Annotated in this window: 51 protein-coding genes (2 of these 51 cut by a window edge); 2 read left to right on the top strand and 49 right to left on the bottom strand. The window is 42.6% G+C overall.

The genetic code is table 11. From position 1 onward, the window contains the following. From J0L60_10845 to J0L60_10925, 17 genes are all read right to left on the bottom strand, one after another. On the bottom strand, nucleotides 1-402 hold the 5' portion of the coding sequence (locus tag J0L60_10845) for a polysaccharide deacetylase family protein (GenBank protein ID MBN8546613.1). It extends 240 nt beyond the left edge of the window; only the first 402 of its 642 coding nucleotides appear in the window; the start codon lies at nucleotides 400-402; its stop codon lies off the left edge, out of view. Beyond that, the gene (locus J0L60_10850) at nucleotides 399-1,517 is read right to left on the bottom strand and encodes a glycosyltransferase (GenBank protein ID MBN8546614.1); all 1,119 of its coding nucleotides are present in this window, start codon (nucleotides 1,515-1,517) and stop codon (nucleotides 399-401) included. The genes J0L60_10845 and J0L60_10850 overlap by 4 nt, the downstream gene beginning before the upstream one ends. Nucleotides 1,518-1,523: 6 nt before the next feature. Next, nucleotides 1,524-2,495, bottom strand: coding sequence for a flippase-like domain-containing protein (locus J0L60_10855; protein ID MBN8546615.1), 972 nt, complete (start codon nucleotides 2,493-2,495; stop codon nucleotides 1,524-1,526). 15 nt (nucleotides 2,496-2,510) lie between these two features. Further along, complete coding sequence (locus J0L60_10860; GenBank protein ID MBN8546616.1) at nucleotides 2,511-3,479, bottom strand: aminopeptidase; 969 nt, start codon at nucleotides 3,477-3,479, stop codon at nucleotides 2,511-2,513. Further along, complete coding sequence (locus tag J0L60_10865) at nucleotides 3,476-4,237, bottom strand: hypothetical protein (protein ID MBN8546617.1); 762 nt, start codon at nucleotides 4,235-4,237, stop codon at nucleotides 3,476-3,478. Before J0L60_10865 ends, J0L60_10860 begins: the two co-directional genes overlap by 4 nt. Nucleotides 4,238-4,298: 61 nt before the next feature. After that, the gene (locus J0L60_10870) at nucleotides 4,299-5,630 is read right to left on the bottom strand and encodes an MFS transporter (GenBank protein MBN8546618.1); all 1,332 of its coding nucleotides are present in this window, start codon (nucleotides 5,628-5,630) and stop codon (nucleotides 4,299-4,301) included. Between the two features lie 2 nt (nucleotides 5,631-5,632). Beyond that, nucleotides 5,633-7,093 (bottom strand): aminoacyl-histidine dipeptidase, encoded by a 1,461-nt coding sequence (locus J0L60_10875; GenBank protein ID MBN8546619.1) that lies wholly within the window; start codon nucleotides 7,091-7,093, stop codon nucleotides 5,633-5,635. A gap of 9 nt (nucleotides 7,094-7,102) precedes the next feature. Beyond that, nucleotides 7,103-7,480, bottom strand: coding sequence for a PqqD family protein (locus tag J0L60_10880; GenBank protein ID MBN8546620.1), 378 nt, complete (start codon nucleotides 7,478-7,480; stop codon nucleotides 7,103-7,105). A 5-nt stretch (nucleotides 7,481-7,485) separates the two neighbouring features. Then, on the bottom strand, nucleotides 7,486-9,432 hold the full coding sequence (locus J0L60_10885) for an oligopeptide transporter, OPT family (protein ID MBN8546621.1): 1,947 nt from the start codon (nucleotides 9,430-9,432) through the stop codon (nucleotides 7,486-7,488). Nucleotides 9,433-9,606: 174 nt separating this feature from the next. Then, a complete protein-coding gene (locus tag J0L60_10890; protein MBN8546622.1) occupies nucleotides 9,607-10,122 on the bottom strand; it encodes a hypothetical protein in 516 nt (171 codons plus the stop codon). Continuing rightward, the gene (locus J0L60_10895) at nucleotides 10,103-11,473 is read right to left on the bottom strand and encodes an AAA family ATPase (protein MBN8546623.1); all 1,371 of its coding nucleotides are present in this window, start codon (nucleotides 11,471-11,473) and stop codon (nucleotides 10,103-10,105) included. Before J0L60_10895 ends, J0L60_10890 begins: the two co-directional genes overlap by 20 nt. Nucleotides 11,474-11,539: 66 nt before the next feature. Further along, nucleotides 11,540-11,851: a nucleotidyltransferase domain-containing protein gene (locus J0L60_10900; GenBank protein ID MBN8546624.1), complete on the bottom strand. Its 312-nt coding sequence runs from the start codon at nucleotides 11,849-11,851 to the stop codon at nucleotides 11,540-11,542. Between the two features lie 94 nt (nucleotides 11,852-11,945). Further along, complete coding sequence (locus J0L60_10905; protein MBN8546625.1) at nucleotides 11,946-12,512, bottom strand: TetR/AcrR family transcriptional regulator; 567 nt, start codon at nucleotides 12,510-12,512, stop codon at nucleotides 11,946-11,948. Then, nucleotides 12,509-14,677 (bottom strand): S46 family peptidase, encoded by a 2,169-nt coding sequence (locus J0L60_10910; GenBank protein ID MBN8546626.1) that lies wholly within the window; start codon nucleotides 14,675-14,677, stop codon nucleotides 12,509-12,511. The genes J0L60_10905 and J0L60_10910 overlap by 4 nt, the downstream gene beginning before the upstream one ends. Nucleotides 14,678-14,841: 164 nt before the next feature. Then, the gene (locus tag J0L60_10915; GenBank protein ID MBN8546627.1) at nucleotides 14,842-15,927 is read right to left on the bottom strand and encodes a branched-chain amino acid aminotransferase; all 1,086 of its coding nucleotides are present in this window, start codon (nucleotides 15,925-15,927) and stop codon (nucleotides 14,842-14,844) included. Nucleotides 15,928-16,007: 80 nt separating this feature from the next. Beyond that, nucleotides 16,008-16,355 (bottom strand): TM2 domain-containing protein, encoded by a 348-nt coding sequence (locus tag J0L60_10920; GenBank protein MBN8546628.1) that lies wholly within the window; start codon nucleotides 16,353-16,355, stop codon nucleotides 16,008-16,010. 85 nt (nucleotides 16,356-16,440) lie between these two features. Next, complete coding sequence (locus tag J0L60_10925) at nucleotides 16,441-16,746, bottom strand: DUF2752 domain-containing protein (protein ID MBN8546629.1); 306 nt, start codon at nucleotides 16,744-16,746, stop codon at nucleotides 16,441-16,443. A gap of 287 nt (nucleotides 16,747-17,033) precedes the next feature. On the opposite strand from J0L60_10925, the gene J0L60_10930 reads away from it, so the two are divergent. Next, complete coding sequence (locus J0L60_10930) at nucleotides 17,034-18,074, top strand: SPOR domain-containing protein (protein MBN8546630.1); 1,041 nt, start codon at nucleotides 17,034-17,036, stop codon at nucleotides 18,072-18,074. Between the two features lie 185 nt (nucleotides 18,075-18,259). Here the strand turns inward: J0L60_10930 and J0L60_10935 are convergent, their stop codons facing one another. The 16 genes from J0L60_10935 to fni form a co-directional block, all read right to left on the bottom strand. Beyond that, nucleotides 18,260-19,498: an ABC transporter permease gene (locus tag J0L60_10935; GenBank protein MBN8546631.1), complete on the bottom strand. Its 1,239-nt coding sequence runs from the start codon at nucleotides 19,496-19,498 to the stop codon at nucleotides 18,260-18,262. Next, nucleotides 19,495-20,730, bottom strand: coding sequence for an ABC transporter permease (locus J0L60_10940; GenBank protein ID MBN8546632.1), 1,236 nt, complete (start codon nucleotides 20,728-20,730; stop codon nucleotides 19,495-19,497). The genes J0L60_10935 and J0L60_10940 overlap by 4 nt, the downstream gene beginning before the upstream one ends. Beyond that, nucleotides 20,727-21,461: an ABC transporter ATP-binding protein gene (locus J0L60_10945; GenBank protein ID MBN8546633.1), complete on the bottom strand. Its 735-nt coding sequence runs from the start codon at nucleotides 21,459-21,461 to the stop codon at nucleotides 20,727-20,729. Before J0L60_10945 ends, J0L60_10940 begins: the two co-directional genes overlap by 4 nt. A 20-nt stretch (nucleotides 21,462-21,481) precedes the next feature. Next, nucleotides 21,482-22,762: an efflux RND transporter periplasmic adaptor subunit gene (locus J0L60_10950; protein ID MBN8546634.1), complete on the bottom strand. Its 1,281-nt coding sequence runs from the start codon at nucleotides 22,760-22,762 to the stop codon at nucleotides 21,482-21,484. A gap of 24 nt (nucleotides 22,763-22,786) precedes the next feature. Further along, nucleotides 22,787-24,115, bottom strand: coding sequence for a TolC family protein (locus tag J0L60_10955; protein ID MBN8546635.1), 1,329 nt, complete (start codon nucleotides 24,113-24,115; stop codon nucleotides 22,787-22,789). Between the two features lie 129 nt (nucleotides 24,116-24,244). Further along, nucleotides 24,245-25,657, bottom strand: coding sequence for an HD domain-containing protein (locus J0L60_10960; protein MBN8546636.1), 1,413 nt, complete (start codon nucleotides 25,655-25,657; stop codon nucleotides 24,245-24,247). Between the two features lie 51 nt (nucleotides 25,658-25,708). Then, on the bottom strand, nucleotides 25,709-27,961 hold the full coding sequence (locus J0L60_10965) for a hypothetical protein (protein MBN8546637.1): 2,253 nt from the start codon (nucleotides 27,959-27,961) through the stop codon (nucleotides 25,709-25,711). Beyond that, nucleotides 27,846-29,111, bottom strand: a complete 1,266-nt coding sequence (murA, locus tag J0L60_10970; GenBank protein ID MBN8546638.1) for a UDP-N-acetylglucosamine 1-carboxyvinyltransferase — start codon at nucleotides 29,109-29,111, stop codon at nucleotides 27,846-27,848. The genes J0L60_10965 and murA overlap by 116 nt, the downstream gene beginning before the upstream one ends. Before the next feature lie 9 nt (nucleotides 29,112-29,120). Next, nucleotides 29,121-31,028 (bottom strand): protein kinase, encoded by a 1,908-nt coding sequence (locus J0L60_10975; GenBank protein ID MBN8546639.1) that lies wholly within the window; start codon nucleotides 31,026-31,028, stop codon nucleotides 29,121-29,123. A gap of 10 nt (nucleotides 31,029-31,038) precedes the next feature. Next, nucleotides 31,039-31,764, bottom strand: a complete 726-nt coding sequence (locus J0L60_10980) for a serine/threonine-protein phosphatase (protein ID MBN8546640.1) — start codon at nucleotides 31,762-31,764, stop codon at nucleotides 31,039-31,041. Nucleotides 31,765-31,856: 92 nt separating this feature from the next. Beyond that, nucleotides 31,857-32,957, bottom strand: coding sequence for a PQQ-binding-like beta-propeller repeat protein (locus tag J0L60_10985; GenBank protein MBN8546641.1), 1,101 nt, complete (start codon nucleotides 32,955-32,957; stop codon nucleotides 31,857-31,859). After that, nucleotides 32,954-35,650 (bottom strand): BamA/TamA family outer membrane protein, encoded by a 2,697-nt coding sequence (locus J0L60_10990; GenBank protein ID MBN8546642.1) that lies wholly within the window; start codon nucleotides 35,648-35,650, stop codon nucleotides 32,954-32,956. Before J0L60_10990 ends, J0L60_10985 begins: the two co-directional genes overlap by 4 nt. Before the next feature lie 198 nt (nucleotides 35,651-35,848). Continuing rightward, nucleotides 35,849-37,615 carry a phosphoenolpyruvate--protein phosphotransferase gene (gene ptsP / locus J0L60_10995; GenBank protein MBN8546643.1) on the bottom strand — a complete coding sequence of 589 codons (1,767 nt, stop codon included), beginning with the start codon at nucleotides 37,613-37,615 and terminating at the stop codon, nucleotides 35,849-35,851. Beyond that, the gene (locus J0L60_11000; GenBank protein MBN8546644.1) at nucleotides 37,612-37,878 is read right to left on the bottom strand and encodes an HPr family phosphocarrier protein; all 267 of its coding nucleotides are present in this window, start codon (nucleotides 37,876-37,878) and stop codon (nucleotides 37,612-37,614) included. The genes ptsP and J0L60_11000 overlap by 4 nt, the downstream gene beginning before the upstream one ends. Nucleotides 37,879-37,887: 9 nt before the next feature. Further along, complete coding sequence (locus J0L60_11005; GenBank protein ID MBN8546645.1) at nucleotides 37,888-38,865, bottom strand: polyprenyl synthetase family protein; 978 nt, start codon at nucleotides 38,863-38,865, stop codon at nucleotides 37,888-37,890. Nucleotides 38,866-38,868: 3 nt separating this feature from the next. Further along, the gene (gene fni, locus J0L60_11010) at nucleotides 38,869-39,912 is read right to left on the bottom strand and encodes a type 2 isopentenyl-diphosphate Delta-isomerase (GenBank protein MBN8546646.1); all 1,044 of its coding nucleotides are present in this window, start codon (nucleotides 39,910-39,912) and stop codon (nucleotides 38,869-38,871) included. 282 nt (nucleotides 39,913-40,194) lie between these two features. Here fni and J0L60_11015 point away from each other — a divergent pair, with 282 nt between their 5' ends. Continuing rightward, nucleotides 40,195-40,428 (top strand): hypothetical protein, encoded by a 234-nt coding sequence (locus J0L60_11015; GenBank protein ID MBN8546647.1) that lies wholly within the window; start codon nucleotides 40,195-40,197, stop codon nucleotides 40,426-40,428. A gap of 95 nt (nucleotides 40,429-40,523) precedes the next feature. On the opposite strand, the gene J0L60_11020 is transcribed toward J0L60_11015, so the two are convergent. The 16 genes from J0L60_11020 to J0L60_11095 form a co-directional block, all read right to left on the bottom strand. Beyond that, on the bottom strand, nucleotides 40,524-41,843 hold the full coding sequence (locus J0L60_11020; protein ID MBN8546648.1) for a c-type cytochrome: 1,320 nt from the start codon (nucleotides 41,841-41,843) through the stop codon (nucleotides 40,524-40,526). Nucleotide 41,844: 1 nt separating this feature from the next. Next, nucleotides 41,845-42,708, bottom strand: a complete 864-nt coding sequence (locus J0L60_11025) for a protoheme IX farnesyltransferase (GenBank protein ID MBN8546649.1) — start codon at nucleotides 42,706-42,708, stop codon at nucleotides 41,845-41,847. Beyond that, nucleotides 42,709-43,410 (bottom strand): cytochrome c oxidase subunit II, encoded by a 702-nt coding sequence (gene coxB, locus J0L60_11030; GenBank protein ID MBN8546650.1) that lies wholly within the window; start codon nucleotides 43,408-43,410, stop codon nucleotides 42,709-42,711. A gap of 6 nt (nucleotides 43,411-43,416) precedes the next feature. Continuing rightward, on the bottom strand, nucleotides 43,417-43,722 hold the full coding sequence (locus J0L60_11035) for a cytochrome C oxidase subunit IV family protein (protein ID MBN8546651.1): 306 nt from the start codon (nucleotides 43,720-43,722) through the stop codon (nucleotides 43,417-43,419). An 8-nt stretch (nucleotides 43,723-43,730) separates the two neighbouring features. Beyond that, a complete protein-coding gene (locus J0L60_11040) occupies nucleotides 43,731-44,288 on the bottom strand; it encodes a cytochrome c oxidase subunit 3 (GenBank protein MBN8546652.1) in 558 nt (185 codons plus the stop codon). 68 nt (nucleotides 44,289-44,356) lie between these two features. Further along, nucleotides 44,357-46,009 (bottom strand): cytochrome c oxidase subunit I, encoded by a 1,653-nt coding sequence (ctaD, locus tag J0L60_11045; GenBank protein MBN8546653.1) that lies wholly within the window; start codon nucleotides 46,007-46,009, stop codon nucleotides 44,357-44,359. 1 nt (nucleotide 46,010) lies between these two features. Further along, nucleotides 46,011-46,799, bottom strand: a complete 789-nt coding sequence (locus J0L60_11050; protein MBN8546654.1) for an SCO family protein — start codon at nucleotides 46,797-46,799, stop codon at nucleotides 46,011-46,013. Further along, complete coding sequence (locus tag J0L60_11055; GenBank protein MBN8546655.1) at nucleotides 46,796-47,644, bottom strand: c-type cytochrome; 849 nt, start codon at nucleotides 47,642-47,644, stop codon at nucleotides 46,796-46,798. Before J0L60_11055 ends, J0L60_11050 begins: the two co-directional genes overlap by 4 nt. Before the next feature lie 81 nt (nucleotides 47,645-47,725). Further along, nucleotides 47,726-48,808: a quinol:cytochrome C oxidoreductase gene (locus J0L60_11060; GenBank protein MBN8546656.1), complete on the bottom strand. Its 1,083-nt coding sequence runs from the start codon at nucleotides 48,806-48,808 to the stop codon at nucleotides 47,726-47,728. A 97-nt stretch (nucleotides 48,809-48,905) separates the two neighbouring features. Beyond that, a complete protein-coding gene (locus J0L60_11065) occupies nucleotides 48,906-50,072 on the bottom strand; it encodes a DUF3341 domain-containing protein (GenBank protein ID MBN8546657.1) in 1,167 nt (388 codons plus the stop codon). Then, nucleotides 50,072-51,358, bottom strand: coding sequence for a polysulfide reductase NrfD (gene nrfD, locus J0L60_11070; protein ID MBN8546658.1), 1,287 nt, complete (start codon nucleotides 51,356-51,358; stop codon nucleotides 50,072-50,074). Before nrfD ends, J0L60_11065 begins: the two co-directional genes overlap by 1 nt. Before the next feature lie 84 nt (nucleotides 51,359-51,442). Further along, nucleotides 51,443-54,526, bottom strand: coding sequence for a 4Fe-4S dicluster domain-containing protein (locus J0L60_11075; GenBank protein MBN8546659.1), 3,084 nt, complete (start codon nucleotides 54,524-54,526; stop codon nucleotides 51,443-51,445). Further along, nucleotides 54,513-54,722 carry a hypothetical protein gene (locus J0L60_11080; GenBank protein ID MBN8546660.1) on the bottom strand — a complete coding sequence of 70 codons (210 nt, stop codon included), beginning with the start codon at nucleotides 54,720-54,722 and terminating at the stop codon, nucleotides 54,513-54,515. Before J0L60_11080 ends, J0L60_11075 begins: the two co-directional genes overlap by 14 nt. A gap of 13 nt (nucleotides 54,723-54,735) precedes the next feature. Then, nucleotides 54,736-55,290: a cytochrome c3 family protein gene (locus J0L60_11085; protein MBN8546661.1), complete on the bottom strand. Its 555-nt coding sequence runs from the start codon at nucleotides 55,288-55,290 to the stop codon at nucleotides 54,736-54,738. Between the two features lie 282 nt (nucleotides 55,291-55,572). Further along, a complete protein-coding gene (locus J0L60_11090; protein ID MBN8546662.1) occupies nucleotides 55,573-56,901 on the bottom strand; it encodes a (Fe-S)-binding protein in 1,329 nt (442 codons plus the stop codon). 1 nt (nucleotide 56,902) lies between these two features. Continuing rightward, nucleotides 56,903-57,671, bottom strand: partial view of an FAD-binding protein gene (locus tag J0L60_11095; protein ID MBN8546663.1) — the 3' portion only. The gene runs 683 nt beyond the window's last position; only the last 769 of its 1,452 coding nucleotides appear in the window; its start codon lies beyond the right edge, outside the window; its stop codon occupies nucleotides 56,903-56,905.

Consider the following 57,671-nt stretch of genomic DNA (forward strand, 5'->3'; position numbering starts at 1 on the left):
CAGCACTCTGGGATCGAATGCGCCGTAGGGGGGTCTGAAATATTCAATCGCAACTCCTGTCAGGTCCTCAAGGATATTTTTCGACTCAACCACTTCCTCCAGCAATACGGGGAATGGTGCAAAACGCAACTTCCTGTGAGTAAGTGAATGGTTGCCTATCAAATGCCCTCTCCTGATTATCTCCTGTACCACATATCTGTTCTCCACCGCCTCATCTACCCGAAGAAAAAAGAGGGCTTTTATTGAGAGGTCGTCGAGTTTATCGAGCAATGAATGGGTAAAGTCAGTTGGTCCATCATCAAAGCTTATCAAAATCCGGTCACGGGCAGTTGTCCAAATTACTTCAGGGAAAATTCGCCTTAACCCCGTCGGAGGAACATACCAAAACTTAGGGTGCTTCATCTTTTGTACTCCCTTCCCTTCCAGTTGAATCCTCCAAACACGCCTGAAATAGCAGCGTAGAGGATATAAGGAATCTGCACCAGCTCCGCCTTCATCAAAAATCCGGCGGTAACTTTCTGATACAAAATCCCCTCCCCCTCTCTTAATATTCTGTATTCTGCCATTGATTTCAAGAGCAGGGAACACAGGAAATAGACTGCAAAAGGCTCCCCAAAAGGAACCATTAAAGGCAATGCGACCATAAGCGAAAGATAGAAGAAAAAAATGATCATCAGTTGAGCAACAAGTGCAAAATCTTCGTAAAACAAACTTTTGCTCGCCCACCTGCTCCTCTGTTCCGCAAAACTTTTTATATCGCTTCCGGGGTTCGTTTCAACCGCTGATTCTTTTTCAAGAACAAACTTTACATCATATCCGAGTCTGTGGATTGCACGCATCAAAAATTCGTCATCCCCGGATGCGAATTGGATGTTATCCCGGAAACCATCCACTTTGAAGAATAGATTTTTCCTGAACGCCATACTCGCAGCACTGCAAATCACAGGACTTCCCGAACCTGCCAGTCCAGCACCTGCAAGCCATAAACCACCAAATTCCAGCGCCTGAAATCTCTCAAAAAAACTGTTGCCCGCCCGGTATCTGACGGTTCCAGCAACAAATCCCGTTTTTTCATCAAACCTTGAAACAAGTGATCTGACCCAGCCTCGATTCAAGTGACAATCAGCATCAGTAATTAAAATCAACTCACCACTTGCCAGGGATACTCCCAGTTCAATCGCCTTCTTCTTCCCTTCAACTCCGTTTTTTTGATCTATAAATTTTATTCGGGGATGTTCGGAAACGATTGCCTTTGCTGCAGTCCAGTCATCGTCAGAGTGGTCATTCACCAAAATTACTTCAAATTCAATATCTTCAATGTCCAGCGCGATGATATCCTGTATCAGACCGGGTAAATTTGCTGCCTCATTTCGAAAAGGAATTAAAACCGTTACAGATTTAGTACCGGATGAAAAATCGACCGGTTTTTTGACCTTCGATATCCCCCTCTTAATTCTTCCCAGAAAAAAAAGATAAAATAACAGTGTAAAGATGAAAAAGGCGAGAAGGGGTTCCAAGCCCGATTATTTCTTTTTTCTGAAGATGAAGATGGCTCCCGGTATTGCCGGAATCAAAACATTTATAGTGTAAAGCATAAGTGCGGCATTGAAGCAGGCGCCTGCAGTTACCCCAAACTGTCCGATAAAAAATACTGCAGCACTCTCTCGTATCCCAATCTCACCAAATGTCACTCCCGGTATAATGCTTTTTGTGAAAAAAACCAGCGCAATACCCATAACTGCTCCCGAAACTTCTTCGATGGATGAGTAGGAAAGCAGAAGCAGAAAAAACTGAGTCGAGAAAACAAAATAATTTACCACAGACAATGCAAAATTCTTTGCGAATGTTCCCCTGTGAAAGAGACCTATCGATCTGAAATTTAGAAAATATTTTTCCACCAGTTTAAACTTGCTGATTTGATCCCCAATAAAACCTCTCCAAAACTCAGGTGAAAGCATCAAATAGAGAAGCATTAGATAGACTCCTGTGAGCAGAAACAGAAGAGAAACAGTGAGATTAGTATCGACGGAATAAATCCGGTTCAAAAAGATGATTGCAGCAAATGATCCGCCAATCAGAATAACCAGCAGCGAATTAAGTTTGTCAATTGCTGCTCCAGCCGTCACTTCAGAAAGTCTTACTTCTTTTAGCGGAAAAGCCCTTCCCGGATATTCACCTAACCTGCCGGGAGTCAACAGTCCTGTACTTATACCCGTAAGAATCGAGATAAAAACATCGCTCTTCTTTTGCGGTTTATACGAGAAGTCGCAGATTAATTTCCATTTTTTAAATTGCAGATAAAAATTTAGTGGGACCAATGAAACAGCAACTATAAATGGCAGGGATGATTTTATACTAAGAAAAGTTGCAAGAGAGATGTCACTGAAACGGGCATTTAAATAGTAAATCAAGCCCGCAGTGATAAGAAGTTTTACACCGAGGAGAAGTCTGAATTTCCAGGCATCCATATTCTTAAAGGAGACTGAGCTTATCAAACCACGAATTCCATATTAAACTTCTATTGTAAATTTACCCTGTTTCATAATAAGTTCTCCATCAAGGTAAACATCGGGATCTTTTACTACGCCGTCGAGGTGAAGCGGAACTTTGACTTTACCGCCAAAACCCATATTGTCACCTACAGCTATGTGGATAGTCCCCATCACCTTCTCATCTTCCAGGATCAGTCCCGAAAGTTGTGCAGAATCGTTGGTTCCGATTCCGAATTCTGCAATATTGTATGCATCACCACCGACCTTTGCAAGTATCTCAGAAAGCTGTTTTGCATTTTCACCACCTTCAACTGAGGTAACAAATCCGCTTTTTACCGTTAGTTTTATATCCATCTCTTTCATGAGTCCGACTCCTGCAAAAGAACCATCGACTATGAATACGCCTTCAGCAGTCCCTTCAACAGGGGCGAGGAATGTCTCTCCGGTTGGTAGATTGCCGCTTTCACCTTTTGCATGAAAGAGACCCTTCGACGCATGAGCGTCCCGTCCGTCAATCGAAAATGAGATATCGGTTCCCTTTGTGGAAGTAACTCTGACATGCTTACCTTTATCGAGAACAGCTTTAAGATTCAGTGATCTTTCGGCAATTCTCTTATAGTCAGCATTCAATCCCCTGATCATCACATCTTTTGTAATTCCGGGAAATGTCGCCACTCTGGCACCGGTTGCAGATGCATCCCTTCTTGCCTGAGTGTGAGTGAGAGATCTGAGAGTGGGACACAAGACAACATCGAACTGTTTCATTAAATCAGCGATGGCAGCCGGCGGTTCCTGTCCATTTACCTCGAGTGGCTGCATTTCGGAATAAACAGCTTTATGCCCAAGTCGAATGGCGGAGAGATAGAGTTCGTATGCAATCTCATGTTTTTCTGTATCGGAAACAACGAGCACGGTCTCCCCTGCCTTTGCTCCCATACAATCTCTAATTGCAATATCACAAGCTTTTTGTAAATCGGTCATAATCATAAAGGGATTGATAAATTAAATTGGACTCCGTAAAAAAGCCCTCCTTTTTGTATCGGACTTTCCATCACTTCACTGCTGTTTTCACTAATGGTGAGCTTGTTTCCGGTTTCGTCTGTCATGGTTCCGATGGAATATTCAGCATATCCCATTTTCCCTTCGAGACTTATATTCTGTCCGATAAGATAGAATATGAATCCCGAGGCAAAATTGAAGCCGAAGCGGTACTGGTCAGAAGTGTATTTTATCCTCGAAACGGGATCATTGATGTCCTCTGTTTTTTTGAAAAGGACTGCATTTCCGTAAGTGGCTTCAAGTTCAAGGATTTTCCAACTGATGAGTTTTGAAATGGGAGTTCCCAGTTCAAGACCTGCACCGAAAACCGTCTGCTTTAGTTCAAGACTGTTTTTGTAAAGGCTGTACTTTCCCTTTATCTGGGCTTCTTTCAGTTCAGTCATAGCCTCATAGAACACTTTCACGGTATATTCAAGTCCCGAAACTCTGTTCCTGACTAGATTCATGCCAAGGCGATATCCTTTCAGCATACCAAATTCACCCATCGCCGAAAGAAGAGAATCCTTCCTCGATGCGTTGAAAGCTGCGACATAACCGTTCAATCCGGGAGATTCGAAATATTTGACTTCATAGCCGGCAAATCCACCGACAAGGCCGAGGCATCCGAATCCAAATTTATTGGTCTGCCCGAACATCATCACAGGCATGAATAAAACAAAGCCCACAAAAAACTTAATGGCTGTCATCCAAACTCATAACTAATAACTAATAATTCAACATGACAGCTCATAGTTCATACCTCATAGCTCATAGTTTCTTTTTGTGCATCATCCCAAACTCAAGCCCGTGACCTGTCGATCTTCCTTCAGCCCACTTGAGCATGAAAGCGAAAAACAGTCCGAAGAATCCGAGAGTTGAGAAGAAATACATGCCAAGTTCGTATCCACCGCTTGAATCGTTCGCCCAGCCGATGAGGAAATTGAATCCTGCGAGACCGATATTCTGAATCATCGTCATCAGCCCGTATGCAGTTCCAAGTTTTTGTTCAGGTACAATAAGCGCAACGGAGGGCCACATGACTGCAGGAATAAGTGAGAATGCCAGACCCATCATTGCCATTGGGATCCAGGGTGGCAGTGATGTCTGCAAAAGCATCATGTAAACGGGAATAAGGATTACAGAACCAAGCATCATCAAAAGCGATCGCTTTCCGATGAAATCTGACAGGAGTCCAAAAAGCGGGGTGAGAACCATGGAAGCAAGTATTAGAATGCTGTTATACATTCCTCCGACTTCCCTCTCGAGACCGTGGTACTCCTGGAAGAATTTGATCGCAAAAGTTCTGAACGGGAAGATTCCCGAGTAAAAAGTCACACACAAAAGAACAATAAACCAGTAGGATTTGCTGAATGACAACACTTCCCTTAGCACCACTTTTTCCTGTTTGGCTTCCGGCTTCATGTGATAGTTGTTTTTAGCATAACTGTCAAGATACCAGTAAGCCAAAGCGGTGACCACTGAAATAAATGCCATTATCACTGCGATGTAAAGTGGCAGTTCCCATGAAGTAAAATATGACTTAAAGAAAGTCGGCGAATTGTCGGCTGCAAATGAACCAAGCCTCGCAATCGTTAGATTTATTCCAAACGCAAAAGATAACTCCTTGCCAATAAACCACTTCCCGAGTGCTGTTGTAACTGCGACAATAAGGGATTCGGCTCCAAGTCCAAATATCAGTCTGCCTAGAGACATTACCACGAGCTCGTTGCTTATATCGGAATTGAAGACGGAACGGAACGCATCACCTACAAAATAGAGTGAGTCCGTCATTACAGTAACAACAGCTCCGGTAAAGCAAAGCAGTGAGAAGAGGGTTATCGATTTTACAGTCCCTATTCTGTCGATAATCAAACCACCAAGCAGTACCATCAGAATATTTGGTACGCTGTAAATTCCCTGCAGCAGACCTATATCTGAATCAGTGAATTTGAGTTGTGATGCCAACAGATCGGCAACGGGTGCTATGGAATCATAGACATAATAGTTGCCAAACATCGAGAGGGATACAAGAACGAGTACCCCCCACCTGACGGCGAAGGGTACCGGATTTGAATTGTTATCTATTGCGTGTCCTGACATTCTTATCTTTCGGGAACAGTTTCTAATACTTTAACCAGGTGAAACCAGAATTTCTCAACAGATGAAATATTAACTTGTTCATCAGGTGAATGTGCTCCGGTGATTGTGGGACCAAAAGAGACCATATCCATGTTCGGATATTTTTCCTTTATGATGCCGCATTCGAGTCCTGCATGGATCGCCTTTACTTCGGGAACCTTGCCATACAATGAATGGTATGCATCTTTTGTAACCTTAAGAATTTCAGAGTTTACATCAGGTTTCCAACCTGGATATCCGTCGCCTGTTTCAACTTCGGCACCACCAAGTTCGAAAACAGAAGAAACCATCGTAACAGCATCTTCGATTTCTGATTCAACAGAACTTCTTTGGCTTGTTCCGATTTCAATTCTGCCTTCATGCATTGTGACTGTTGCAAGATTTGTGGAAGTTTCAACGAGTCCCGGGATGTCAGCCGACATTTTGAGAACTCCGTGAGGAAGCGCATAAAGCATCAGAATCAACTGGTCTTCACTTACCTCATCGAGTACATTTTTCTTCTCTTCAATTTTTCTGATTACCACACGAAGATTTGGTTCTACCGTTGCAAGTTCAGCTTTAACTGTCTTTTCGAATTCGATGACTTCCTCAAGTACCACAGTTTCATCTTCAGGATCAACGGCCAGAATTGCGGAAGCTTCTCTTGGGATGGCATTTCTCTTGCTGCCGCCCTGAACCTCTGCAACACTGACAAGATAATACTGCTGAAGTGTATTCAGAATTCTTGCGAGTATTTTAATTGCATTGCCTCTGCCTGTGTTGATATCGAGTCCCGAGTGACCGCCTTTTAGCCCGGAAACCAGAACTTCATAAAACAGATAGTTTTCAGGAGCCTCTTCCTGTTCGAAATAAATTGTTCCTTTTGTATCTCTTCCGCCCGAACAGCCGATGTAGAGTTCACCGATTTCCTCGGAATCAAGATTCAAAAGTATTTCACCATCAAGAAGGTCAGTGCCGAGATTGGTTGCACCGGTAAGACCTGTTTCTTCATCAAGAGTAAGTAAAATCTCAAGTGGACCATGTTCAATTGTTGTATCAACAGCAACTGCCAAAGCTGCAGCAGCACCAATTCCATTGTCAGCACCGAGAGTGGTTCCCTCAGCTTTTACCCAGTCACCATCAACATATGGTCTGATGCCTTCTGTTTCAAAATCAAAAACGACATTGCTGTTCTTTTCGCAGACCATATCGAGATGTCCCTGCAAAATAACTGTCTTCTTGTCTTCGAAGCCGGGTGTTGCAGGCACTCTGATTATGATGTTGCCGGCATCATCTCTCACATAATCGAGTGAGTTTTCCTCACAAAATTCGAGCACGTACTCAACTACTGCTTCCTCTTTTTTCGAAGGACGGGGTCTTGCACACATCTCTTCAAAAATGTCCCACAGCGGCTGCGGTTTAAGTGATCCTAATCTGTCTCCCATATCTATACCTCAATTTTCAAGTTCTTTAAAAGTAATGATTTTATTGTAAAACATCATGGAGAAGAATTTCACCAGTCTTGCGTCGGGTTCAATTTTTTCTCCAAGTTTTTGTTTAAGTTCTTCGCCGATCTCTTTTACTTTTTTCTTTCCGTCAATCGACTTCCAGACTTCACTCCCGGTCTCATCAAGATCGAGCCTGAAGTCAGGATCCCGTCCGTTTTTCACCATAAGATCATGCATTGGCTTCCATTTGAATCTGGGAATAAGTACGGTAATTATACCGTTCTCACCAGTCTCAAAATTCTGTAACCTTACAGGGGTAAGCTCAAGGGCGTCTATTCCCTTGAGCTTTTTCCTGTCAGAATATTCTTTAAATATGCTCTTCAAACCGTCTATTTCTGCTTTGAAGTTGCAACTTTATACAATCCAAATCCAAGAAGAACGAATACGCCGAGAGAAATCAAATCTCCTGCACCACCGAGTCCTTCAACGAGACCGACATGTAAAACATCTATAACATTTTTGCCAGCCTCAACTTCAGTGGCGATCAGAATCGCAAGCAAAATACCTGTGAGTGAGCCACCCGCGATAAGTCCTGAACTGAAAAGTGCTCCCGGTCCAATCTCACCATCATCAGCATTTGCACCATTCTTTTTCTCAACAAACCACTTAACCAGACCGCCAAGAAATATCGGGGCTGTTGTGGAAAGTGGAAGATAGGCACCTACAGCAAATGGAAGTGACCGCACGCCTGCAAGTTCAAGAACTGCAGATATACCCATACCGGTCACAACGAGACCCCAGGGAAGATCCTGTGAGAGAAGTCCTTTGATAACAGTCGCCATAAGGGTTGCCTGCGGAGCAGGTAGCGGATTCGAAGAAACTTTTGAATCGGCACCAATTCCGATCGCATCATTTAGGATCAACATTGTTGCACCGATAACAACCGAAGAGGCAACAACGCCTATGATAAGTCCGTACTGCTGTTTAATTGGTGTTGCACCGACAATATAACCTGTTTTCAAATCCTGTGAAGTGGCACCCGCATTCGCAGCGGCTATACACACAATCGATCCAACTACAAGAGCTATCGGCTGATGTGCACTTCCCGTCCAGCCAAGTCCGACAAAAATAAGACTTGTAGCCATCAGAGTCGCAATCGTCATTCCCGAAATCGGGTTCGACGATGATCCGATGATACCGACTATTCGGGAGGATACAGTTACAAAGAAGAAACCAAAAATCACAATCATTACAGCAGAAAGGAAGTTGGTTGGAATTGAAGGGATGATTGCCATGAAGGCGACTAAAACAACTGCACCGATGAGAACGAAAACAAGCGGAAGGTCTTTTTCGGTTCTAAGTGTACTCTTTCCGGCTGAGCCGGCTTTAAAGTCACCTATGGAATCTTTGAATGCACTTACTATAGTCGGAAGTGTCTTTATCAGTGTCATGATACCACCAAAAGTAACTGCTCCGGCACCAATATACCTTATATAGTTACCCCAGATTTCACGGGCACTCATGTCTCTGATCAATTTTTCTTTGACAGGAGGGAAAGCTGTTTCAAGTCCGCTTCCGATTAATGTAATCAACGGAATAAGTACAAGCCATGATAGCACACCACCCGCAACCATTATACCGGCAATTCTGGGTCCGATGATATACCCGACACCAAGCAATTCGGGAGAAATTTCCCCCATTACCGTGCCGTTCGGAAGGGCTGATTTCTTGTCAAAGGTGTAGGCAGGTGCCTCTTTCCAAAGACCAAAAACTGACATCAGCACTTTATAACCAAAGGAAATTCCCAAGCCATAATAAACTTTTTGTGCAAGGTTTCCCCCTTTTTCACCCGCAACAAGCACATCCGCACAGGCTGTACCTTCAGGGTAAGGAAGAACTCCGTGCTCCTTCACGATCAGTGACCGGCGAAGCGGTACCATAAACAACACTCCCAGAATACCACCCGCCAGTGCAAGTACAAATATCTGGAAATATTCGAAGTACTCAACTCCTCCATCGAGAAACAAAAGAGCAGGGATTGTAAACACAACACCCGCTGCAACCGACTCACCGGCCGAGCCAATGGTCTGAACTATGTTGTTCTCGAGAATGGTCGATTTACCAATCTTCTTGAATACTGCTATTGCCAATACTGCGATCGGGATTGATGCACTGACCGTTAATCCGACTTTCAGTCCAAGATATACAGTAGCAGCACCAAAAATAATTCCGAATATCGCACCAAGGATTATCGCCTTCGGTGTAAATTCGGGCACAAAATCAGCCGCAGAGATATACGGCTTAAATGTTTTTTCATTTTGTTCGCTTTTAGCCATGTTTTTCCAATGTTATGATTACCAAAAAACAGAAACCACAATTTACCTATAATTGACGAAATATCAAGAGGAGATTTTGAGGAAAAGGCGGGAAAAAGGGACTCAACGCTTAGGAATTTGGGAACTTCCAAGGTTTGGAATCAGAGAAATTAAATAACTCCGAGTTAACAACTATCAACAATCTACAATTTCAAATCCATTTGGTTTCACTTGAATTGTGTAATTGGTACCTCTGAAATGAATCCTGTTTTTTTTAGCCATCAAGAGAGCAAGTTTCTGGCTTTTATCCCTTCTTTTTAACTTGGAGATAAATACCGGATTCATTCTATGATAATTGTATTTGCCAATGGGTTCATAAAACCTGTTTTCAATAAAATCATCAATTGTTGCCCTAAACTTTTTAATTATATCATCAATTGATAAATGTCCGGATGTACTGTAACTTTTCAATTCAATTAGATGTAAAATCCTGCTAAAAAGGGGACAAACATGCACTATCAAACAATCGACACTCTTGGGTATTTCGGTGTTAAGTGAGTTATAGTAAGCATCAACCTTTATCATCTCATACCTGTCACGATCAATCGAGTCACTGAGAATAAGATTAGCTCCTTCTTCACAACACTCATCGACTAAGAATTGAGAAAGTGCAGGCGTATTTCTTATATCTTCAATTATCTTGGGAACCATGCTTCTCTTCGGCTACAATCCGTTCATTATATAATAATTCAGTAGTTTCAATGAAATTGTAATCGTTTATACCATCCTGTAATGCCGCCATTTTTTCAGCATCGGATACCGAACCTGTCTCTGTGCTCTCAAGAAGGTAAGAACCAACATCATTAGATTTAATTTCTCCTTGCATCAAAAGATTTGTAAGTTTATTAAACATATAATCACTATGTGTGGTCATTATTATTTTCAGACCAAGATTCGCGAGACCAACAAAATATTCCATTAACTTAACCTGCGCCTCGGGGTGTAAATGAGATTCAGGTTCTTCAACGAATAAAGTTGGGAATACGCCAACTGAAAGAGATTTTTCACCGTCAAAATTATCGAGACTTACATGATCCCGGATAATATACTTAAAGTATGCTGTGATAATTGAAAGCTCACTAACCATCGAGGAAACTTGAGACAAATCAAATGTGCGTTTTAGTTTATTCGAAAAGTAAAGGATTCTGCCGGTTTGAGTATCGATTTGAACCGTTCCATCAAGAATATTCTTTTCAATTTTTTGAACAACACCCATATAATTATACTCATCTGCGAAGTTGAACGCGGATTTATTCGATATTTGAGAGTAAAAGTCAGAAACCGGTACTGTCGTGTTTGGGAGAGTAAATGATGGCTGACCTATCATTCCCTGATATTGATTTATTTCGGAGATTATCGAACCCAGATTTCCTAATCCGAGATAATACCCGGAACGGACAGCAGGGATGTAATAAAAGCTTGTTGTATAAAGACTAATGTTTCGGAAAAAGTCTTTAAGAATCGTGTAACATATAGATTCAATATTCACCCTGGAATATTTCTTGGAGGCAAAATATTCTTTTTTAATATAAGAAACACCTATTTTACCTCCAACATCAAGGTTTTCCAGTAGTGCAAATCGGAATCTTAGAAAATTCATCTCAACAATAATTTGCCCCGGACTGTCAGACATGGAATTCTTTACATTCTTGAGATCACCGTAAGAGGATTTCAGATACAATTTGAATTTTTCCGGTATCCAGTCATTTAATAAGTATTCCAAAACTGAATTTACTCGGCTAAGCAGTTCCTCTCTATCCGATTTTATCGACCCCGGAATAATATCCGTTCTTAAATTCTTGATATTGGAGTTGTATTTTTGGATAGCTGATTTTAAATCACTTCCTTTAGTCATTTGCGGAAATGATTTAAGCAACATGTATACCACACTTATTGCATAGCTTTTCCCGATATTGTTCTTCCCGTAAATAAGTGAAATATTCTTGGAAAGATCAATTTCAAACTTGTGGATGGGACCGAAATTTTCGATTGTGATTTTCATTGTAAACTCTAATTAAAAGTCATTATTCATTTTGGAAGTGAAATATTCTGCTAAATAAATGAAATTTCACGCTCCATAAACAACTCTGAAATTTGAAAGTACTGCGTTTTTTCTAACAACATTTCTGCTGTTGATAACTGCACGCTTCGAAACAAGATCCACTTTTCTGTTGAAAAACCGCTCGAAATCCATTCTTATTCTTTCAAATTTTGAAAGAGTAATTATTGCATCAGGTTGAAATTCAATCAAAATGTCGATGTCACTTTTAGAATTGAAATCCTCTCTGATCACGGAACCAAAAAAAGAAAGCTGCTTGACTTTCCATTTCTGACACATCAAATCAAGTTCATTCTTATCAAATTCAACATTGTGAATCATATTATTTCCAAAATTCATTTATCAAATTTACAAAAAATTGAAATTAGCAATAATTTATTCAGTCTCCCAAGCCCCAAAACTCCTGAGTTCTTATTCACACTTTCAAATACTTTACAGCCTCAATTGGGTCAAGTTCGTTCATGCCGAGCATGTTGCCGAGATTGGCTCCGTCGGAGATGGCGAGGACGATGGCGGTAATCTTTTCAGCTTCCTCCTTGGTTTTGCAGAACGGGAGGATTGCTTCGGTGATTGTTTGCTTCATCTGCTGATAAATCTTGAGAATTTTGAATCCAAGTTTTTTGTTGCCCTGCAGAATTTCCAGATAAATAAAGTGGAGAATCTTTGCATTTTTCCTCTCCACCGTAAGTGCGTTTATTGCGATGGATAGGATATCTTTGGATTTTTTAGGTGCAGTTTTCTCGAGGTCTTCCTTGATTCTGATGGCGGTTTCCTCGAAGTTTTTACGGGCAATCTCCTCAATCAAACTGTCTTTCGACCTGAAGTGGTAATAGAGTGTTCCCTTGCTGATCTTTATGCTCTTCGCAACCTCTGCCAGACTGGTATTCTGTATCCCCTTTTGGAGAATTTGTGCCGAAGCAGTCGCCAGAATCCTGTCTCTTGTAGGTTCCTGAGGTGCAGCAGGTTTCTTTACTGAAATCAATATTTTACCCCAAGTTCATCCAACAACCAGGGAGCTCCACCAACTTTCTGCACATTCCAAAGGACATAGCGGATATCTACACCTATCGAGCGGCTGTAGTCCTGATTCCAGGCATAATCATTGATAGTAGCACCAAACGCCCTGTCGAAATTGAGTCCGATCAGTCTCCCCCATGCGTCGAGAACGGGACTTCCGGAATTGCCGCCTGTCGTATCCAAATTGTAGAGCATCGCAACAGGAAGATCGTCAAGATCAACATCCTTGAATCTGCCGTAGTCTTTTTTCTGCCACAAATCTTTGAGTTTTGGAAGAAGCTTATAGTCAGGATTGCCTGAGATGCCTTTTTCAATTACTCCACCCAAAGTGGTGAAGGGTTTGTAGTATGTAGCATCCGCAGGTGTGTAACCTTTTATGTAACCGTAGGTCAGACGGAGTGTTGAGTTGGCATCGGGAATGAACGATCTGTTCATGTAAAGTTTTTTAACTTCTATGTAATCTGCGAGAAGCGAGTTCAGATTTCCATCCGCATTTTTAGCAATCTCTCCCGATCTTGTAAATTCAGCATCGAATTCGGCGTACATATCCACGAGCGGGTCTTTAAGTTCAGCGAATTCGGCAGGGGTCATCTCCAGCATTTTAGTAAAATTCTCTTTGTTCAGAAGCTGTGTCTTCGAGGTTACACTTCTAAAATATTCCTCTGCCTCTGTTGCTGCGGGTCTGTTTGTCATGAATCTGGCAAGCACGGGATTGTCTTTCAACTCACCTCTTTTTGCGGCATCAGAAATGACAATTTTGAAGTGGTTCAGGTCAGCTTCGGGTATGTAATTTGTAAAAAACTCATTGATCGTAGCATCCAATTGAGCTTTGTTTTTGGCCTTAAAGATGTTTGGTCTTTTTTCATCAGGGAGAAGTTTGGCTGACATATATTCAGCCATCAATTCACCAAGCTGGTATGCAGTAGAGAATCTCGAAAGAACTGTTCCAAAGAGATTAAGCGATGTCACCTTGAATAACGGCTCATATTCTTTCTTGATTTTCGCCATCAGACCGGTGTATTTTGCTTTGAGCACGGGATCGGAAGCGATAAATTTCTCGAGTTCAACTTCCTCCCGCTCCTTCTGACCGATTATGTCAACCTTGTTGAATCCAATCAGCTTGCCTCTGAAATTCTTCTCGGTATTCGCCATTGTTTTAATCTGGGGATCGAGTTTAAGTTTCCAGTCCGGGTTCTGGGCGCTCAATTCTTCAAACTTTGCAATAACAGAAGCAAAAACCTGCTGCATGTAAGGAAGCCGCACATCCCTGTGAAGCTTCAGAAATTCAGATGGTCTGTTTCTGTAGGTTACGCCGGGATATCCGAGTACAAAAACGAAGTCATTTTCCTTCACACCGTCGGGATTTACTTTGATGAATTTTTTGGGTTTATAGGGGACATTATCTTTCGAGTAAGACTTTGCGGAACCGTCGGGAGCCACATAAGCTCTAAGGAATGAAAAGTCGCCTGTGTGACGAGGCCATACCCAGTTGTCTGTCTCTCCACCAAACTCCCCGATTGCACGGGCAGGGACATAAACAAGCCGCACATCCTTTAACTCTTTGTAAAGGAACAGGATATAGGTTTTGCCTATGAACATTTCGGATACTTCAGCCTTTATGCCGGGTTCTTTTTGAGCCTCTTCAACAAGTTTGCGGCGGGCTTTATTTATTGCATCCACTCTCTCGGCAGACTCTTTTCCTTCAGCAGCCTGCAAAATAATCTCTGACACATCCTTGTAACCGACTGTGATCTGGCAGGTCAAACCCTTTGCAGGTATCTCAAGCTCTTTTTTCCCGGCAATAAATCCATTCTCAAGGTAATTGTTTTCGACTGTGCTGGCTTCTGCCACATAATCAAAAGAGCAATGGTGGTTTGTGAGAATCAGGCCGTCATCCGACACAAAGGACCCTGTACAACCCCCAACCTTCACTAATGCATCTATCAGACTCACACCATTCGGATTGTAAATTTCCTCAATTCCTATCTTAAGTCCTGCATCCTTCAGATTAAGACCGGGTATCTCGCTAAGTGGAAACATCCCTTCATCCGGGATTCTTGATCCGGCAAATATGAAGAGAAGTGCGACAAGTGTGATTTTAAGTCTGTATTTTTTTAAGAATGTGTGCATTTGTGATCGCCTTGTGTTTGTTGTGTGTTTGAGTACCTGAGTACTTGAGTACCTGAGTAGATTTCCCGAGGTTCCGAGGCTCTGAAGTTCTGAGGTTCCGAAGTTCCTATAAAAAAAGCTGCCCTGTTTTAACGCAAGGCAGCTAAATATATTTTCATTTTTTGTTAGGCAGTAACCGAAACGGGTTCCACTTTTGTTGTCCAGCCGAAACGGTCGGGCAATATGCCTTTCTGGATGCCGGTAAGTTCCTTGAAGAGGCGCTCGGCAAGTTTTCCGACCTGACGATCGCAGAAAACAAGACTTTTATCTTTATACTTCAATTCACAAACCGATGATATAATGGCAGCAGTACCTGTTCCAAATACTTCGAGTACTTCACCTTTTGCATATCGTGTCAGCAACTCATCCAAAGAAACCTGTCTCTCGCTTACTTTGTATCCCCAGTCTCTCAGAATCTGAATTGCTGATTTTCTGGTGATGCCGGGGAGTATTCCACCGGTAAGCTGAGGTGTAGCCACTTCGTCGTTAAACTGCACAAATATGTTCATTGTACCGACTTCTTCAATATACTTCAATTCCACAGCATCGAGCCAAAGAGTCTGGGTGCAACCCTCTTTTTTGGCAATTTCCTGACCAATGAGGCTTGCAGCATAGTTCCCGGCAGTCTTGCACTCGCCAAGACCTTTTCTCACGGTACGAACATATTCGTCCTGAATGAGTATCTTTACGGGTTTAAAACCTTCGGGGTAATACGCTCCAACAGGTGAAAGCAACAGAATAAATTTATATGTATCGGATGGTTTGACCCCGAGAACAGGATCGTCACCATACATGAATGGTCTGACATACAAGGAATCGCTCTCCCCGCGGGGAATCCAATTCCGTTCAATCCAAACGAGTTCCTTAAGCGCATCCACACAATAGTCGACATCCACTTCGGGCATGCAAAGTCTTCTTGCAGAATTGTTCATTCTTTTGAAGTTCTCCTCAGGTCTGAATAACTGATATTCACCATCCGGAGTATAATATGCCTTTAAGCCTTCGAATATCGTCTGTCCATAGTGCAACACAGAAGTTGCAGGATGCATCTGAAGCGAAGCCAGTGATGTTATTTGAGGATTATGCCACCCTTTTGCAGGTGTGTAATCCATGACAAATACATTGTCAGTAAAGTACTTTCCAAATCCAAGCTGTTCCGGTAGAACTACCGGTTCTGTTCTTTCGAACAGATTATACTTGATATTTTCCAAATCTCCCGTCCTTTCATTTTTAGGGTGAAAGTTATACGGAAATGTACGAAAATCAGTCAATTATAAAAAGTCAAAACGAACTACAATCTCATCATCATTGCAACTTCCTGAGCTGCTTTCATGTTAAAATCGTTTGTCAGGGTCTTGTTGTTCACGAGATCCATAATAGTTCCGATAAGACAAAGACCACCGGTGAAAAGATAAAGAATACCCATTCCTATCTGACCGAGGTAAAATCTCTGAATACCGCCGGCCACGAAGAAACCGAGAACTGTTAAGATCATAACTGTCTGGGCATCTTTCCTTTTCTGCGAGTAGATCATCGCAAATTCTTTAGCCTGATCGTCTGACATTTTTGAAAAATACGATTCGAGAAAGTTCATTTCTTCGAACGATGCTTGTGGTAAAAAGTCTTGAACTCTTGCCATAGGGGACCTCTGTTATTAAATGAATTGGGTTATTGATTAGTTGAAAAATTATCATAATAGTCTTATTTAAGCAATTGCATTGTATCTATTGCTTTTGCCATAATGCTTTATCTTTTTTTTTGAAATTATATTGGGTGTATGAAATTTGCACAATCCTGTAAAGAAGCATGGGAAGTGCGAGCAACCCGAGTTTGTGAGTTTCCCAACTCAGTCCGGGCTCTCCGTGCAAAAGATAAGAAACCGACCTGCCCAATCCACATCCCGGGCAATATTCGAATCCAAGATTGCTATATATGCAAAATGTAAAATCACTCTCTTTGAACGGGTCATAAAAAAAGAGGTAAAAAATGGCTGCCACCCAAATGGTTACTTCAAACCATGGCGATTTCACAAACTTAAAAATAGCTTTTAAGATATGCAGGAAATTCTCTCTTTTTTTAAACTCAAGTTAATAAAGTTTTTCAAATAACTGAAAATAAAACGATGTTTACACATCATTTTATTGCTTTTTACGGATTAATACAGAAAAAACTAGCCTGCTTTCTGCCGGTTGTACCTTCTCTCCCCCATTGCACGAATAAATTCAGGTTAAATGCTTATTTTTAAATTTCAAAAACAACCCGTTTATCAATCTTCTAATCGCAAAGTCAATAAGTAACTGCAAATGGAAACCACCGGATGAAAAAAACAGCTTTGATAATTCTTGTGTTGATATCACTGACAATCCATGCATTTCCGCCGGATCCGTCAAACCCGGTTTTATCAAATTCTGAGCATACAATCTCTCCTCTTGAGAAGGGATTTGGAGTAGTGCTTCTGTCAGGTCCCAATCTGGATGATGCAAAAGCTCAGGCAAAGAAATTTGCTGACATGGGTATGACTGTCCGGGTTGTCAAAAATGAAGCTGCCAAAAAAAACCGCTACCGGGTTGTTGCAGGACTCTTTTCCAAAAGAACCGATGCCGAATTCTATAAAAAGGAATTACAGGCTGAACTTAAAATAAAAAAGCTTTGGGTTCTGGAGTTTACACCTGAAAACAAAGTGGTTCTCACCCTCAAAGGACAAAATACTCCAAAGAACAACGATAAAAAGGAACCCCCAAAAGAGAAAGAAAAACCCGTCGATAAAAATCCTCCACCAAAGAAGGATGGAGAAACCACCGACAAGATGACGGATAAAGAGAAAAAAAATGAACAAAAGGTAAGCGAAGAGATATCTTCTCTCTTAAATACTTACAACACAGTTCTTATTATCTATAATATCGGTGAATTGAAAACATTAAACGACTTTACTCATCCGGCCGTTGGTTTTACCGTGTTGCAGAATTCCGGTGCTTATATAAAACTCGAATGGTTCAATAAAATCGATTCAATTCTCGACCACCCCCTGATGAAGGTAGTGCCTAAATCGTGTCAGCCAAAATTCGAAGAGATTCCTCAATACAGATGTGAATTGGAGAGCTGGTCGAAAACGGGTTGTTTTATGGGGAAAATCGATCCAACTGCAAAAGAGTTTTTGCGATTCGAAAAAAAATCAGAGAACCAGGAATTGCCTTCTGCCACCCTTGAAAAAATCAAGAACTGTGAAAAATACACCCTCTGGACTTTAATTCAGACCGATAATGCCCCCTACTATCACAAATTCCGGCTTTATTTCGGCTTCATCGACGGTAGATGGTACATCACCGGCATTGACCTGACGATACCATGCTCTCTTTAGGTATTAGGTATTAGGTATTAGGTATTAGGTATTAGGTATTAGGTATTAGGTATTAGGTATTAAATTTATATAAATTTACTGTCAACTCCAAGTTTTTTTTGAAATAACTTGACTGGGATGAAACTTATGTCCTAGGCACAAAGCTCTGTATATCGAATTAATACCTGATACCTAATACCTAATACCTATTGTTCATACCTTAGTGCTTCTATTGGATCGAGGTTTGCGGCTTTGTATGCAGGATAGGTTCCGAATAGTACACCCACCATGATACAGAGACCGATACCGATAAGAATCCAGTCGTAAGGTACGGCTGCTTTTGCATTCAGGAATGACCCGGCAAGATTTCCGATACCCACGCCGAGGAAGATACCCACGAGTCCGCCCAGGAAACAGAGAAGTATCGCTTCAATCATGAACTGGAGCAAAATCTGATAACTTTTCGCTCCGATAGCTTTTCTGATACCGACCTCTCTGGTTCGCTCGGTTACTGAGACCAACATGATATTCATGATACCAATTCCGGCCGCAAGCAATGCTATGAAAGAAACAACTCCGGCACCAATTTTAGCATAGATTGTCACATCGTTTATCTGACTCATCACTGATTCATTACTGAAAATCTCGAAATCACTCTCTTCACCGGGTGCATTTTTCCTGATGGAGCGCATCATCCCGATTGCAGTTTCGATCACCTTGTCGTAGTCTTCCTTCGAATGTGAAGTAACGGTTATGTTCACACTGTTTTTATATTTGCCGTAGTATCCCTGGAAAGTGGTTATAGGAATAGTAACAAAGTTGTCACGGCTCTGACCGAACATTTGTCCCTGTCCTTCGTACACACCAATCACTTTGAGGGGTTTACCATCCACTCTGATTTCTTTACCTATCGGATCCACATTGTCAAAAATTTTCGTTGCAACATCTTTCCCCAGAATGACAACATTATTGCTGTTCTGAACATCGAGATCGCGTATTTCCCTGCCAAACTCCACTTTCCAGTCGTTGGTTTTTATGGCGAGTGCAGTAATTCCGGAAATTGACACATTCGGATTGGTCTCTTTGTTACGGTATTTTATTACTTTACCAAACTGCCACTGCTCGGCACCGACAAACTTGGCAACGGTCAGTCCATCTTTCAGCCGGTAATACTCCTCAAGAGTAATGTCCCTTCTGTTTCTGTACTTGGCCATAGCCCCCGGACCACCCGAACGGATTGCAGGGAATTTTTGTATCTGAAAGGTATTCTTGGCAAGTGATGCCACACCTTCCTCGATACTCGTTTGAAGCATTGTAATCACAGTCATAATTACAATGATTGAAAAAATACCGACTACAATTCCAAGAATTGTAAGGGCAGCTCTAAGTTTGTTTGCTCTGAGCGCCCCAAGAGCAAGTATCAATGATTCAAAAAAACTTGTCATTCGTACCTCAAAGCCTCCACAGGATCAAGTTTGGATGCCTGCCATGCCGGGGCAAATCCCGCCAGAACCCCGACTATCAGAGAAATCACGATAGCAATTACTACCGCATCATACTGAACTGATGTCGGCAGCCACTGATTGACCAGCATACTGAGCAAAACGGCATTTATGAGACCGACCAATCCACCCAGCAGACAAATTGCTGAAGATTCCATTAGAAACTGTAATAAAATTGTTCTTCTCTTAGCTCCAATCGCTTTTCTTACACCGATCTCCCTCGTCCTTTCTTTCACAGATACAAACATGATATTCATGATTCCTATCGCACCTACGAACAGGGAAAGACCTGTGATGAAAAGCCCGCCCACCGAAATAACGCCAACAGTTGAGTTGTAGTTTTCCATCAACCCTTCCTGCTGGTTTACAGAGAAGTTGTTGTCATCACCCAGACGCAATCCTCTGACCTTTCTCATTACACCGATTGCTTCATCCTTAACTTCGTTCACCATGGCATTGCTTGGAGCTTTTACATCGATGGTAACACTTCGGAAATTTGAATTTACAAAATGTTTGAACAGGACTCCGATCGGGACAAAAACCTGCTTGTCAGGGTTAAAATTGCCGAGGATGAAGCTCCCCTGTTCATTCAAAACGCCAACTACACGGAAGTCGAAACCTCCTATTTTAATAATATTGCCGAGGCTGTTACCCGCAGGGAAGAGGTTTTTCTCCACTTCCGAACCAAGTACTGCAACATATCGCGACGACTTGCTCTCGATGTCAGAATAGAATCTTCCCGACTTAAAAGTGAAATTCGTGGTTTCGAGATACTCGGCAGTGGAGCCCGAGACGAAGATATTCTCCATCGCAAGTTCTCCATTCTTTACAGTTTCGTTCGACCAGATGGTTGGAGCCACTGCCACAGGAAGTTTCGCGAGCCTTTTATATTTCTCGTAGTCTTCCATCGTTATATTGGGCCTTTTTCTGATTTTCCACCAGTCAACATTACTGAACCACTCCCACTTGTCGATATGAAGCACATCGGAACCGAGAGAACTGATCCCCCGCTGGAATGCACCGTCGATACCTTTAATGGCTGTCGACATCAACACAACTGAAGTAACACCGATTACTATGCCGAGAGTCGTCAGAAAAGTTCGAATCTTGTTCGCCTTGATAGCGGTAAAGGCTATCAGAAGTCCTTCTTTGATCTCATACAAAAAGGTACTCAAATTGTTTGAACTCCATCTTTATGTTCGCTGACAATCAATCCGGGAATGATTCGGTTAACAACAGATTTATCACTCTCGATCAGTCCATCCTTCAGTCTGATTATTCTCTGAGCATGACGCGCAACCTCATCCTCGTGGGTAACAAGAATAATGGTGTTCCCTTTTTGATGAATCTCATGAAATAGAGCCATGATCTCTTCACCCGTCTTGGAATCGAGGTTACCAGTCGGTTCATCAGCAAGAATAATGGCAGGATTTGTAGCCAGTGCTCTCGCAATTGCCACTCTCTGTCTCTGGCCGCCGGAAAGTTCGTTTGGTTTGTGATGGATTCTGTCGCCCAGTCCCACACTCTTCAGAGCATTCTCAGCTCTTTCTCTTCTTTCGTGTTTTGGCATACCCGAGTAAATCAGGGGCAGCTCAACATTGTGAAGTGAATTGCTTCGCGAAAGGAGGTTGAAAGTCTGGAAAACAAAACCAATCTCACGGTTACGGATCTCAGCGAGCTGATTATCAGACATCTGACTCACATTGTTTCCTTTGAACTCATACCTGCCGCTTGTCGGGGTATCGAGACATCCGAGCATGTTCATCAGAGTTGATTTGCCGGAACCCGATGGTCCCATGATGGCGACATACTCATTTGCATCTATTTTCAACGAAACATCCGCAAGCGCACGAACTTCCTGAGTACCGATCTTATAGATCTTCTTTATGTTCTCAATGGTTATTATGTTCATTTAACACTCAATTTCTATTTCTTTTCCTGCTTTGGTCCGCCACCGCCATTGTCAACTTTTACGAGCATGTCATTCTTCAGTTCGCGTGAGATCGCCCTGTAAGGTCCACTGACGACTTCCTGTCCCTGTTTCAGTCCCGACTTTATCTCGATGTAATTATCATCACTGATACCGCTTTTCACCGGTACTTCCTTAACTTTGCCACCATCGATAACAAACACTATCTCATCAGGTTTGTCTTTTTTCGCAGGGGTTTTCTTCTTAACAGCAGCATTTTGCTCATCCGGATTGTCTGCAGGTTTCATGTCCTCTATCTTGGCAGTTACAGACTGTATTGGAACTGTAACCACATTCACCATTGTCTCGGTCTCGATGATTGCATTGCACGACATTCCCGGACGAAGTACTGATTCAGCATCCTGAATCTTTATTTTCACTTCGAAATTCACAACCTGTTCCTGTGTACCTTGACCGGTGGTTTTGGCACTGTTTGATATTTCAGATACAATTCCGAGAAACTGTTTATCGCCGTAGGCATCAACTTTTATTTTAGCAGTATCACCAAGTTTTACATTCACTATATCATTTTCATCAACATCAACGATTGCTTCCATGTTTTTTAAGTCGGAAATCGTCATCACATTGGTACCCTGACTGAATCCGCTTCCCAGAACTCTCTCACCTTTTTCAACATTGAGCTTTGTAACGGTTCCTGTTAAAGGAGAGTTTATTGTGGTTTTAGCAAGTTGTTCGCGTGCTTCACGAACAGCAGCCATGTTTTGTGAAATATTGGCATTTGCTGCATCGAGCCCCGCTTTAGCCGAGAGCCATTGTGCCTTTATCAGATCGTATTCAGCCTGACTTGACATTCCTTTTTTAAACAATTCCTCCATCCTGTTGAGATCGAGTTGTAATCTCATCAGTTCAGCTTCCCTTTGCGCCTTCAATGCCTTGGTCGATTCCAGGCTTGCTTCAGCTCTTTCAAGTTGTGAAGCATAGATATCGGATTTGATCTTGAAAAGAAGGTCACCCTGCTTAACATTATCTCCATCCTTTACCGCAAGCTGGGTTATTTCACCTGTGACTTCAGGTGTTATCAGCACTTTGAACTCTGCTTCCACTTTTCCTGTAGCAGTTACGGTCTGAGTAACTGTACGCATTACAGCTTTTTCTGTCTGAACCACAGGAATCTCTTCCTTGGAACCTTTCGCTATGATCAGTCCAATAATTACTGCCAAAAGGACGAAAAGTATTCCGAAAACCAATATCTTTTTTGAGCGCTTTTTCTCAGCCATCTCTATCTCCAAAAATAAAATGTCTTATTCAAAATTCTCTGTATTAATCGATCCAAGATCGTACTTCAATTGTTCTTCAAGCTTTAACAAGTCGAAAAGTGAGTTCAAATAGTCAACCTGTACTCTGACGAGGTCGGTATTTGCAAGCTGCAGATTAATTAAAGTGCTTGAACCCACTTTATATCTTGCTTCTTCGAGGTCTCTGTTGGCTTCTGCAGAAATAATGCTTTTGCGTGCAACATCGATCTTCTTTTCAGCGGTCTTAAGTTCAAGATATGACTGCAGTAAATCCCTTTTGATCGCCTTCTGAAGATCTGTCAGCTCTATTTGTTTATTCTTGACCTGAATTTGGGCAAGTTGCTCGTTTGCAGTGATTGAGTAACCGCTGAAGATGGGAATACTCAGATTGAATCCAAAGCTGATCGTGCGGTTATCAAGTATGTTCCAGGGAGTTGTTCCACCGAGGGAATATGATACTGAATTTGTAATCCTGGGCATGTTTGCACTCTGAGCGAGTTCCACCCCGGATTCAGCATTTTGAAGGTCAACTTCAACTTTTCTGACATCTGATCTCTTCTTCATGGCTTCAGCCACGAGTTCATCCAAAGACCTGTCATACCAGTTATCGCCACTTACAGTATCCTTTTTCAGAGGAGTAAGCAGCTTTGTTCCATCCACAAACTCAAAATCTTCGGTAACATCAAGTCCGAGATAGTAATAGAGCCTCTGCTTGGCATCATTCAGACTCTGTTCTGCCTGAAGAAGGTCAAGTTCCGCCTGTCCTACCTTTACCTCTTGTTGCCTTACATCGGTAAGAATTCCTGATCCGACTTTCACATTTGCCTCAATAATCTTCAGGTTTTCTTTGTTCCAGTCAAGATTTTCTTTTCTCACTTTAACCAGTTCGGTGAAGTTGAGAATATTGTAATATTGAGTTATGGTCTGGTAAACAATCTCCTGCTGCAGACGCATAAGGTTCAGTTTGGCAGCCTGAATATCTCTGGTTTTCATACCTATTGAGGTGTATTTGGCAAACCCGTCAAAAACAGTGTAACTGGAACTCACACCCAGTCCCCAGCTTCTTCTTTCATCTTTCAGCGAAAAATCGCCGACCTTAAAGTCGGTCCTCGACCAGTCCCAGGAAGCATTACCTGTAACGGTCGGATACAAATCGCTTCTCGATGAAAGCAGATTGCTTTTTCCACTTTCGATCTGGTTTTTTGATTTCAGAACATTTGGATTGTTCCTGAAACCAAGCCGGATCGCTTCGTCGATGGTTAAAATTTTCTTCTCTTGTGCCGCGGCATTGAATAAGAGAATAATAGCAAAAAATGCTGCAAACAATTTATTCATTAGTCACTCCAAAGTGATTTTTGTCTATTTTCTGTAATCACCGTCACAAATTATGTAATCAGTAATTAACAGAGGAAATTAGTTTATAAACGGTCACATTTATTTATGAATGGCGGAACATTTTTGATATCAGGCGCTCTTAATGCCCGGATTCAAAAGGTTTGCCGCCTCATCCAACATATACTTATAAGCTGCATCATATTCGTTGGGAATAATCCCCTCGAGAATTGCTTCTTCGATTGCTTTTTTTACGATTCCCACTTCCCGCCCGGGTTTCAGTTTCAACACTTCCATTATCTCCTCACCCCGAACAGGAGACTGGAATGCTCTAAGGGCATCCTTCTCTCTGACCTCGAGTACTCTTTGCATCACCCTGTCATAATTCGCAAGGATGGTTTTTACTTTATACTCGTTTTTGCTTGTAATATCAGCCCGGCAGAGGGTTATCAGATCGTCAAGATCGTCTCCTGCCTCCACAATCAGTCTCCTGATCGCCGAGTCGGTCACCGAATCATTTGAAAGAGCCACAGGCCTCAAATGAAGTCTTACTAATTTTTTTATGTAATTGATCTTCGCAAAAGGAAATTTCATTCTCTGAAAGATACCCCTCATCATCCTGGCACCCAGTTCTTCATGACCATGAAATGTCCAACCCGTACCTTCAACAAATCTCTTCGTCTGCGGTTTTGCAATATCATGAACCAGTGCTGCGAACCTCAGCCACACATCATCCGTGACTTTTGAGATATTATCCACCACCAGACATGTATGATAAAACACATCCTTGTGGTGATACTCGTTTATCTGATCAACTCCGCCAAGTTTGTCAACCTCCGGAAAGACAATTTTCATGACTCCCGATTCGTACATCAACCTCAAACCGTCACCGGGTCTTTCGCCACCGAGTATTTTTATAAACTCATCCTTTACTCTCTCCTGACTTACAATCTCGAGCCTCGCAGCTTTTCTTTTCATGGCTTCAAAAACTTCGGCGTCTATAGTAAATCCGAATCTCGCTGCGAAACGGATAGCCCGCATAATCCTCAAAGGATCGTCATCAAAAGTTGTGTCAGGCTCGAGGGGTGTTTTCAGAACACCGGCGAAAATGTCTCCAATACCGTTGTATAGATCAGAAATCTCGCCAAACGAATCTTTGTTTATAGAAACAGCGATAGAATTTATGGTAAAATCTCTTCTGGAAATGTCGTCCTCGAAAGTCGAGGGTACCACTTCCGGGTTACGGCTCTCAGGCTTATAACTTTCCTTCCTGGCTCCCACGAATTCGAGATCAAAATCTCCATATTTGAAGTTTGCAGTCCCGAAATTACCATATACAATGATATCCTTTACCCCAAGTTTCCTGCCCAGATCTTCAGCGAAAGCAGTACCGTCTCCCACCACCAAAATATCAATATCCTGTTTGCCTGCCCCAAGTATCAGGTCTCTAATATACCCACCAACGACGAATGCCTTCTCGTTCCTTTGTCCGGCAATTTCTGCCGCTGCCTCTATAAAAGGCAGTTTTTGCAGATTTCCAACGATTAAATCTTTAATTTCCAAATCACTCTTTATCAAACGGCTTTCACTTCTCCACTAATTTGCAAACACAGCCTTAAATATACGATATTTTGAAATTTCCTGTTGCAACAACAATTTTTTTTCATCAATTTCCATAAGTGTAACCGCAACATTTTTGTCTTTATTCGATCTTACCAAAACAGTACACAGTTTCAACTTTCCACTGTCTGAAATGCCGGCAATGCATTCCTTTAGATTGATGGCACCGGGAAAAGGTAACACTCCGTTGTATAAAATCTCAACAATTGCCTCATATATTATCTCATCTTTCTCTTTTAATGAATAGAGAGTTCGCAGTCTCTCCTCAGAACCGAGTGAACTGTAAATAAACGGGTCCACTCCATTCTCCAACAGCCGATCCCGTAGTCTAAAAGCATTCAACATAAAATCAGGAACATTAGGATCAAGAAACTCTTTTTTGATATCCCTGACTGCCACAGTGTCACCTGTGAGATGCACAATTGAGTACTTTAGCAGTTGGGAGTTCAATCGGTCAGAGTATGACAGGTTCTTTTTTTGGAATTCGTCGATTGCTGCGAGGGCTTTTGATCTTTCTTTCAGAACCATCAGACAGTTGATTTTCCCGGCAACTGTTGAGAAACTTCCGGCAGATTCTGAAAGTCTTTGATATATTTCCAGAGCGCCGGTCCAGTCTTTGTTTCTGAAATATTCGGTGGCCAAAGCCATCTCCTCAGCAAAATATCTCGGACATGTTTTCTGTAAAAGGGGTTTTCTATCAAAATAGAAATCGAGTGTCCCCTGGCTTATTCCGCTTCGAACCATAGACATCTTCTTTTTGAATTCACCCGAGTACGCTTCCAGCGGTTTCTTGTAAACCGCCTCAAAATCTCCTGTTTCGTAGTACTCTCTGAATTTTTGAATTCCGGATGTTTCAATCATAAACCTGCTGAATGCTCCGCTGATGAGATAGGCAAGAGTCGGATTTACATTAAAAAAACCAAAACCGGGAAAAACCTGCGAGACATCCACTTTGTATTTCGAGTTCAGAGCTGCAGCCGCAAATTCATCAATCGAATAACCCCCAACAACGCCATCAGCCGTGGTGGCAGCTCCTTCTATCAGACCAGGCATAAAATTGTGGGCTACCTTAAATATGCTCCAGCCAAATTCGGCAGTAAAAAGGTGAGCCAGTTCGTGTTTCAAAGATTTCTCCAGATTGGCTCTGGTTGTATACGCCTGCCTCAACCATGGTTTGGCTACATCGGCATTTTCAACTCCGAGATACATCTTCTTGCTTTTTGAGTCTTTGAATACTACCGACTGAAGGTGTTCCGGTGGCTTGATTTTATAGTACTGCACAAGTTCATGGTAATATACTTCGTGGAGATTTGCTACATATTCCAACTCTGCAGGAGTCAGTTTTTCCTCGGATAAAATCAGGAAGTGAGGCGTAACAACTCCGTCTCTGAAGTTTTCAGTGAAATTTTCCCGCAATGTGATCAAGCCGGCTTCACGGGAGACATAATAGGAAATTGCCGGCAGGAGTATGATGATCGAGACACCAAAAATCAGCCGTTCCCTGATTTCCTTCGTTCTGAAAACGATTTCTACAATGATAATTACAAGGGCGACAATTGAAATTACCCCCCTGTATAACACAATTTTTTCGGTAACCGGAATGAACTCATCATAAATCACCCCCGGGTAGTAAGTGAAGATGGCATTGTAGAGATAGAATTGCGGATAGAGGTAGAAATCAATAATCCAGTTGAAAAGAACGAGCAAAAATAGAATAGAGAAAACCGTTTTCCTGAACTTTATTCCGGTGAGGAGAACAACAGCCGATATTGCTCCTCCCGTAAGAGGAGCCGTTAAACAAAAGACTGAGTAATACTTTAACCCGCTCAGCAAACTGCAGTCACCGGAGAAAAGATGACCGAAGAAGTAAACCACCGGAGGGATCAGAAGATAAATAACCGCTTTTTTGAAAAATGTTTTTAACCCGTCCCTGAGTTGATCAACATCTGCGGTTGATTTAAAATAAGACAGTCCTGATAAGAAAGTTATCAGGACTGCATTTAAAACAGATGCCTCGTAGCTAAAAAACTTCAGTACAGGCAGAAAAAGGAAAAGGATGTTGACTGCGAGCAAAAAACCACACGCAATCAAAAAATTTCTGTCTTCCGGGAATTTAATATTCAGTGCCCGGAACGCGTTCAATTTCAGCTCCCAAATTACGAAGTTTTTCTTCAAGTCGTTGGTAGCCTCTGTCAAGGTGGTAAATCCGGAGTACTTCGGTAGTTCCATGCGCAGCGAGTCCGCCGAGAACAAGACTTGCGCTGGCTCGTAAATCAGTTGACATAACCTTTGCACCGCTTAATTTCCTGCTTCCCTTTACAACTGCGGAATTGTCTTTAACCTCAATTTGTGCACCAAGCCTCGCAAGTTCAGGCACATGAGTAAATCTGTCTCTGTAGATTGTATCGGTGACAGTGGAAACTCCCTTGGCAGTCGCCATGTAAGCAATCCATTGTGCCTGCATATCGGTGGGATAACCGGGGAAAGGACCTGTTGTAACATTGATTGCCTCGGGTCTCACTCCTTTTGCATCGACGGTTATGGAGGAATCATCGTATGTGAAAGTAACTCCGCTTTCTTCCATTTTTGCGATCACAGAGTAGATGTGAAGCGGATTTGAAGATTTTACGGTAACTTTTCCGCCGGTAATTGCTCCTGCCAGCAAAAGCGTACCGGCTTCTATTCTGTCTGGAATTGTCTCAATATCTGCCGGTTGAAGTGAGTCAACTCCCTGAATGTGAAGAATTGGGGTACCAATTCCACCGATTTTCGCCCCCATTTTCGAGAGGAATTCAGCAAGGTTTGTGATTTCGGGTTCCATCGCTGCATTATTCAGGATTGTCTCGCCTTTTGCCAACACTGCCGCCATCAAAAGGTTGCCTGTAGCCCCTACTGAAGGGACATCAAAATTGATTCTGTTCCCCTTCAACCTTTTGCTCTTCGCAATTATGTAACCATCCACCAGATCGATATGGGCACCGAGTTTCTTCAATCCTTCAAGATGAAGATTGATCGGACGGGGTCCCCATGCACATCCGCCGGGAAGTGAAACTTTTGCATAGCCGTGTCTTGCGAGTAACGGCCCCAGAACATAAACAGAGGCACGCATCTTTTTCACATGTTCATACGGAGCTTCGAGAACTGAAACACCGGCAGTGTCCAGTGTAATCAATTCATCTTTAAAGGATGCTTCCACACCAAGGTGTCTCACTAATTTCAACATGGTGAAAACATCATTTAATTCCGGCGTATTTGAGAGCAGCATTTTGCCGGAAGCAAGCAAAGCCGCAGGAATCAGGGCAAGAGAGGCGTTTTTTGCACCACCGGCTCTTACCTCACCTGACAGAACCCTGCCACCTTTGATTATAAATTTGTCCACTAAAAATCCTTAAAAATTCAAATACAAAATCGCACCACCGGAGGCAGCCATGTAAAGCCTCGCTTTTCCGGATGTTACCGAGTTGAGAAGACTTCCCGCAACCGCCTGCTGATATTTCCAGGTCTCACCGGCGTCTTCACTTCTAAAAATATCACCCGTGTTGGATATGATCACTCCGTTTGTTGGTGAATTGAACCGGACTGCAATTAATGGTGAAGTTACATTCACATCAATCTTTTTCCATTCCCTTCCACCATCTCCGGAACGGAATATCTGACCACCACCACCGACCATCATAAACACCCCGTTTCCGACGAACCGGATATCTTTCAGGTATGTGGTCGTTACCGATGGTCCCAAAGTCCAGGTTTTACCGCCGTCTTCAGTCCTGATCAAGGTTCCGTTGTCACCGACGGCTATTCCGATGCTTCCATCCATGAAGTCGGCAGAATAGAGGTCGTTTGTAATTCCGGTCGTTCCTTTGTTCCAGGTAACTCCCTGGTCATCAGAGTAAAGGATCATGCCGCCGGCTCCAAGTAAAACCACTTTCCCGGAGGCCATTGTCTCGATCTTCAAGATATCACTTGTGCCGGGAATGGTCATTTTCTTCAATAGTGAATCCCTCGGTACGAAAGCATACAAAGTCCCTTTTGCTCCTCCGATCATGAAGCCCAGACTTGGGATGTGGGAAACGGTGTAGAGTTCGACTTTATCGGGAGACGGAATCGTCTTCCAGGTTGTACCATTATCCGAAGTAAGGATGATCGTACTGCTGTCGCCCACTGCAACTCCGGTTCCTGAACCGTCAAAAACAGCACTCCGCAGATTAACCGGCAATCCTGTATTCATCCTTTCAAACGGGTTCGCCCCCTGATACTGAGGGCTGCTCGTGGATGAAAACGAGGTGTCGAGAGAGGTTTGTTTCTTCGCTTTGAGACTGTCACCAAAACCTGAAATAAGTGTATAGAACAGGTAAACCGCCCCAATCAAACCGGCAAATGCGAGAATCGTAAAGATGGTAAATTTTATAGACCGTTTTACTTTTGCCGACTGCTGCTGCTCCATTGGCGAGCGGTCTTTCGCTGGTGCCGGACCCTGCCTGATTACATTCAGAGCATATCCGATTTCCTGAAGGAACTCGTCACAACTTGAGAAGCGTTTTGCCTGGTCTTTCTCGAGGGCTTTGGAGATTATTTTATCGATCATCGGCGGTAAACCGGGAATTGTAGCCGAAAGCTTTGGAGCAGGTTTCTTTAGATGCCCCTGCATGATCTCATATTCGGTTCCCGATTCAAAAGGCGTCAAACCGGACAGCATCTCATAAAAGGTGATGCCTATCGAGTAAATATCGCTCTGTCTGGTTGGTTCCTCGGCATTTATTTGCTCCGGACTCATATAAAGGAGCGTGCCAATTTTTGTTCCTGTTTTGGTAATTCCTTTTTCATAAATCGATTTGGAGATCCCAAAATCCATTATTTTTGCAACACCATCAGGGTCGATCATCACATTCGAAGGTTTAATATCCCTGTGAATGAAGCCTTTCTGATGAGCATAGCCTACTCCCCTTAAAATCTGTTGCAGAATGTCGAGAGCCTCGCCAAGTTCAAGAGAACCTTTCCTGTCAATTATCTGCTCCAGCGTTTCACCGTCAACACACTCCATCGCAATACCGAGATAACCCTGTTCATCTATAAAACCGTAAACCGGAATTATATTAGGGTGATTAAGTTTAGCCTGATTCCGGGCTTCTCTCTTAAATCTCTCGATAAATTGAGCACTTTGTGCTGTCTGGGCACTCAAAATTTTCAAGGCAACAAATCTCTCAAGTTTCAAGTCAAGAGCTTTGTAAACGGCACCCATGCCGCCCTCTCCCAACTTTGAAATTATCTTATAACTGCCAATTATAGCGCCTATCATAGGAGTACTTCTATTTGTTACTAATTATTATAAATGTGTAATTGTCAGTTGCACCGTTTGCTTCGACAAGATTCGATATTCTCACATCCATCTCCGAGAGATCCTCCATAGATAGAATGTCGATGATGTCATCTCTGGAAATCATGCCACTGACTCCGTCGGTGCAAAGGAGAAATTTTAGTTCGTCTGATGAGTCAAGGGCCATCTTACCGGTCTCAATTTCGATCTCATCCTTCTCACCCACCGCGCGAGTGATAATATTTTTAAAAGGATGTTTTTCAGCGGTTTGCGGAGTAATGATACCTTTGTCAACCATGTTCTGCACCAGCGAATGGTCTTTGGTCAGTTGCTGCAACTCCCCGTTAAAAAAGAAATATATTCTCGAATCACCGGCGTGTGCCCAATAAGCGCCGTTTTTATCGAGATAAAGAACAACAACAGTAGTCGCCATTCCTTTTAGTTCAATATCCCGTGAGGCAGCCTCAGTAATCCTGTCATTTGCATGCCTTATTCCTGCACTCAAACGATCCAAAGGATGACTCCCGGTTGATTCCATGAATGCTTCAATTATTGAATCAACTGCAATCCGCGATGCTGTCTCGCCACCATTATTTCCACCCACCCCATCACAAACGACGGCGAGAAATCCGTCTTCTGTTTGAAGTGTGTCTGCGTGGTCCTGGTTGGTCTCGCGAACAAGTCCACACTTTGATTCACAAATGTAATTTATATTCATAAAGGAAACTTCCGGGTACTTGTATTCAATTTTCCAAAAATTGCTAAACTGTAAAATTCCACAAACAAATTAATTAAAATTCAGGGTATTAATCAAATATGAATTACTAATATATTGCCATTATCACATCCGATGAAAAGTAATCCACCATTATAGAGAATTTCTGTCCGGATTCTCCCCCCGGTTTGCATCTCCTGAAGTGGTTTCATCTTTTCTTTATCGAGAAGTATAATTTTACCATCTGCAGCAGCGATGATAATTCTTGACTTAGTCGCAAATGCTTTCAGGTCAATCATTCCCCCTGAATCAAATGTTGCCCTGACATCGCCCGTCTTCAGGCTTATCCTGTAAACTTTCCCGGCAAGGTCACCAACAATAACCTCTCCCCCTGAAATCAGGGGAACAGCCTCTATCTTCGCCGTTTTCACACTCCAAAACTCATACCCCTCTCTGCCGGCAAGTTTTATACCCCCGCTCTCAAATGCAACGAGGTAATTGTCGCCCACGGGATAAAATGCGGTCACCACATCTTTGGTACCGCAATTAAAATAGTTAATCTCCATTGAAGTGGTGCTGATTTCGCATATTTCGCCTGTTGTCAGTCCTGCAACTATCTTGCCGGGGAATTGCAATACGACAGAGGAGATGCTCCCCTTAATCTCAAGTTGCTTTATTAAGGTAGCACTGCTGTCGAGGAAGAAAACCCCATTATCTGCAACTGTCACTATCAAACCATCAGCATCAAAAAGTGCCCCGTTTCCAATTGCCGGTAATTTTTTGTCAAATTCCTCTTTCCCTTTTAATATATCGTATTTAGCGAACTGAAAAGCGGGATTTTGTTTTTTCTTGTATAAATAATACATCTGATTACCCCGAAAAACAGGTGCCGAAACAATGGTTGTATTTCTCGTGGAGGCATAACCATTCTCTTCAAATTTATCGGGTTCAAAAGCATAAATTCGTCCGCTGTATTCGGCTGCAAACAGAAAACCCTTGTGAAAGTTCAGTGAATTCCGGAAAAAATTACCGTTCGCTTCGAGAACCGTAACCACTCTTAAAGAATCGGGGTCAACGATTGTTTTGGAATCCTCTTCCGGCAAAGTGATCTCCCTCTTCAAAGTAATGGAAGAGTAACAGCCTGTAGCAAGGAAAAATGAGCTTACGACGAAGAAAAGTGACAAAAACTTTTTCAAAAATCCCACCCAAAGAAAAACTGATAAAATAGCCCGTCCTGGAAGCGGCTGAAATTATTTTCAATCTTCTTGCCGATGTCGTATCGGAACAGAATCAGGTTGAACAGATTGAAACGAAATCCAACTCCGACACTTCCGAGGGTTTCGGTGTAGGTTTTATCCCAGAGGGAACCCGCATCAAAAAAAAGTGCTCCGCGGATTCCTGAGAAACTCAGGCCTACGAACGGGAGTTGCAGAGCAATTCTGTCAATCAAAGGGAATCTCAGTTCAACTGATGTCATCCAAAATTTCTGTCCGCGTAAACCAAATCTCGGATATCCCCTCAAATCCCAGCTCCCTCCCGCTATGTAACGGCGTGTGGTCGTCCCTTCATTCCAGTAAACAGAAGCTCGAAAGGCGAGACTTGTGGTGTATAACAGCCTCTGATAATGTCTGTAATCCACTATTAAACTGTAAAAATTCTCATTTTTATATCTGATATCGTGGGTCATTCCAAGCTGAAATCTGAATCTCATCCCATCAAGAGGACCGGAGGGTCCCCACAAGGCATTATCAAATACATAAGCAACGCTGTTGCTCAGGAGGAGTGATTTTGTGTCATTCCCAAAACCGATGATATCCTTGTTTACATTAGCGAGTGAAAGTGAGGTCTCTAACCGGTCAAAAGAGGAAAGCGGATATTGCAACACGAAGTAAGACCCAAAACTTTTTTCGTAATAGTACTCATCGCTCTCACGCAGGTCATATCTCCTCCCGCGATAATTAAATATCCCGTAGCCCCAGTTCGTCCTGTTTTTTGAATTTAACCTGAAGATATCCACATTAAAATTCTCAAGGAAATCAGATTGTGTCTCGGCAGTATTGAAAAGCAGCATAAAGAAACGGTCGTCACCTAAAAGATCACTCAATGAGAAAAGAGCTCCTCCTCTTGTACCAAAAACAGGGTCAGTCGAAATCTGACTTTGGGCGTAATCAAGGGTGTATTCCTCGGAATAATTAACAACTCCTTTTTTCGATTCTGCCGGCAGGATATCAAATTTCCCGGAATTTGTCACTTTACCGGAGTTAAGGGAGACAGTCGGCAGTTTGACTGTATCTTTTGCTTCAATGTTGAATTTATAAATATCAAAACTCAATCTTTCAATCGATGTAAAGAATATTGAATTTCTGTAGATTGAAAATGGTGATTCGAGTCCTGTGTACAAGGCAGTGACAGGTTTAAGAGAATCAGCAAACCTGCCCGATTTGATATCTATTGAGTAGAGATTGTAAACTCCATCGGCATCGTTTGCGGTAATAAGTTTTGTTTTATCGGCACTGAGCTTTGGATAGGCAAAATTTGAATTCGAGGAGGTAAGTCGGGTCAGATTTTCACCGGTATTTTTGACACTGAAAATATTGGAGAAAACCTTCGCTCCTTCAGTTGTTCTGTCGGATACAAATATTACCTCGTCCTCAATGATTCCCTCTGCGGGATAACGGTCATTAAAGTGGTCAGTGGTAAGCCGTATCAGGGTTCCGTTCGAAACCAGGCGGTAAATATCAGTGAATCCTTTTTTGTCAATACCCCTGAAAAGCAAATCCCCAGAGTTTGTAAAAGCAGGATCGGATATGGAAATGATGGAGTCCAAACGGAGCGTTTTAATTTTTTCTTTACCATTCAGATCAACGAAGTGTATTACATCACTTTCCTTTGATCTCGTGATGAAGGCCGCTGTCCCGTTTTTTGAAACAGCAAGTGACGGTTCAAAAAGATGAACAGACTCGAAATCCGCACCTCTTTCGGCAGTCAAAAGCCTTTCTCTTTTAATCTCTTTAGAAAACGATGAATCCATCTCTGAAATGTATAGTGATGAATAGCCGTCTTTGTTGGCGGTATAAACCAGATTGTACTTTTGCCTTGCAGTATCAATCCAGACAACGGGATCAAAATTGTATCCACCGGAGATTATTTTATTGGTTACCAGAGAGTTTGAAGAATGCGTATTCACCAACGGGAAATATCTCTTCCTTTCGGCTTCTGTCCACTCGGCATCAATCTCATCAATCGACTTGCCCAGCGTAATCGACATCACCTCGTCAAAATCTTCGGAAAGATGGAGGTTTTCAAGCATGCGTATGATGTACCACTTGCCATACTTCTCATTTATAAATTCCATAAATGCCTGGCCAAACTTGTACATGATGAACGAGCCGTAAACAGCGTCAATATTCTTTAGACCTGTGAAGTAATTGTTAAGCAGTGCATCCCGCATTATCATGTTTGCCTGAGCATCAGGTCTTGTGGAGTAAAATTCCGCAAGCCCCTCAACGAACCAGAGTGGAGGCAGGTTGGCCGAGGTCCATTTTCTGTCTTTATATAATCTGGTGACTTTCGAGGTCATGAATACATGAGTGAGTTCATGATTTATAACATGACGAAACTGCTCCATTGATCCAAGAAATGGAATTACCACCCTTCCTTTCAGAAATTCAAAAAAACCGCCCACTCCTTCAGGAATAAACCCCGGCGAAACATTGGTCTGTTGAAACTGAATATGGGTATTGTAAAAAATTAAAGGGATGGGATGAGTAATTGTATGTGAAAATTCAACTTTCAGCCGGGACCAGGCATCCTCAGCGATTCTGGCACCAATCTCTGCAACCGGAGCCATTTCGGCATTGTAATAAATGTCGAAATGCTCTGTCTTCATTATTCGCCAATCGAAATTTTCGTACTGAACCTTGTTTCGTCCAAAAAAATAGGATTGTGCGGGAATTATTGGAGCTAAAACCCAGAGAAGGAAAAAAACGGAGATGATAACTTTTTTGCTCAGGGAATCTCTCGAGTTCATTATCAAAAAAAATGGGGAGACAGTCCACCGCCTGATCAATCGGTCAGTGAACTGTATTTAAATTAAGTGCCGTGTCCTTTGAATATTAAACTCATCAAAGAATATCTGGATTTTTTCCAGTACATCTTCTTCACAAGGACATTTGATACATTCTTCAGCCAGTTCCTTTGCCCTTGCATAACTGAAGGATCTGATTGTTCTCTTTATTGACGGAGCTGCTGCCGGAGATACTGACAGCGATGTGATGCCCAGCCCGACAAGCAGTGGCACTGCAAGAGTATCTGCCGCCATTTCACCGCAGATGCTAATACTTATATTAAACTCCTTGCAGTCTTCCATTATATATCCGAGAGTTCTGATAACCGCAGGATGAAACTCCTGATACAGATCAGCGACAAGATCATTCCCTCTGTCGACTGCCATCATGTATTGAATCAGATCATTGGTGCCGATGCTGAAAAAATCGCTCTCAGGGGCGAGTTGCGAAGCAAGAACTGCAGCGGAAGGTACCTCTATCATGATACCAAGCTGAAATGCATCGGAAAATCTTTTTCCAGCTGCTGTCAGTTCGACCTTGCATTCCTCAATCAACTTTTTGGTCTCCCTTATTTCCTTTATCGTGGAGACCATAGGAAGCATAAACCGGATATTTTTGTTTATTGATGAACGCAAAATTGCTTTAATCTGCTGTTTGAAGAGATCTTTGTTATCGAGCAGAAATCGAATGCCTCTCAATCCCAGAAACGGATTCCTCTCCGAAGGATGGAAAAGTCTGGTTTTGTCCCCGCCAAGATCGAACGCCCGGATAGTCACCGGCTCAGGATAAATCCTCGCCGAGAGATCTGTATAAATGCGGGTCTGGGTTTCTTCATCAGGAAATTCACCAAGCTCTTCTATCAGTTGCTCTGTCCGGTAGAGACCAATACCTTTGGTACCACTCGAGGCCAGTTTCTCTATTTCCCCCGACACATCAACATTCGCCTGAAGTTCAATTTCAACTCCATCCAAAGTAACCGAAGGAAGATCCACAAGTTCTTTCATCCCCTCATTGACAGCATTCAAGTGGTCTATCTTTGACCGGAAGAAATCTATCTGCTCTTCTGTGGGATTTATAAAGACATAGCCGTAAAAACCGTCAACAATAAGTTCAGTATCCCCCTCGACTATTTCCAAAACTTTTGGGACACCGAGTACTGCAGGAATGCTTAAAGATCTGGCGATAATTGCTGCGTGAGATGTCAATCCACCGTGTTCAGTAATATAGCCTTTCACATCATTTCTCGAAAAGAGAATTGTATCAGCCGGCGTAAGTGATTCGCTGACCACTATTGTTCCCGGTACAATCTGCGACGACCATCTCTCCTTTTTCAGGTTCCGGATGATTCTGTCTCTGATATCCTCGATATCATTTGCCCGTTCCTTCATGTAAACATCTTCTGTGTCGTACATGATGGCAGTCAGTTTGTTAAACTCTTCTTTTACAATACTCTCCGGTTCCCTTTTTTCTGCAACTATTCTATCCTGAATAACTCCGACAAGATCAGGGTCTTCCAGAATGAGTAACTGAGCCTCAAATATTGCAGCCCTTTGCTCCCCCATTTTTTCTTTTGCCACTTTGAAAATTTTATCAAGCTCTTTTCTCGATCTTTCGAGTGCCTCATTGAAAGCTGCAACGGCTTCTTCAATGTCCTCAATTTGACCATCCTTGATTACAATCGCCTCTTTTGAGTAGACATATGATTTGCCGATGTACAGTCCGGGTGCAGCCGGAATGCCCTTCAACCAGTTGAACGAGCTGCTCAGCAGCAAATCATATCCTTTCATAGCTCTTCGAATCCTCTCTCGAAAAATGTACAGACTTCTTCCGACATGTTGGTTTCATCCACACCTTCAAAATCAAGATCAAGTTCACTCCCCTGAGCTGCTGCCAGAGTCATTACTCCGATGATGCTTTTCCCGTTAATTTTGTATCCGTCTTTCGAGATGTAAAACTGTGATTTGTATTTTGAAGCAATCTTTACAATCATTGCTGCCGGTCTTGTGTGCAAACCGGCTCTGTTAACAATTTTCACTCTTTTTTTTATCATTAGAACAGCCTATTTAGTCCTGTTAAGCAATGAATTCGCCAGGGATGTAAACAATTCGATATATTCCTGATTCTTTAAAACCGACAGTTGCCCAAGCGCTTCAAAAGTGAGTTTCTCAACTTCGTTCCGGGCATCCTCAAGCACCCCAAGTCTTTCAAAAAGATCGCGGTAAAATCCGATTTCATCAGGTTTGGCACCTTTGTTTATTGCTATCTTTTCGAGGGCCAAACGATCCTCACCACTGCTTTTCTCGAGAGCCTTCAAGAAGAGGAATGTCTTTTTCCCTTCAAGAAGATCGCCACCAACCGGTTTTCCAAGAGCTGAGGTGTCGGCTGTGATATCGAGCAGATCATCCTGAATCTGGAAGGCCAGACCAACAAGAAATCCATAGTTTGCAAGTGCATCCACTTCAGCATCACTTCCACCGCCAAGTATGGCACCCACTGCACAACACATTTTTGAGAGTGCCGCAGTTTTTTTGCCGATCATTTCAAGATACTCATCGAGCGATACAAACTCCCGGAGCTCGAAATCCTTGTCGAGACTTTGACCTTCACAAACCTCTATAAGCCCTCTCGTAAAATGTTCAACCGCTTTCGCATTCCCCTTCAGGTCTTTCTGAAGATACTCATAAGCGGCAGCAAGAAGTACATCTCCCGTTAGAATTGCGGTACTCAAGTCGTACTTAATGTGAAGTGTAGGCATCCCTCTTCTTTTATCGGAGTTATCCATAATGTCGTCGTGGACGAGAGTAAAATTGTGCAACATCTCAACAGCGAGTGAGGCGTGCAACACCTCTTCAAACGAACCACCTACCGCCCGAGCGGAAAACACAACAAGAACGGGACGAATCCTCTTTCCCGGGCTGTCCATAATATAATCTGCAGGAGCATAGAGAGACAAGGGCTCCCTGTTTTTCATTACCAGAGAAAGCTCTTTGTCGATTCTCTCTTTTACTTCTCCGTAGAGTTTCTTAAAATCATCCATTTATCAGATCAATTCCTGTTTCTTCTTAATTTTTGACATTCTCAATTCTTCCAGTGTCGGGGAACCGGTAAGGAACATTACTTTTGTCACTGTGTCGAACCAGTCCCTGACCAGATTTACCACACCATCCTCTCCGTTCTCCAATAATTCCTTCAGGATTCTTCTCGCAGAAGCGGTAAAATCAGCACCGAGTGCAAGAGCCTTCGCCACTTCCATACCGGAGTTGATACCTCCCGAAGCTGCCAGTTTGAAATTATATTGCCATCTGAGTTCGTTAATGACTCTGACACAATAGCTGGTTGGCAATCCCCAATCCCAAAAATCGTGGCTGTTGTCTCCACCGTTCCTCAAAATCTCAACTCCGCTCCACGATGTACCCCCCGCGCCGGCAACATCCACCATGTCAACCCCCACCCAAAACAGTTCGTCTGCAGCCCTGTCGTCAATACCCGACCCTACTTCCTTCACAATCAGAGGGATTTCCATCTCTTTTTTGATTGCAGATAGTGCGGTTAGAAGTCCTTTAAATTTCGTCTCTCCACCCTTTTGGAACAATTCCTGAGCCGGATTCAGATGCACAGTAAGAGCATTTATATGAGATATTTTTATCAGTCTTTGAAGTTTTTTGATTATACCGGGTTCAACAATCTGTGCAGCCCCAATATTTCCAAGCAACGGTATTTCACCGGCAGCTTCCCTTACCTTGTCAAAATGCTCATTGAAGTTGTTGCTTTCAAGAGCATATCTTTGACTGCCAAGCCCGAGAGGGATGTTTAATTCTCTGGCAGCTTTAGCAAGTTTTAAATTTATGTTTACGGTTTCGTCTGTTCCGCCGGTCATGCAGGAGATGTAGAATGGATAATCTGTCTGATATCCAAAGAAGTCACTGTTCAATCGAATCTCATCAGGATCGACCTCGGTCAGAGCATTATGAATGAAACCATAGTGCTCGAAACCCGCAGTTACATTTCTAAATGTTACTGCATCGGATGCACACAGTTCAAGATGCTCTTTTTTTCTCTTTAACAGTTCGTTATCGTCAGACATTCAATATTAAATTTCTTTTGCTAAAATATTAAAATAATCATTTTTCTTCAAAAAATTTAAGGTTTTCCAAGTCGTGGAACCAAAATGATGCACAAAAAGTAAAAAACACAGAGGGATTGGTAACCGTCATCAACCGGGTACCGGTTCTTCTGTCTAAATAACCTTTTTCAGGTTAGACTCAGGCGTCTTCTAAGGCTGTCTCCCGCAACAGACAGCCTTTTTTTATACTGAAAATTTGGACTCAATCCCTTATCTTTGTAGTATAATTAACGATTTAGTCTGATGTTCAAAAAAAATACACTCGAAAAATCTAAAAATTTTATTTTTTGTACCGAATGCGGAAGCTCCCTTTCTGACTTTTACCTTTCAAAAGATGTAAGAGACACAAAAAGGCTGGAAGAACATTATAAAAACTGCAAACAAACCGGCAAGTTCAAAGGTGAGATGTGTGCAAAACTCTTTATCGCCCTCGATTTCGAACTTGATCCGGAAGACGACCTGCCCGAATTCCCCTAACCCCCATTCAAAAAAAAAAACTGCCTCCCATCTCTGAAAGGCAGTTAAAACTTAAATACAAGAACAGCTCATAGATCATAGCTCATAGTTAATAGCTATTTCGTTTTATAATTCTCCATAATGTATTTCGCAACAGCTTTCACTTCCTTTGGCTTCAAACCCTGGGCAGGCATCGGCGGATAAGCAGGATTTACCTTCACAGGATTACCAATAAAGTTGTAAAGCTCATTAAGTTTTCCCTCATATTTTGGGAGAGTCTCTTTATATGGAGGTCCGACAAGTTTAACATCCCACTTGTGGCATGCCTGACATTTCTGCTGGAAAATTGCTTCGCCACTGATCTCTGCTGCACCTGTTGCTGCCAACATCTGTTTCATGGTTGAATCATACTGATCGGAAAGAGCTATTGAGTTCATTTTTGTGCTCTGTTTGAACGCACTCTGATCACCCAGAATGAGAGCCACTGCAGAGAAAACGACGAATAACAACGCCCAGCTTGTTGCATTCATGTTCTTCTTCTTCACAATCTCGTAAATGGAATGGAATAGACCAAATAGAAGCAATGCTGCTATAGCAGAGTACATCAATGTCGTCTTGCTCAATGATGAGGCAGGAATCTGAACAGTATGAATCAAGATGAGGAGTGGCAATACAAAAGCTGAAAGCATTGCAATCTTCGAGAATTTCTCTCTTGCAAATTCCTTATACTCTCCTGATTCATCCTTTATACCACCGTCCCAGTAGAAAAATCTGAATAACAGAACGATCGAAGTAACAGCAAAACCAAATGCAAAAAGATAGAGCCACTTAATAAAGAAACTTCCTGAGGCAAAAATGTGGAGCAGATTCTTCGAAGCTTCCCATTCGTTAGAGTAGATACCCAAAGAGATACCTGCTATCACGAAATATGTTGATGAAATCATCATGAACATACCCCAGGGACCGGTGAAACGGTTAAGATCACTTGCACTCTCGAAGTAGGAGTCAACTTCTTTGTTCCCCTCCATCGATTTGAACAATCCCTTAAACTCCAAAGAATAGCGATAGATATAAACCAGTATTACCGCAGGAACACCAAGAAGTGCACCAAAAAACAGATAACCGGTTGCTGCTATTTTCAACTGATGAAGTATCTGTGCTCCGATAAATGTCAGAACAAAAGGAGGAAGCATCGCCAGAATAACACCCGCAGTCTTCTTAACTGTTACGGTTCGTATTACTTCCGACGAAAGACGAAGATAAAAAGGATTACCCGTCGATTTTGCCTTCCTCTTAAAAAAGAGCGACAGCGACAGACCGCCCATCAACATACCCGTAAACGGGATGTAGAGGAACAGCACCAGCATCATCATATAGTGCAATAACTGAATGTGCTCCAGCGACTGGGGTAAAACTAATTTGTCGAGAAAATCCATACTAAAATAATCCTTTCGGAATCAATTTATCGATTGAGACAACTAAAACCAGGTACAATACAAAGTAATTTATTCCCATAAATGCCTTTCTGAATGCGGGTCTTCCCGTATCATGCTTCAGAAGCTGGATGGAATAAATTACCAGGGCTCCGGCAGAAAAGATGATCATCAGCAATGCAACCCATCCGCTTACGAGATTAAACATTGGGAACAGCAAAGCCGAAAGTGCAGTTGCAAATATCCATGCAAAAGTAATTCTTGCAAGTTGTTCCTCGCTGAATCTGCTCATGATAGTCGGGAGGCCCGATGAAACATAATCTTTATTAAGGAACAATAAAAGCAACCAAAAATGGGGTATCTGCCAGATAAAGAAGAAAAACGCCAAAAATACACTCTCGGGAGATGTAAGGTCTCCGCCTCCGGCGACCCACCCGGCAACAGGTGGAATGGACCCGATTATGGATCCCGGTACAACCGCGAACGGATTCTTCCTCTTCATGGGTGTATAAATTACATTATACCACACCACAGCAAGAAGACCAAGCAACATTTCGACATAGCTTGTCATGAACAACAACAGGAGTGAGCCTGAAACAATGAATGCAGATGCAATCATTATCACCTGCATGCTTGAAAGAGACCCTGCCGGCAGTGGCCGGTTCCGGGTTCTGTTCATTTTTAAGTCAATATCAATCTCCTGCAGATGATTGATGGCAGCAGAACCGCAAGCTGTAAGAAAAATCCCGATTACCGGGTAAATTACACCAAAATCAATCTCTCCTTTAGATAAAAGATATCCAAAACCGGTGGTGATTGACACCAGAACGGTAATCCTTATCTTTACGAGATCGAGAAGTGTTTTCATTTATTTTTTCTTCTCAACTTTAGCCGGTGCTGTTTTTACGGTATCAACAGGAGCAGCAGTTGTATCTACGGCCGGGGCTCCGGAGGTGATTCCGGCAGCTTTTGCCTTACCGGCAAGCCATGCATCAAAAACATCCTGTTTTACAATATGCACTTTTGTGTACATATTCCAGTGGTTCAGTCCGCAATATTCAGCACAGGCAATATCATACACTCCGGTCTCATCAGACTGAAACCAGACCATGTTGTTCTTGTTGGGAAGTGCATCTTTTTTGAACCGGAAATGCGGCATGTAAAAACTGTGATTCACATCGGAGGAAGTTACATCCAGTTGAATCGGCTTCCCTGCGGGTACATACAAAGTATCAGTTTTCACACCGTTGTCATATTCAAAATTCCACTTCCACATCTGTCCGATAACCTTAATTTTATAGGCATCAGCAGGGGGGGTGGCAAGTGCTTCATATCCGAGGTAACCATACCAGAACATTCCTGCCACGAGGAAAAGCGGGATAATGGTCCATGCAACTTCAAGAGCCATGTTCCCTTCAATATTCACCGCTTTTTTGTTTCTCTTTGCGTTATACTTGTAAACGAAGTATAACATCACAATTGTGATTACAACAAGGAGTACTGCAGAAATGACCACAATAAATGTGAAAGCATGATTTACACTGTCAATGTAATTTGTTTCGTTAAACATTTATAACTATCCTTGCAAAAAACTGTAGTCAGAAAATAAAAGAATTAGTGATATTGCCAGGAAAAAGATGGATGTGTAAACAAACAGAGTAAACATCCTGTTCTCAACTTCCAGATGCATGAATACTTTCATCACTAAAAATGATTTAACAGCAGCTACCGAAAGTGCTGTTATTATCGTCAGGTTACCAAAATTGATTCCCGCAACCGCCACAGTCAAACCGGTTAGTACCAGCAGGGCAAACCAGATAATTATATAGTGACCGTAACCGTGTGCGTGATCTTTATGTTCGTGTGAATTATGTTCGCTCATTTAAGACCTCACGATATAAGATAAAATAATGGGAAAAGGAAAATCCAGATCACATCCACCAAATGCCAGTAAAGACCGGCAGATTCGAGGCGAACAAATTGACTCTGATTTATTTTGTCTTTCCAGGTCCACCAGGTCATTACACCGATGAGTACCATTCCGATAATTACATGAAGACCATGAAGTCCCGTCATAACATAATATAAACCGAAAAACAGAATTTCACCACTCTCCTTCTCAAGGAGTTTTTCACTTCCGGGATAAATACCATGTGCTATCTTCGCAGACCATTCAAAGTATTTATTGACAAGAAAACCACCTGCCATTGCAAGTGTCATCAGTTGGAAAAAGAGAGATAAATATTTCTGCCCTCTGGAGATAGCTACAATTGCAAGCACAATGGTAAGACTGCTTGTAAGCAGAATTATCGTATTGAGAGCACCAAAAAGGGTATTTAACTCTTTGGCTGCAATGTGAAACTGCTCCGTATGGGTAAATTTATAAACTGCATAGACCAGAAACATTCCGCCGAACAAAAGAAGTTCGGTGAACAGGAAAAGCCACATTCCAAGGCGGGAGCCCTCATCATCACGATGAATGTGCTCTACTGTTCCCTGTGCTGAAGTTGTATCGCTCAAACTTTTTCCTCCTCTAATTCAGGTTCAGAAATCTCGTTTCTTTTGTATTCATATGGACCTCCGTGAACTTCCGGAGTTTTTTCAAAATTAAAAACGAACGGTGGAGTTGGAGTATGCCACTCGAGTGTCTCACCACCCCATACATTCTCTTCTGTAACTTTCTTTCCTTTTTTGATGGCGTTAAACAGGTTGATAAACATAATCAGAAGACCTGTAATCAGTATCCATGAACCAACAGTGGAAAGCATGTGATAAATCTGGAATTCAGGAAGATAATCATAATATCTTCTTGGCATTCCGAGCCATCCCATCACAAACATGGGGAAGTAGAGAAGATTGAAACCGACAAATAATGTCCAGAATCCTGCTTTAGCAACAACTTTGTTGTACATTCTGCCGAACATCTTGGGCCACCAGTAATGCATGGCAGCAAAAATTCCAAATCCTGTACCACCAAACATCACATAGTGGAAATGTGCCACAATGAATGAAGTATCGTGAATATGAAGATTAACCGAGAGGGCTCCCTGTATCAGTCCCGTGAACCCGCCGATTGAAAAAAGGAATATAAAACCGAGAGCAAACAAAAGTGGCGGTTCGGTTAATATTGACCCCTTGTACAGGGTTGAAACCCAGTTGAATACCTTTATTGCCGACGGAATCGAGACAAGGAAAGTCAGAACCGAGAAAGCAATCATGGCTACTCCGCTCATTCCTGAAGTAAACATATGGTGTGCCCACACGAGAGAACCCAGGAATGCAATCGCCACACTCGAAAATGCAATGAATTTATAGCCGAAAATCGTCCTTTGTGCAAAAACAGGGATTATCTCCGAAACCACACCCATCGCAGGTAAAATCATGATATACACAGCCGGGTGAGAATAAATCCAGAACAGGTGCTGATAGAGAACAGGATCTCCACCTAAAGCAGGATCGAAAATTCCCACTCCGAGTGTTCTCTCAAAAACCACCAAAAGAAGTGTAATACCAATAATTGGAGTTGCAAGAACCTGAATCCATGCAGTAGAATAAAGCGACCAGATAAAGAGAGGCATTCTGAAAAATGTCATGCCCTTGGCTCTTAATCTGTGAACAGTAACTACAAAGTTTATACCTGTTAGAATCGAGGAAAAACCCAAAACAAAAGCAGCCATAAGAGCCGGTATCACATTCGTGGAGGTTCTTACAGAATATGGGATGTAAAAAGTCCACCCGGTATCAGGTGCTCCTCCGGGGAGAAAGACAGAGGTAATGGCGAGCAGTCCACCAATAAGGAACAACCACCATGACATAAGATTAAGCCTCGGAAATGCCACATCAGCTGCTCCCAGCATTATTGGTAAAAAGAAGTTACCGAATACTGCGGGCAATCCCGGTATAATGAACAGGAAGATCATTATGATACCGTGAAGCGTAAAAAATGAGTTGTAGGTCTGGGGATCCATGATGGTTCTTCCCGGAGCTATCAGTTCGAGCCTCATAAGGAAGCCGAAAGTGACACCAACAGCAAAGAACGCCAGCATCGTAACGAGATACAATATCCCGATCCTCTTGTGATCCACAGAAAGTATCCAACCCAATAAACCGGAATGCTTACCTTTATAATCCAGATAACTTACATTCACATCGTTTGTTGTTGAAGACATATTATGCACCTTCTTTAATATCTTTTGTTTTTGATTTCCTTACTAAAACTACAATTGAGACAACAGCCACAAAAATGATTATTATCCCAAAAATCCTGGTAACATTCAGTACATAGGTCTGACTCTCACCGTCATAATTGAAGCAAAATTTCAATACCTTCGCAACTGTCGGAGCAGTTGTGCCATCCATCGCTTCTATTACAGCCATCTTGATATCGAACGGAAGATACTTCGGTCCTATGATATACCTGGTAATCTTTCCATCCTTTGCCAGAGCCATTACAACTCCGGGGTGGATAATCTGATCACCTGATCTCTTGAAGGTTATTCCGGCAAGTTCGGTCAACTTCTTAATTGAAACTGAATCGCCCGTCAGGAAATACCACGAATTTTCAGGTAATCCGACAGCTCCCGAACTAAGTACTCCTTTTTTCTTCTCGGCAGCATCCTTCCATGTCTCGTTGTGATCAATCGAGATGCTTATCAACTGATATTCCTTGCCCGGCGCGAGATCGACTCTTCTGACCTGCGATGCGATGTCTGCAATCATCGGTGAACAGAGAGACGGACACTTATAGTAAACAAACATCAAAATGGTCGGTTTATCTATAAGACTGCTTAGGGCAACCTTCTCCCCTTTCTCATTGGTAAAAACCATATTGAGAGGAAGAGTAGTGCCCAGCTTGCTGTCATCGAGACCGGCAGTTTCGCTCCCCTGCCCTGAAAAGGCAGGAACCTGAACCGCAAGAAAGAGTACTAAAATGAAATAGTATTTGATTTTGTTTATCACAATGAACTTTTTAAGAAACTGAATAATTTATCGAGTTCTTCTTCACCGAGAGAGAATAATTTATACTTGAATCCGTTGAACTCTATGTTTTTCTTCACGAATTTCAAGAGGGCGTCAGTGCCATCCTTCCAATCCTGATTTTTACTCAAAGCTGAAAGAGCAAGTTTTTTATCGTGCACAACGCTCAGGAACAATGCTGCACCCGGATCTTTCTTCCCTCTTGCATCAATTGTTTTAATCAGGTCATCAAGTTTTTTTATGGAAGCTGAATTATCTTTCGATATAATGGCGACAGCTCCCTTAACCGGAATGGTTCCCGGTTTGAAAGTGCCTTTCGTCAACTGGTATTTATCTTCCATCTGTTTGATATTTGCATCGGTAACAGGTGGAGGATTTGTCATGAAATTGTTGCGGATAAAGTGTATCAATCCGAGTCTCTGGTCTGCAGGCAAAACATCATAAGCTGCCATATTATTGGCAATGATCCCTTCCTGAAGGGTTTTCCACATATTGTATATGTCATTGCCGTTTGTCCACCCTTTTTCCTGGTGGAAGTTTCTCGGTTTCGGATTCAAAGCTGCACCCGCAGCTCCGTCGCCTTTGCCGTCGGCACCATGGCACGATGCACAACTTGTGGCATAAATTTCTTTACCTTTGGCAATCAATTCATCAGATGGTTTCTTTATCATTTCAGCATCGACTGCTTTCAGGATCGCTGCATCTGCCACAGGAAGTTCGGCAACTATGGTGGTGGAATCAAACAAACGGGCAGGAAGTGAATTCTCATTCACCTGACCAAGATTCCTTACATAGTAGATTCCGATTCCAAGGAGTACTATCAGCATATACGGATATGAAGCCGCAAGAAAAGCAAGTGGATTATCAAAAATCGATTTTTTCTGATCACTCATTTTTTATTTTACCTCCTACAGCCTGAAATTCAGTCCTCTGTCAAGCTTTGGATCGCCGACAGGAACTGCATTATACTTTTTGAAATTGAAGTAAAAAACGATGATAAGAATTCCGACTGAGGCAATCGGGAAACCAAACTCGCTTAATACATATATAAAACCACTTTTCTCACCGTGATACTGGGGCATTATCAACCAGTAAAGGTCGATCAAGTGGGCGATCAGTATCCAGACAGCCGCAAACTTCAATCTCTTCGGGTCTTTCTTTGCAGGAGCCGGCAGAAGAAGTGCGTATGGTACAAGAAAATGAACCACAATCAAGGTCAGGCTGATTGATGCCCACATTCCTTCCCATCTGCGAATAAACCAGAAGGTTTCCTCTGGAAGGTTGGCATACCAGATGAGCATGAATTGTGAAAATGCAATGTAAGCCCAGAAGTTTACGAATCCGAAGAGCAACCCTCCAAGACTCGCCAATGAATCGTCTGTCAGTCTCGGGTGCATATAACCGTTTTCCTTTAAAAGGATCACAGCCAGCGTAGTGGCGGCAAGTCCGGCAAGCATCGTTCCGGAGAAGACATAAACACCATAAATGGTGGAAAACCAGTGTGGTTCGAGACTCATCATCCAGTCAATAGCAGAAAATGTAATCGTGATTGCAAACAGCGGAATGAAAATCGCTGATGCCACAATATTTTTCTTTGTCAGTTTTTGGTCTTTGGTTTCGTCCTGTTTTCTGGAATTTCTAACAACAAAGAAATAGTAAATCGACCAGATTGCGAAGGTAACCACCACTCTGATTATAAAGAACTGAATGTTCAGGTAGGGTTCCTTCCCCTTCAACAGTTTATCACTCTCGACTGCTTCTGTATGTGACCAGTGAAACAGGTCATGCATAAAGAAGAAAAGCGGGACAGCAATGAGCAAAAACAACGGTACTGTCGATGCAAAGAATTCGGGTACTCTTCTCATCGGTGTGCTCCAGTCTGCGTTCACCACATACTCGAGAGCGATGAGAAACAGCGATCCCATCCCTATTGTCAGGATGAAGAAGAAACCAAGCAGATAGGAGAATTTCGCTCTTACAGGATCAAGAATAAGCCCGAAAGCACCAACTATCAGGCCAACAGCAAGGATAGCCAAGCCAATGTTGAGTACCTTGTTGGGCAAAACTTTTTTCACATATTGCAAATCATTATTTGCCATTTGAAGTGTTCTCCTTTCTGTACTGCTGAATATCAGCTTCTGAAGCATTCTTGGCTTTTTGCAAAGCTCTTATGTAAGATACCACAGCCCATTTTTCCTTTACAGTAAGCTGGTGTGAGTAAGAAGGCATCACATTCTGCCCGTTGGAGATTACATGATAAATGTTTCCGTCTTTCCACTGTTGCAACTTAACCGTATGCAGACTTGGAGGATTCGGGAATTGCTGATTCAATCTGCTGTCGCCGTCTCCATAATTTCCATGGCAGGGAGAACAGAATGTTAAATATTTCTTTTGTCCGAGTTTCAACACTTCCTCACTGCTTACAAGAGGATTCTCGAGTGGAATAGCGGGTTGAGCGGTTGAATCTTTGTATTCATATGGCATGTGACCCCTTGCTACAGTTCCTGCAACCGGTTCTCTCATCGTTTTTCCATCAGCAAAGAAATCACTCTTAGCCTGAGGCATCGCTCTAAACTGGTATTGCATCCAGTTGAATGGTGTGATATAAAGAAGTTTGTTGAGGGCGAAGTAAGTACCTCCTGAAACCAGAACAGCCACCGTGACAAGAATCCCGATGAATCTCGGGTTAAATGCATCCTGCCAGGTTTTTTCGATTTCATAGACTTCAGATACAGTCTTACTGCCAAGTGAAGCAAACAAGGCTCTGACTTCTGTTTCATTAAACTTCGGATCAGCAGCTCCGATGAAAACACCATATTTATCTCTTGAGACTGCCTGCATGTATGGAGTGTCATGCAAGGGGTGTTTGTTGTCAGGGAACCGGAAGAAAAATGTTATCATCCCGATTACCGTTGCAAGAGTTGCAAAAAGTACGGTCAGCTCAAAAGTAACCGGAATAAATGCCGGAAGCGAGAAAAACGGCTTTCCACCGATATTCATCGGGTAATCCACAACCATCGTCCACCACATCAGAAGCAATGCGAATGCAGCTCCAGAAAGGCCGAAAACGAGGGTTACATATCCGAGTTTCGAAGGTTTCAACTTCATCGCGTCGTCCATGCCATGAACGGGGTAAGGAGTGTGAACATCGAAATCTTTGTAACCTGAATGAGAAACTTTCTCAGCAGCGTGAATTATTTGATCAGGTGTATCAAACAGGGCTGTTATGCCGTGTAATTTTGTTGTGCGTTCCATTAGTGGTCACCCCCGTGATGTGTTGGTTGTGCACCGTCAGCAACGGCCTTAATTTCAGAAATTGCCACAACAGGCATTGCCTTTACAAACAAAAGGACGAGTGTAAAGAAAAGTCCAAAACTGCCGAGCAACAGACCGAAGTCATATAGTGTCGGGGTATAATATCCCCAGCTTGATGGAAGAAAATCTCTGTGGAGTGATGTAACTGTGATTACAAATCTTTCAAACCACATTCCCACATTTACGAATATTACGATAACCATCATAACGGGGATTGATCTTCTGAATTTCTTCACCCAGAAAAACTGAGGGAAAATAACATTGCAGCTTACCATGATCCAATATGCCCAGGCATATGGACCGAAAGCTCTGTTTATAAAAACAAACTGTTCAAACTGAACTCCACTATACCATGCAACGAAGAATTCCATCGCATAAGCATAACCAACCATCATTCCTGTCGCAAGTATAACCTTGTTCATCTTTTCGAGGTGGTCTATCGTTATTATATTCTCCAGGTCAAAAACCTTTCTGACAAACACTAGCACGGTTACCACCATCGCAAAACCGGAGAAAATGGCACCGGCTACGAAGTATGGCGGGAATATTGTTGTGTGCCAGCCGGGCATTATCGAGACTGCAAAGTCGAATGATACGATCGTGTGTACCGAGAGAACGAGAGGAGTGGCGAAACCGGCGAGAATAACATACGATTTCTCGTAATGTTGCCAGTTTCTGTGTGAATGTCTCCATCCAAGACTGAACAAGGAATAAATGAATTTCTTTATTTTTCCTGTTGTTCTGTCTCTCATTACCGCAAAATCGGGAATCAGACCGATGTACCAGAATACCAGCGACACGGTAAAATAGGTTGAAACTGCGAACACATCCCAGAGGAGTGGTGATGTGAAGTTAACCCACAATGAGTGCTGATTTGGATGCGGAAGCAACCAGCCGTCGAGCCAGGGACGACCCGTGTGGACTGCCGGAAAGATACCTGCGCACATTACTGCAAATATCGTCATCGCTTCTGCAAACCGGGCGATCGCCGTTCTCCACTTCTGCCTTAAAAGGAAAAGAATTGCAGAGATAAGTGTACCGGCGTGACCAATACCAACCCAGAAAACGAAATTTACTATATCGAACGCCCAACCAACCGGTTGATTGTTACCCCACAGTCCAATTCCGTAGTAAAAAGTTAATCCAAGCGAAACCGCACCAATCATCAGAAGGGAAAGCGTGATACTAAGAGCGAAAAAATACTTCTTAGTCGGCTTCTCCGACATTGGTTTGGCTATCAGGTCCTCTATCTCACCGAGAGAGAGCCTCCCCTGAATTAACGGAAGTTCTTTACTGTAATCTATATTCACTTACGCTTCCTCCGTATTAGTGTTCCACAATCTTGCTATATATGATACATTTGGCTTGACATTAAGTTCTTCGAGCAAATGGTACGCAAGATTATGGTCGTGAAACTTCTTGAAATCAGTATCTTTTTCTACAAGATCACCAAAGGATATTGCTTCTGCAGGACAGGCCTCCTGACAAGCGGTTTTAACATCGCTGCCTTTAAGTTTCCTTCCATCCACAAGTGCCTTGCTTCTGGCATCTTCAATTCTGTGAACACAGAATGTACATTTTTCCATGACACCTCTCGGTCGAACCGATACTTCAGGATTGTTTCCGAGATTTACAGGTTCTTCATAATAGTAACCATTTGCGAAATGATCTCTGAAGTCAAAGAAGTTGAATCTTCTTACTTTATAAGGACAGTTGTTCGAGCAGTATCTTGTACCAACACATCTGTTGTAAACCATCTGGTTCAAACCGTCAGGGCTGTGTGTGGTTGCAACAACGGGGCAAACATTTTCGCATGGTGCGTTGTCACAGTGTTGACACATCATCGGCTGATAAGCTGCAACAGGCTCTTCTGGTGTTCCCGAATAGTATCTGTCGATTCTCATCCACTGCATTTCTCTGCCGGTGAGTACCTGATCTTTACCTACCACGGGGATATTGTTTTCGATGCTGCATGCGACAGAGCAGTTTCCACAGCCTGTACATTTGTTCAAATCGATTGTCATTCCCCACTTGACATCAGGGTAGTCGTATGGTTTGTAAAGTGAAATCAGTTCATGCTTCCCTTTATGAAGGAAATCAGGCTCTTTTTCATACTGTTTGACTGTACCTTCCTGAATTATTTTTCTCTTCAGGTGGGCATCTTTAATAAGTGTTTCATCATAAGTATGATGATCCTGTGTTGATGCAAGATTATACATCCCATCAACCTTGGCGAGCGTTGCTGTTGTAAACACTTTTTCACCAAGAGATTTGAGGAATACTGAAGCATCCTTGCCAACCTCAAGTGCTACAACGGGGCATTTTGTTCTTCCATATCCCAACTCCACAACCACTGTGTTGTCAGCGAGACCGGGTTGAAGCAGAACTGGAAGTGTAACTTTCTTACCATTTACCGATACTTCAGCCAGACTGTTGGTCTTTAGGCCAAGTTCTTTTCCGGTTTTCTCCGAAATGGCAGCGTAGTTGTCCCAGGTAATTTTTGATACAGGGTGTGGAAGTTCCTGAAGCCAGCCGTTGTTCGCATGTCTTCCATCTCCGAGAGCGTAGCTTTCAGCGAGGATAACTGCGATCTTGCCTGCAGGAAGCGGATTGGCTGTTGGCACATCTTTTAATGTCCACTTTGGAGTCTCCACCTTCACATCAGATTCGATCCATACACCATCATGTATGACACCCGACCAGAATTTGTCGAATGAACCGGTACCTTTCCAGGAAGATTTCCAAGAGGTTTTTAAATAATCGAGATAAGCTGTCTCTTTGTAACCGTCTGCACTCCCTGAAAGCCATTGAAGCAGGATTGCCTCTTTTTGACGGGTGTTGTAGAGTGGTGCAATAACAGGTTGCATGGTACTTGTAACATTACTTCTTACCTGTGCGTCACCCCAGCTCTCGAAGTTGTGATTTATCGGCAAAACATAGGTCGAAGAAAATGTCGTCTCGTTCTGAAGTGTGGCAAGTGTCACTACTGTACTGACATTCTTTAGTGCTTCTTCAAAACCTAGATCTTTTGGGAAATGGTAAACAGGATTTGAATCCAGGTTCACCACGAGTTTCACTTTACGCGATTTCATTTTCTTTACAAGTTCAGCAATGTCACTCGACGACGAATAATCGTGAAGATAAACATCCTCTGTCTTTTTGCTGTACAGGGAAGTTCCGCCTGTCATTTCATTAAGAAGATTAACAAGCACATGAACATCCGCTGGAACTGTCTCACCCGCAAACACTATGGCTTTACCTTTTGATGAAACGAGATCACCAATCAGTGAATTAAGTGATTTGGCACTCTTTGCCGCAAGACCCGATTTTTTAACAAATGATTCAGCAGTAAACTCACCAAGTTTCCCGGCGAGTTCCTTGGGAACCAGATCTTTTCCTTTTCCACGCTTGCTCACTTCGTTCATTAAAGTGAGTACAAAATCGTAGTATTGCTCCGGTTTTATCCTTAAACGGTAATCTGCACTGGCACCGGTTGTACTGTAGTTTGCCTCGGCAGCGTACAGTCTGTTAAATTTCTTTGTGTTGTTTACATCACGGCGTGATCTGATGAGTCTCTGCTGTTCGAGATTGTTTCCGTCGGTTCCAAACAGGCTTGCCTCAAGTGCAAGAATCACATCAGCCTCTTCCCAACTGATAACTGCAGGTACAGAATCCTCACCATAGCATTTTCTCCACGCTGAAATTCTGTTTTCACCGGAGAAAAGATCATAATAGTAAAATTTTATGCCTTTATACTTTTCCTGCAATTCTTTCATCAGTTTCATTGCAGTCGGTGAAGTCACTCTGTTTGAAATAAAAGCAGCCTCATCACCTCCAAGAGAGTTGAGTTCAGCAATCACTTTTTTGTCAACTTCCTGCCAGCTTACAGAATTGTAGGAACCTCTTCTCGAACTCTGTGGCTCTGTAATCCTTTGAGGATCGTACAAATCCATCACGGATGCATGTCCCTTTGCACAAATTTTTCCGGCGTTTACAGGATGATCAGGATTGCCGTCAACTTTTATGGGTCTGCCCTCACGGGTTTTAATCAGAATACCACATGAATGAGCACAGCCTGCACAGGTGGAGGCGTAGAAATTTGGTTCACCGATTGTTATCTCACCCGGTTTTTTGTTGTAGGGCATCAACTCCCCTTTTTCCTTGTAATCGGAGCACCCTGCTGCGGTAAAGGCGGCAGATGCACTCAGAAGCGCAAGAAATTTTCTTCTCGAGATTCCCGTCATGCTCTTGTGGGGATCAAATTCCTCTTTTACACCCGGCATGAATTCATTATAATGACTCTCGTCAAGCTTTCCACCGGCTTTGTACTCTTCAATACTGCGCCACAATGAATCATTCATCTGATCATTCGATTCTTTATTATGCTCGCTCATTTACACCACCTGTGGTTTTTCTTTTAACTGAATAAGGATTCTCACGAACGGTGATATTCTTTTTCGGCTCTTCCTTTTTACCAAATCCCAAAAAAGAGAAAATATTTCTGAAAGCGAAAAAGCCTGCTCCAAGCAACGCAAGAGAGCCTAAAAATTTCTTTCTGTCCATTTTAAGAGTTTCTTTGTTTTCTGACATATTCTGTTCGCTCCTATCTGTGGCAAGCCCAGCAGTGCTCGGGCCCCTTGTTTACTTGTTTCAGATAAGGAAGTTTTTTCTCAGGATTTCTATGACAATCGAGGCATGCACCCATGTTAAATGGATTAACCTGTGAAACTTTATCCATATTAGCTACATCTCCATGGCACGACTTACAATCGATACCTTTCGATACATGCACGCTGTGGTTGAAGTAGGCGTATTCTGCAGTGCGGTGGATTCGTTTCCAGGGGATTGGCTTGCCTGCTTTGTAATATTCGGTGAGTTTGATGATCTCGGGTCTGTCGGTCCTTGCCTGCGTATGACAATTCATACAGACAGCAGCCGACGGAATACTTGCAAATCTTGTTTTTTCCACTCCCGTATGGCAATATTGGCAGTCTATCTTCATCGTTCCTGCGTGAAGTTTATGAGAGAAATTGATCGGCTGATCAGGTGCGTACCCGACTCCGTCTCTTTCGGCTCGTGAGACATAATAAGTGGTTACAAAAGACGCAAGCGCCACGAATATCACTATCGGTAACCGTATTCGTAATAGATAGTCGATAAAACTGCTCATCGCTTACCTTTGCTTAAATTACTGAAAAAATTACGAGTTAAAATAAAATTTGAGGAAGGTGTGGCAGACCTGATATTCTTCGCTGCATTACCTGAAGAATGAAATTGATATAAGGGAAAGATGTAATTGTGTATCAATTTGTCGTTATAAACGCGAATTTCTGAATAAATAATTAGCTAATTGAAAGTTTTTTTTGCGGATTTGTATTAAAGTAACACCAAAAATTAACAAATTTCCCTCAAAAAAAGAAAATTTTTTCTGATTTTGGAACTAATTTTTGTGCCTTTTGTAAGACCTGTTTAGAAATGTAGCCAAATGCAGCACTTCCACGGCATGTTCATGCTTGTTTACACCGTGTTTTATCTGCCCCATACAACCCGGATTTGCCATCACGACGACCTCCGAATTATTGTTTTTGATATTTTCCATCTTCCGTTCCAGAAAATGGAGAGCATCATCATATCTCGCCACATTGTAAATTCCCGCACTTCCGCAACACCACGATGCCTCGTCGAGTTCTGAATACTGAATTGATTTTACCGACTTCAAAATCTCACGAGGTTGCTTTGTAACTTTCTGAGTATGAGCAAGATGACAGGCATCATGATAGGTGACCATTCCCTCAAATTCGTAATTCTCAGCTCTGAATCCTGTTTCGTGAAGAAACTCGGAGATATCTTTCACCTTCGACGAAAATTCCGCAGCTTTTCGGGAAATGTCGCCTGTAACTTGGTCGTGTTCGTCTCCGGAGAAAATGTGGCCATACTCTTTCATATAAGCACCACAGCCGGCAGAATTGGAGATAAGATAGTCATATTTGTATCGTCCAAAGAGCTCCATCGTCTTTTGAGCGAGTTCCATCCCTTTTCTTTGTTCACCGTTGTGTGCGTGAAGCGATCCACAACATCCCTGACCCTTCGGGATAATGACTTCGCAACCATGCTGCAGCAATACCTCCAGCGTGTCGGAGTTTATGTCTGCAAATGCCACATCCATCAGGCAACCAAGAGGCAGCAACACTCTGTATCTGACAGGCTCCGCAGGCGTATATACTTCCTGCATCATATCGCTGCTGAATCGTTTTGACATTTTTGGGGAGAGACTGTCAACCTGTCCGAGGTTTCCACCCAGTATTTTAAAGAAGCCAATGTTGTGGAGGAAACTCTGAATACCGGTGTTTTGGTAAAAATAAAGAATTTTTGCAACTACCTTCAGTAAGCTTTGATTGGCAACTATAAAATTAAGTCCGGCTCTCCTGATGAACCTGACCATGAATGGTTCAAGATTCCTGATGGAGATTTCTTCTCTTGCCGCTTCGACTATTGATCCGTATTTAACCCCCGCAGGGCAGGCGGTCTCGCATGCCTGACAGTCGAGACAGAAATTGATTTCATTGATGAATGTTTTGTTGATCTCGAGTTTCCCCTCAGCAACACTCTTTATTAGTCGGATTCTGCCACGGGGTGATGATGACTCAAGTCTGGTGATGGAATAGGTTGGACATGTAGGAAGACACATGCCGCAGTGCATGCACTGTGCAAGAATATCATCGGAGATAATCGCTTTGGAAAGGGTTTGTTGAAGTGGCGATTCGCTCATTTTAGTGATTATGGGAGTGAGTAAAAAAGTCGATATCCTCCCGCCTTACCGGCATTGCCCCTTCACATTTTGGAGACATGGTGAGAATTTTACCGGGATTGAGAACATTGTTTTCATCCAGAGTGCCTTTAATCTTCTTCATGAAATCCACACCTGCTGAACCTGCGACAGCCTCGAGGAATTGCTTTTTGGCGAGACCTGTACCGTGTTCTCCGGTAATTGTTCCGCCAAGTTTGATAGCCTCGTTAAAAATGTAGTCAAAAGCCCTGTGAGCGTTTGAAATTCCCTTTTGATCCCGTTCATCGGTTAAACATGTTGGATGAAGGTTGCCATCACCAGCGTGACCAAAATTTCCAATAATCACATCAAAACTTTTTGCAGCATCTTTTACTTTTTCGATCATTACAGGCAGTTCGCTTCTTGGGACAGTTGCATCCTCAAGAATCGTTGTCGGTTTCACTCTTGCAAGAGAGCTGAAAGCACTTCTGCGTGCTGATTTAAGAACCAGAGCCTCATTTTCATTTGAGGCAACTTTCACGAACGAAGATTTATTCTTTTTCAGTGCAGCCAATACGCGTGATGCATCCTCATCAACTTCGGCACCTTTCCCGTCAAGTTCGATAATAAGTATCGCTTCACTGTTCCTGGGCAGACCGATACCGGTATAATCTTCAACACAGTTTATTGTGGTGTGATCGAGGAATTCCATCATTGCAGGGACAACATGAGCCGCAATTATATCAGAAACAGCTTTTCCGCTGTCCAATAAA

The sequence above is a fragment of the Ignavibacteria bacterium genome (genome assembly GCA_017302895.1).
Classification (GTDB): Bacteria; Bacteroidota; Ignavibacteria; order Ignavibacteriales; family Ignavibacteriaceae; genus UTCHB3.

Bases quoted from the DNA above. Each gene is read 5' to 3' on its own strand.
- J0L60_10860 (MBN8546616.1), bottom strand. From the start codon at position 3,479: ATGATTATGACCGATTTACAAAAAGCTTGTGATATTGCAATTAGAGAT.
- J0L60_10865 (MBN8546617.1), bottom strand. From the start codon at position 4,237: ATGACAGCCATTAAGTTTTTTGTGGGCTTTGTTTTATTCATGCCTGTG.
- J0L60_10870 (MBN8546618.1), bottom strand. From the start codon at position 5,630: ATGTCAGGACACGCAATAGATAACAATTCAAATCCGGTACCCTTCGCC.
- J0L60_10875 (MBN8546619.1), bottom strand. From the start codon at position 7,093: ATGGGAGACAGATTAGGATCACTTAAACCGCAGCCGCTGTGGGACATT.
- J0L60_10885 (MBN8546621.1), bottom strand. From the start codon at position 9,432: ATGGCTAAAAGCGAACAAAATGAAAAAACATTTAAGCCGTATATCTCT.
- J0L60_10890 (MBN8546622.1), bottom strand. From the start codon at position 10,122: ATGGTTCCCAAGATAATTGAAGATATAAGAAATACGCCTGCACTTTCT.
- J0L60_10895 (MBN8546623.1), bottom strand. From the start codon at position 11,473: ATGAAAATCACAATCGAAAATTTCGGTCCCATCCACAAGTTTGAAATT.
- J0L60_10900 (MBN8546624.1), bottom strand. From the start codon at position 11,851: ATGATTCACAATGTTGAATTTGATAAGAATGAACTTGATTTGATGTGT.
- J0L60_10910 (MBN8546626.1), bottom strand. From the start codon at position 14,677: ATGCACACATTCTTAAAAAAATACAGACTTAAAATCACACTTGTCGCA.
- J0L60_10920 (MBN8546628.1), bottom strand. From the start codon at position 16,355: ATGGCAAGAGTTCAAGACTTTTTACCACAAGCATCGTTCGAAGAAATG.
- J0L60_10930 (MBN8546630.1), top strand. From the start codon at position 17,034: ATGAAAAAAACAGCTTTGATAATTCTTGTGTTGATATCACTGACAATC.
- J0L60_10935 (MBN8546631.1), bottom strand. From the start codon at position 19,498: ATGACAAGTTTTTTTGAATCATTGATACTTGCTCTTGGGGCGCTCAGA.
- J0L60_10950 (MBN8546634.1), bottom strand. From the start codon at position 22,762: ATGGCTGAGAAAAAGCGCTCAAAAAAGATATTGGTTTTCGGAATACTT.
- J0L60_10955 (MBN8546635.1), bottom strand. From the start codon at position 24,115: ATGAATAAATTGTTTGCAGCATTTTTTGCTATTATTCTCTTATTCAAT.
- J0L60_10965 (MBN8546637.1), bottom strand. From the start codon at position 27,961: ATGGAACTACCGAAGTACTCCGGATTTACCACCTTGACAGAGGCTACC.
- J0L60_10975 (MBN8546639.1), bottom strand. From the start codon at position 31,028: ATGATAGGCGCTATAATTGGCAGTTATAAGATAATTTCAAAGTTGGGA.
- J0L60_10980 (MBN8546640.1), bottom strand. From the start codon at position 31,764: ATGAATATAAATTACATTTGTGAATCAAAGTGTGGACTTGTTCGCGAG.
- J0L60_10990 (MBN8546642.1), bottom strand. From the start codon at position 35,650: ATGAAGACAGAGCATTTCGACATTTATTACAATGCCGAAATGGCTCCG.
- ptsP (MBN8546643.1), bottom strand. From the start codon at position 37,615: ATGAAAGGATATGATTTGCTGCTGAGCAGCTCGTTCAACTGGTTGAAG.
- J0L60_11000 (MBN8546644.1), bottom strand. From the start codon at position 37,878: ATGATAAAAAAAAGAGTGAAAATTGTTAACAGAGCCGGTTTGCACACA.
- J0L60_11005 (MBN8546645.1), bottom strand. From the start codon at position 38,865: ATGGATGATTTTAAGAAACTCTACGGAGAAGTAAAAGAGAGAATCGAC.
- fni (MBN8546646.1), bottom strand. From the start codon at position 39,912: ATGTCTGACGATAACGAACTGTTAAAGAGAAAAAAAGAGCATCTTGAA.
- J0L60_11015 (MBN8546647.1), top strand. From the start codon at position 40,195: ATGTTCAAAAAAAATACACTCGAAAAATCTAAAAATTTTATTTTTTGT.
- J0L60_11020 (MBN8546648.1), bottom strand. From the start codon at position 41,843: ATGGATTTTCTCGACAAATTAGTTTTACCCCAGTCGCTGGAGCACATT.
- J0L60_11025 (MBN8546649.1), bottom strand. From the start codon at position 42,708: ATGAAAACACTTCTCGATCTCGTAAAGATAAGGATTACCGTTCTGGTG.
- coxB (MBN8546650.1), bottom strand. From the start codon at position 43,410: ATGTTTAACGAAACAAATTACATTGACAGTGTAAATCATGCTTTCACA.
- J0L60_11035 (MBN8546651.1), bottom strand. From the start codon at position 43,722: ATGAGCGAACATAATTCACACGAACATAAAGATCACGCACACGGTTAC.
- J0L60_11040 (MBN8546652.1), bottom strand. From the start codon at position 44,288: ATGTGGCTTTTCCTGTTCACCGAACTTCTTTTGTTCGGCGGAATGTTT.
- ctaD (MBN8546653.1), bottom strand. From the start codon at position 46,009: ATGTCTTCAACAACAAACGATGTGAATGTAAGTTATCTGGATTATAAA.
- J0L60_11055 (MBN8546655.1), bottom strand. From the start codon at position 47,644: ATGCTGATAGTACTCCTTGGAATCGGAATCTACTATGTAAGGAATCTT.
- J0L60_11065 (MBN8546657.1), bottom strand. From the start codon at position 50,072: ATGGAACGCACAACAAAATTACACGGCATAACAGCCCTGTTTGATACA.
- nrfD (MBN8546658.1), bottom strand. From the start codon at position 51,358: ATGTCGGAGAAGCCGACTAAGAAGTATTTTTTCGCTCTTAGTATCACG.
- J0L60_11075 (MBN8546659.1), bottom strand. From the start codon at position 54,526: ATGAGCGAGCATAATAAAGAATCGAATGATCAGATGAATGATTCATTG.
- J0L60_11080 (MBN8546660.1), bottom strand. From the start codon at position 54,722: ATGTCAGAAAACAAAGAAACTCTTAAAATGGACAGAAAGAAATTTTTA.
- J0L60_11090 (MBN8546662.1), bottom strand. From the start codon at position 56,901: ATGAGCGAATCGCCACTTCAACAAACCCTTTCCAAAGCGATTATCTCC.